This window comes from Natronobacterium texcoconense (assembly GCF_900104065.1).
GTDB classification, from domain to species: domain Archaea; phylum Halobacteriota; class Halobacteria; order Halobacteriales; family Natrialbaceae; genus Natronobacterium; species Natronobacterium texcoconense.
The window spans coordinates 611,469-669,139 of record NZ_FNLC01000002.1; the positions used below are offsets into that span (position 1 = coordinate 611,469).

The 57,671-nt window shown below is 56.1% G+C and carries 40 protein-coding genes and 1 tRNA gene (2 of these 41 cut by a window edge); 16 read left to right on the plus strand and 25 right to left on the minus strand.

Annotated elements, in window-relative coordinates; translation table 11 throughout:
- Positions 1–270, minus strand: partial view of a cupin domain-containing protein gene (locus BLR35_RS10410; protein ID WP_090381374.1) — the 5' portion only. The gene continues 201 nt to the left of window position 1, outside the view; only the first 270 of its 471 coding nucleotides appear in the window; its start codon is at positions 268–270; its stop codon lies off the left edge, out of view.
- A gap of 221 nt (positions 271–491) precedes the next feature.
- On the opposite strand from BLR35_RS10410, the gene BLR35_RS10415 reads away from it, so the two are divergent.
- A complete protein-coding gene (locus tag BLR35_RS10415; RefSeq protein ID WP_090381377.1) occupies positions 492–1,391 on the plus strand; it encodes a polysaccharide deacetylase family protein in 900 nt (299 codons plus the stop codon).
- Positions 1,392–1,701: 310 nt separating this feature from the next.
- Here the strand turns inward: BLR35_RS10415 and BLR35_RS10420 are convergent, their stop codons facing one another.
- From BLR35_RS10420 to BLR35_RS10430, 3 genes are all read right to left on the minus strand, one after another.
- Positions 1,702–2,175 carry an NUDIX hydrolase gene (locus BLR35_RS10420; protein WP_090381380.1) on the minus strand — a complete coding sequence of 158 codons (474 nt, stop codon included), beginning with the start codon at positions 2,173–2,175 and terminating at the stop codon, positions 1,702–1,704.
- A gap of 220 nt (positions 2,176–2,395) precedes the next feature.
- Positions 2,396–3,178: a competence/damage-inducible protein A gene (locus tag BLR35_RS10425; RefSeq protein WP_090381383.1), complete on the minus strand. Its 783-nt coding sequence runs from the start codon at positions 3,176–3,178 to the stop codon at positions 2,396–2,398.
- Between the two features lie 75 nt (positions 3,179–3,253).
- Positions 3,254–4,267 (minus strand): ornithine cyclodeaminase family protein, encoded by a 1,014-nt coding sequence (locus BLR35_RS10430; RefSeq protein ID WP_090381385.1) that lies wholly within the window; start codon positions 4,265–4,267, stop codon positions 3,254–3,256.
- 427 nt (positions 4,268–4,694) lie between these two features.
- On the opposite strand from BLR35_RS10430, the gene BLR35_RS10435 reads away from it, so the two are divergent.
- Positions 4,695–5,996, plus strand: coding sequence for a DUF2238 domain-containing protein (locus BLR35_RS10435; protein ID WP_090381388.1), 1,302 nt, complete (start codon positions 4,695–4,697; stop codon positions 5,994–5,996).
- Positions 5,997–6,016: 20 nt separating this feature from the next.
- Here BLR35_RS10435 and BLR35_RS10440 read toward each other — a convergent pair whose 3' ends face one another.
- Positions 6,017–6,583 (minus strand): DedA family protein, encoded by a 567-nt coding sequence (locus tag BLR35_RS10440; protein ID WP_090381391.1) that lies wholly within the window; start codon positions 6,581–6,583, stop codon positions 6,017–6,019.
- A gap of 96 nt (positions 6,584–6,679) precedes the next feature.
- On the opposite strand from BLR35_RS10440, the gene BLR35_RS10445 reads away from it, so the two are divergent.
- Positions 6,680–7,321 (plus strand): metal-dependent hydrolase, encoded by a 642-nt coding sequence (locus tag BLR35_RS10445; protein WP_090381393.1) that lies wholly within the window; start codon positions 6,680–6,682, stop codon positions 7,319–7,321.
- Positions 7,322–7,356: 35 nt separating this feature from the next.
- Here BLR35_RS10445 and BLR35_RS10450 read toward each other — a convergent pair whose 3' ends face one another.
- The gene (locus BLR35_RS10450) at positions 7,357–8,325 is read right to left on the minus strand and encodes an oxidoreductase (protein ID WP_090381396.1); all 969 of its coding nucleotides are present in this window, start codon (positions 8,323–8,325) and stop codon (positions 7,357–7,359) included.
- 302 nt (positions 8,326–8,627) lie between these two features.
- Here BLR35_RS10450 and BLR35_RS10455 point away from each other — a divergent pair, with 302 nt between their 5' ends.
- Positions 8,628–9,992, plus strand: a complete 1,365-nt coding sequence (locus tag BLR35_RS10455; RefSeq protein ID WP_090381398.1) for an RNA-guided endonuclease InsQ/TnpB family protein — start codon at positions 8,628–8,630, stop codon at positions 9,990–9,992.
- Positions 9,993–10,215: 223 nt separating this feature from the next.
- Here BLR35_RS10455 and lonB read toward each other — a convergent pair whose 3' ends face one another.
- Positions 10,216–12,348 carry an ATP-dependent protease LonB gene (gene lonB, locus BLR35_RS10460; protein ID WP_090381400.1) on the minus strand — a complete coding sequence of 711 codons (2,133 nt, stop codon included), beginning with the start codon at positions 12,346–12,348 and terminating at the stop codon, positions 10,216–10,218.
- Positions 12,349–13,016: 668 nt separating this feature from the next.
- On the opposite strand from lonB, the gene BLR35_RS10465 reads away from it, so the two are divergent.
- The 3 genes from BLR35_RS10465 (at position 13,017) to BLR35_RS10475 (ending at position 15,304) form a co-directional block, all read left to right on the plus strand.
- The gene (locus tag BLR35_RS10465) at positions 13,017–14,033 is read left to right on the plus strand and encodes a DHH family phosphoesterase (protein ID WP_090381402.1); all 1,017 of its coding nucleotides are present in this window, start codon (positions 13,017–13,019) and stop codon (positions 14,031–14,033) included.
- Between the two features lie 132 nt (positions 14,034–14,165).
- Positions 14,166–14,795: a TetR/AcrR family transcriptional regulator gene (locus BLR35_RS10470; RefSeq protein ID WP_090381405.1), complete on the plus strand. Its 630-nt coding sequence runs from the start codon at positions 14,166–14,168 to the stop codon at positions 14,793–14,795.
- Positions 14,796–14,884: 89 nt separating this feature from the next.
- Positions 14,885–15,304, plus strand: a complete 420-nt coding sequence (locus BLR35_RS10475; protein ID WP_090381407.1) for a DUF7575 domain-containing protein — start codon at positions 14,885–14,887, stop codon at positions 15,302–15,304.
- A gap of 77 nt (positions 15,305–15,381) precedes the next feature.
- Here the strand turns inward: BLR35_RS10475 and BLR35_RS10480 are convergent, their stop codons facing one another.
- The 3 genes from BLR35_RS10480 to BLR35_RS10485 form a co-directional block, all read right to left on the minus strand.
- Entirely contained in the window at positions 15,382–16,827 is a 1,446-nt protein-coding gene (locus BLR35_RS10480; protein ID WP_090381410.1) for an MATE family efflux transporter, read from the minus strand.
- Between the two features lie 466 nt (positions 16,828–17,293).
- Positions 17,294–17,590, minus strand: a complete 297-nt coding sequence (locus BLR35_RS20265; RefSeq protein ID WP_139169269.1) for a hypothetical protein — start codon at positions 17,588–17,590, stop codon at positions 17,294–17,296.
- Between the two features lie 55 nt (positions 17,591–17,645).
- Positions 17,646–18,356: a DUF6997 domain-containing protein gene (locus BLR35_RS10485; RefSeq protein WP_244510225.1), complete on the minus strand. Its 711-nt coding sequence runs from the start codon at positions 18,354–18,356 to the stop codon at positions 17,646–17,648.
- A 261-nt stretch (positions 18,357–18,617) separates the two neighbouring features.
- Between BLR35_RS10485 and BLR35_RS10490 the strand changes: the two genes are divergently transcribed.
- The 4 genes from BLR35_RS10490 to BLR35_RS10505 all read left to right on the plus strand — a co-directional run bounded on the left by BLR35_RS10490 (position 18,618) and on the right by BLR35_RS10505 (position 21,137).
- Entirely contained in the window at positions 18,618–19,067 is a 450-nt protein-coding gene (locus tag BLR35_RS10490; protein WP_090381417.1) for a universal stress protein, read from the plus strand.
- Positions 19,068–19,235: 168 nt separating this feature from the next.
- Positions 19,236–19,853, plus strand: coding sequence for a peptide-methionine (S)-S-oxide reductase (locus tag BLR35_RS10495; RefSeq protein WP_090381419.1), 618 nt, complete (start codon positions 19,236–19,238; stop codon positions 19,851–19,853).
- A 138-nt stretch (positions 19,854–19,991) separates the two neighbouring features.
- Entirely contained in the window at positions 19,992–20,345 is a 354-nt protein-coding gene (locus BLR35_RS10500) for a hypothetical protein (protein WP_090381421.1), read from the plus strand.
- A 54-nt stretch (positions 20,346–20,399) separates the two neighbouring features.
- Positions 20,400–21,137, plus strand: a complete 738-nt coding sequence (locus BLR35_RS10505) for a DUF429 domain-containing protein (RefSeq protein WP_090381424.1) — start codon at positions 20,400–20,402, stop codon at positions 21,135–21,137.
- A gap of 473 nt (positions 21,138–21,610) precedes the next feature.
- On the opposite strand, the gene BLR35_RS10515 is transcribed toward BLR35_RS10505, so the two are convergent.
- From BLR35_RS10515 to BLR35_RS10570, 12 genes are all read right to left on the minus strand, one after another.
- Positions 21,611–21,694: transfer RNA gene (locus tag BLR35_RS10515), tRNA-Glu, on the minus strand.
- Between the two features lie 376 nt (positions 21,695–22,070).
- Positions 22,071–22,304, minus strand: a complete 234-nt coding sequence (locus tag BLR35_RS10520; protein ID WP_090381427.1) for a DUF8139 family protein — start codon at positions 22,302–22,304, stop codon at positions 22,071–22,073.
- Between the two features lie 91 nt (positions 22,305–22,395).
- The gene (locus tag BLR35_RS10525) at positions 22,396–23,382 is read right to left on the minus strand and encodes an HNH endonuclease (RefSeq protein WP_244510226.1); all 987 of its coding nucleotides are present in this window, start codon (positions 23,380–23,382) and stop codon (positions 22,396–22,398) included.
- Positions 23,383–23,703: 321 nt separating this feature from the next.
- The gene (locus BLR35_RS10530; RefSeq protein WP_170831011.1) at positions 23,704–25,692 is read right to left on the minus strand and encodes an N-6 DNA methylase; all 1,989 of its coding nucleotides are present in this window, start codon (positions 25,690–25,692) and stop codon (positions 23,704–23,706) included.
- A gap of 540 nt (positions 25,693–26,232) precedes the next feature.
- Positions 26,233–28,326 (minus strand): hypothetical protein, encoded by a 2,094-nt coding sequence (locus BLR35_RS10535; protein ID WP_139169270.1) that lies wholly within the window; start codon positions 28,324–28,326, stop codon positions 26,233–26,235.
- Complete coding sequence (locus BLR35_RS10540; protein ID WP_090381438.1) at positions 28,323–31,241, minus strand: DEAD/DEAH box helicase; 2,919 nt, start codon at positions 31,239–31,241, stop codon at positions 28,323–28,325. The genes BLR35_RS10535 and BLR35_RS10540 overlap by 4 nt, the downstream gene beginning before the upstream one ends.
- A gap of 11 nt (positions 31,242–31,252) precedes the next feature.
- Positions 31,253–33,076, minus strand: coding sequence for a DUF2254 domain-containing protein (locus BLR35_RS10545; protein ID WP_090381440.1), 1,824 nt, complete (start codon positions 33,074–33,076; stop codon positions 31,253–31,255).
- 151 nt (positions 33,077–33,227) lie between these two features.
- Entirely contained in the window at positions 33,228–38,519 is a 5,292-nt protein-coding gene (locus tag BLR35_RS10550; RefSeq protein ID WP_090381443.1) for a DEAD/DEAH box helicase, read from the minus strand.
- Between the two features lie 9 nt (positions 38,520–38,528).
- Positions 38,529–39,053: a TBP family protein gene (locus BLR35_RS10555; RefSeq protein ID WP_170831012.1), complete on the minus strand. Its 525-nt coding sequence runs from the start codon at positions 39,051–39,053 to the stop codon at positions 38,529–38,531.
- Between the two features lie 17 nt (positions 39,054–39,070).
- Positions 39,071–43,081: an Eco57I restriction-modification methylase domain-containing protein gene (locus BLR35_RS10560; RefSeq protein ID WP_090381448.1), complete on the minus strand. Its 4,011-nt coding sequence runs from the start codon at positions 43,079–43,081 to the stop codon at positions 39,071–39,073.
- Positions 43,078–43,416 carry a hypothetical protein gene (locus BLR35_RS10565; protein ID WP_090381452.1) on the minus strand — a complete coding sequence of 113 codons (339 nt, stop codon included), beginning with the start codon at positions 43,414–43,416 and terminating at the stop codon, positions 43,078–43,080. Before BLR35_RS10565 ends, BLR35_RS10560 begins: the two co-directional genes overlap by 4 nt.
- The gene (locus BLR35_RS10570) at positions 43,413–46,262 is read right to left on the minus strand and encodes a helicase-related protein (RefSeq protein WP_090381454.1); all 2,850 of its coding nucleotides are present in this window, start codon (positions 46,260–46,262) and stop codon (positions 43,413–43,415) included. The genes BLR35_RS10565 and BLR35_RS10570 overlap by 4 nt, the downstream gene beginning before the upstream one ends.
- Positions 46,263–46,442: 180 nt before the next feature.
- Here BLR35_RS10570 and BLR35_RS10575 point away from each other — a divergent pair, with 180 nt between their 5' ends.
- The 5 genes from BLR35_RS10575 to BLR35_RS10595 all read left to right on the plus strand — a co-directional run bounded on the left by BLR35_RS10575 (position 46,443) and on the right by BLR35_RS10595 (position 54,812).
- Complete coding sequence (locus BLR35_RS10575) at positions 46,443–48,968, plus strand: McrB family protein (protein WP_090381457.1); 2,526 nt, start codon at positions 46,443–46,445, stop codon at positions 48,966–48,968.
- Between the two features lie 7 nt (positions 48,969–48,975).
- Positions 48,976–50,238, plus strand: a complete 1,263-nt coding sequence (locus tag BLR35_RS10580; RefSeq protein WP_090381459.1) for an McrC family protein — start codon at positions 48,976–48,978, stop codon at positions 50,236–50,238.
- Positions 50,239–51,059: 821 nt separating this feature from the next.
- Positions 51,060–51,269 carry a hypothetical protein gene (locus BLR35_RS20270; protein ID WP_139169271.1) on the plus strand — a complete coding sequence of 70 codons (210 nt, stop codon included), beginning with the start codon at positions 51,060–51,062 and terminating at the stop codon, positions 51,267–51,269.
- Between the two features lie 224 nt (positions 51,270–51,493).
- Entirely contained in the window at positions 51,494–53,413 is a 1,920-nt protein-coding gene (locus BLR35_RS10590) for a helix-turn-helix transcriptional regulator (protein WP_139169272.1), read from the plus strand.
- A 136-nt stretch (positions 53,414–53,549) separates the two neighbouring features.
- A complete protein-coding gene (locus BLR35_RS10595; protein ID WP_170831013.1) occupies positions 53,550–54,812 on the plus strand; it encodes a tyrosine-type recombinase/integrase in 1,263 nt (420 codons plus the stop codon).
- 584 nt (positions 54,813–55,396) lie between these two features.
- Here BLR35_RS10595 and BLR35_RS21240 read toward each other — a convergent pair.
- The 3 genes from BLR35_RS21240 to BLR35_RS10610 all read right to left on the minus strand — a co-directional run.
- Positions 55,397–56,134, minus strand: a complete 738-nt coding sequence (locus tag BLR35_RS21240) for an HNH endonuclease (protein ID WP_090381469.1) — start codon at positions 56,132–56,134, stop codon at positions 55,397–55,399.
- Positions 56,135–56,778: 644 nt separating this feature from the next.
- Entirely contained in the window at positions 56,779–57,387 is a 609-nt protein-coding gene (locus BLR35_RS10605) for a hypothetical protein (RefSeq protein ID WP_090381472.1), read from the minus strand.
- Positions 57,388–57,618: 231 nt separating this feature from the next.
- Positions 57,619–57,671, minus strand: the 3' portion of a protein-coding gene (locus tag BLR35_RS10610; protein ID WP_090381474.1) for a hypothetical protein. The gene runs 1,321 nt beyond the window's last position; the window shows 53 of its 1,374 coding nt (coding positions 1,322–1,374); its start codon lies beyond the right edge, outside the window; it ends in the stop codon at positions 57,619–57,621.

Below are 57,671 nucleotides of genomic sequence, written 5' to 3' on the forward strand. Positions count from 1 at the left end.
CGTCGCCGCCACCGTCCCGTCGGTGACGAGGAGCAGTTCCTCGTTACTGTCGCGGTGAGTCGGGAGGTAGTTTCCGGGTTCGATCTCGATGGAGACGATCATCAACTCTTCGCCGGCTACCTCGCTCGCGTTCGGCATGCCCGGCGTCAACGGGAAGTACCCGCGGACCCGTGCGTGCTCGTCGCCCTCCTGCCAGACGTCCGTCCCCTCGAATCGATAGAGTTCGACTGGCTGTACTCCGCCCTGTTTGACGTTGCCCTCTGTGGCCATCTGTATCCCTCGTGATTCCTCGACTGCGAGCAGCGGGAGAAAGAAACGTCTCGAGCACTCCGTCGTGAATCGGTACAGTATACGCTCGTTCAAAACATAACGATTGTGCACGGTCTGCTGATAGCTGTCTCCTGTGTCACGGAAACCGGTCGGATCGCAATACGGTCGTCGATAGCCGGGATACACCTCTTTACCCCTGGTTCGTGAGAGACCTCCTTGCTATGGGCACAGTAGACGTTGCGATCGGCGTCGACGCGGACTGCGTCGCCGGCTGGCTCGGCTCCTACGGCGGCGAGGACTCCCCGGCCGACCTCTCGAGAGGGCTGGCCGCCGGAAGCGAAGGCATCCCGCGGATGCTCGCGCTCTTCGACGACCAGGATATCGAGACGTCGTGGTACGTTCCCGGCCACACGATCGAGACGTTCCGCAACGAGATCGAGGCCGTCGCTGCAGACGGTCACGAACTCGGCGTCCACGGCTACTCCCACGAGAACCCGACCGACCTCTCGCGAGAGCAGGAAGACGAGATCCTCGAGGTATCGATCGACCTCATCGAGGACGTCACGGGGTCGGAACCGGTCGGCCACCGCGCGAGCTGGTGGGAGTTCAGCGAGAACACGCCGGAACTCGTCCAGAAGCACGGCTTCGACTACGACAGCAGCCTGATGGAACGCATGTTCGAACCGGGCTGGATGCGCGAGGGCGATAGCTGGGAGAAAATCGACTACGACAAGAACCCCGAGACGTGGATGGAGCCGTACCAGTACGGCGAGGAGACCGACGTCGTCGAGATTCCGATCAGCTGGTATCGCGACGACATCCCACCGATGCTGTTCATCAAACAGCCGATCTACCACGCCGGGTACAAGGACCCCGAGATGATGTACGAGCAGTACTACAAGCGCCAGTTCGATTACCTCTACAATCGGCGCGGCGCGGGCGTCTACACGTTCACGATCCACCCGGACATCCACGGACTCCCTCACATGATCCCGCTGTTCGAGGAGTTCATCCAGTACGTCCAAGGCCACGAGAACGCCCAGTTCGTCACGCTCGAGACGGTCGCCGAAAAGTACAGGGAGGATCCGTCGGTGTACGAGACCGAGAGCGACTACGTCTGATCGTCGATTCCCGGAAGTCAAACGCCTCGAGTGGGAGCGCGAGCCGGAATTTCGCTTTCTGTCCGGAGAGATCGCCGGCGAAGACGATCCGTGCTTGCGGAGCCGCTCCCCGCCGCCGTAGACCGGTATCAGAGAGTTAGTTGGGTCGTGCGGACTCACCTCGTCCAGTCGACGCTGGGCTCCGGTGAGGAAAATCGGCGTGACTGGCTGCGGTCACGTCGAGGGAGAAGGCCTCTTTTCTATCGTATCCGTCCCGTGAGTGGGCCGTGTCGATTCCCACGTCGACGCCCCGTTTACGCACTCGCTTTTCTCACGTTGACTCGCTTTCCGCAGCCTGGATTGCTTCGATACCGAACTGTACTACGTCTGGGGAGAGGTCACTGTTCCGAAGCTCATCCGTTGTATACCACTGCCACGATTCCGCGCTTTCTTCACCGTCTTCTGGTGAGATATCACGGCTCGGGACGGTTGCGTAGTAGATGTGGTCGATATGCTGGTGTCCAACGGTTCCGTCGTGGACGTTGATATCGTAGAGCATCTGATGGCGTGGTTGCGGAAGTGCTCTCCCAGCAGGTGCAGAAACGTCTCGAGTCTCATCGAGAAGGTTTGGCTCGAGCCCCGTCTCTTCCCGTACTTCTCGAAGGGCAGCCTCGTGCGGGAGTTCGTCCCGATCAACGTGACCGCCCGGTGGGATCGTGATTCCCAGGTGCTTGTGATCGTGCAATGCGGTTGCGCCGCGATTGACCACGTAAATCGTTCCAGTAAAATGACGAGTCGTCTCCATACCTCCGGTCTCTGAACACGCCCACATATCGATATCGACATCCACTCGTAGATTGGTTCAGTCCTCCTGATCGGCCACGAGACGCTGTTTGTCCCCGTAGTAGACGGGGGACGCACGATGATTACAGAACCCCCGCCATGGAGACGACTACTATAGTAGCCACTGAAAGCCAGTGCGCACCCGATCGCACGACAGCGGTGCGATCGGTGTGCAAACAGTTTCAGTTGTTACTATAATTCGGCTCGTCGCCGTCGTCGCCATCGCCCCACTCGCGTGAGACCGGCGTCTCGCTCGCGTCGATCGTCTCGAGCAGCCAGTCGCTCGCCGCAGCCACCTCCCCGTCGTCCGTTCCAACGACCTTCAACCGGTTGTGTCCCGCCTCGCGGTCGGGGTAGCAGCCGACCGTGACCGCGAACCGGTCCATCGCCTCCTCGAGCGTCGGGACGATGTTCGCCTCCGGTTCGACCGTGTAGAGAAACCGGGAGCGTCGCTCGCCGTCGAACTCGTCCGCGACGGTCCCGAACATGGCCTCGAGTTCCTCGGGGATCCCCGGGAAGACGTAGACGTTCTCGATCACGCAGCCGGGTGCGAGTCCCGCCTCGTTGAGCAGCGGACGGCTCCCCTCGGGGAGTGCGGCCTCGGCTTCGGCGTCGACTGCGAGGTCGTGCTCGGGTAGCTTCTGCTGGATCTCGGCCAGCCGACGTTCGACGTCCGAGAGAGCCAGCTCCGTTACGGCCATGCCGCGGTCGAACGCGTCCGCGACCGCGTCCATCGTCACGTCGTCGGGCGTGCCGCCGATGCCGCCGGTCACAACGACACCGTCGAACGACGCAGAGTAGTCGGCCACTCGATTCGAGACGAGGTCTCGGTCGTCTGGCAGCGAGAGGAGCCGGGTGACGGTCACGCCGCGGTCGGAAAGCTGGGTCGCCAGCCAGTTCCCGTTCGTGTTTACCGTATCGCCAGACAGCAGTTCGTCGCCGACCGTGATGATCGCTACCTCCATCGTCGTTCTACCGGGCAGTTAGCGGTTCGAACGCAAAAACCCAATCGCTGACGTCTCCGGCCAACTCGAGTCCGCCTATAACTCTTCGGGTAACGTCCCCGTCAACGCCTCGCTCGCCGGTGCGAACGAAATCGTCGAACCGAGATCCTGCTCCCGGGCACGCTCGTACAGCATGTGGGCCGCAGCGACCGTCTCGATTCCCGTCCCGCCGCTGTCGAACACCGTGATCTCGTCGTCGCTCGTCCGCCCAGGCGCGTTCCCGGCGACGACCTCGCCCAGTTCGGCGTGGACGTGCTCCTCCGTAATGGCACCCTCCTCGAGCGCCGCGAGGAAGGCTCCGGCGTCGAACGTCGCCCGCTCGCGCAGGTCCGGAACGTACGTCGATCGCTCGACGGTCCGAACGTCGATTTCGTGACTTCCCTCCTCGTACTGGCCCATCGCCGTCACGTGGGTGCCGGAATCCAGGTTGTCGCCGTCGAAGACCGGCTCTTTGGACTTCGTCGCCGTGATAACGACGTCCGAACCCGAGATTGCGTCCGCGCTCGAGTCGACGGGGGTGACGGTCGCCTCGAGAAGTTGGTCGAACTCCTCGGCAAACGCCTCGCGGTTCTCGCGGGTCGGCGAGTAGACGCGGACCTCCTCGAACTCCCGGACGGTCGCGGTGGTGTGGAGTTGGCCACGAGCCTGTGATCCGCTACCGATGACGGCGAGGGTCGTTGCGTCCTCACTGGCAAGTTCGTCGACGGCGACGGCACCGGCGGCACCCGTCTTGAACGGGTTCATGCTCGCGCCGTCGAGCAAGGCCAGCGGTTCGCCGCTCTCGGCGTCGAAAAGCGGCGTCACGAACCAGGCGTCTCCCGCGCCGAAGCCGGCGCCGTACATGTAGCCGCCCATCGCGCCGGTTTCGGGGAGTAAGGCCGCGTAACTGGTGAACATACCGTCGGGATCGGACCGACGGAACTTCTGGCGCGGGTGTGCCGGCGCGCCCTCGCCGACCTGCCGGTAGCCGTCCCTGACGGCCTCGACGTACGCTTCGGGCGTCGCGAGCCCGTCGATTTCGTCGCTCGAGAGAAACAGCGTCTCGGTCATGGAGACTAGAACCGAGGCGAGCAAGAAAAAGGCGGCGTGGTTCTCGAGCCGTGGTGCAGTCGGATGGAGAGCTTCACACGAGGAGGCCAGCGTTTTGTAGTCAAAGATGATAACATATTGGAATAAATATAACTAAGGGGGTTAATTCCCCGAACGCGACTGTCGGGGTCAGGACCTCGGCTGTCTACGGCGACCGATAGAGCGATTGATAGACTGAACCCAATATAGAGTAGATTAAGTTGTTAGACTTATATAAGGAGATAGGTGTCGATCTAATCATCTATGTATCGTTCCATGCTCGCCAGGTGATCGACTGTCGATCACATGCGTCCATCCACCGTTTATTTATAGTCTCAGTGTCGCTATGTCAATATGAATAGCCGATCATCCCGATCGATTTCTCTCGCTCTGTCCGACCGAACCAAGTATGACTGAAACCGACAAACTCGCCGCGTTGTTCGTCGAATCGTCTCGAAATACGGTCCTCTCGTGGCTCCTCGTTCTCGTCCTCGGAGGGAGTCTTTTTGGCGGGATACTTCTCGAGCAGTACGAATCCGTCCTGTTCAGCGCGGTCGCGATCGCTATCATCGTCGCGCCGGCGATCGCGTTTCGCGATCCGACGGTGCTTCCGCCGTGGTATTTCGTCGGGCTAATCTGTCTGCCCGTCCTGTGGGATGCGTTCGGTCCCCAGATGGCGACGGCCATCGTCCCGAGCCTCGCACTCGCCACGCTCGGCCTATTGATGGCGGTCGAACTCCACCGGTTCACGCCGCTTCGTCTGGTCCCGTGGTTCACCGTCGTTCTCACCGTCCTGTTCACCCTCGCGATGGGTGGGCTGTTGAACATCCTCCGCTGGTCGTCCGACGTCCTGTTCGGAACAGCGTTCTTACTCGACGGGCGAACACAGGATGCGATCAACGCGGCGGTGATGATCGAACTCATCTACGTGACCCTGGCCGGGCTTCTCGCTGGTGCAATCTTTTACGCCTATTTCCACACGATATCCGGCCAAACCGACTCCAGAACGGCCGTTCCCTCGGCACGTCAGTCAGCCGAGGAAGACGTCGAAAGTGTCGCTCTCAGCGAACGACTGGGCATCTCGACGAGACGGCAGCGACAACTGGTCCGTGCGATGCAGATCGCTCTCGTCGTCGTCCTCGCCTATGGTCTCTGGACGCTCCAACTCCCCGTCATCACCAACGCCATACTCGCTCTCGTCATTACGTTCATCCCCGCTGTACTAAACCGGGACTTCAACATTACAGTCGAACCCGGACTCGCACTCTGGGTGACGAGTGCCGTATTCTTGCACGCAATCGGGACCGCCGGACTGTACGACGCCATCGCGACCTGGGACCACCTCACGCATACACTCTCGGCCACGGTCGTCGCCGCCGCCGGATACGCCACGCTTCAGGCGCTTCACATCCACGGCGAATCGATCCACCTCCCACGGTGGGCGATGTTCGCGTTCACCCTGGTGTTCATACTTGCCATGGGAGTCATCTGGGAAATCCTCGAGTTCTTCGTCGATCAGGGTGCACTCGTTCTCGGCATCGATCCCGTCCTAGCCCAACACGGCATCGACGACACCATCGTCGACATGATGTTCAACGTCCTGGGCGCGATTATCGTCGCAACATGGGGAACGGTGTACCTCACCGAATTCTCCGACAGTCTCGCAACCCAGCTCGAGGAGCGGTTCGACGCTCGAGAATCGGATTCGTAAGCGACTCCACCTGTTTCAGTTCACGAGGGGACGACATCCCACTCGGGGAGGAACTGGATCGCTTCCAGCAGGCCGTTCGCCACGGCGAGCAGGATCACCATGTAGATCGCGTTCCCGAGTGCCGACAGGAGGACGAACTCACGTCGTGGATACCCGTTCAACCCCGCAACGACGGTCATTAGTCCCCGGAGTCCGGGCGTCGCGTTGGAGAGACAGATCGCTTTCCCGCCGAACCGATCGAACTGACGGTTGATGAACTGCATCCGATCGGGACCGATACGACGTTTGACGATGGCTGGAATGCGATCGAAATACGGGACGGCTCGACCGATTCGCGTGTCCTCGTCGAAGTCGTCGTTGAATCCGTAGTATAGCACCAGTTGTCCCGCCGTCGCAGCCAGCGCACAAATACCGGGGACGAGTAGCATTACCACCACGCCAGGTTCCGTCACGACGATGTACAGGATGAGCAACATCGACGGGTGGAGGAGCTTCCCGATAAACAATCCCTCCAGAAAGTACAGGATCGCGAGCACCGGGACCCCGACCGTGAGGACCAGTTCGGCCAGCGTCGTCTCGAGTTCCATGCGATAGTTCCTCTTCAGTTCATCGTCAGTTAGCTGTTTTGAGACGACGCGTTCGTCGATACGTTGAAGGGGATGTGTCCCTTCTAGAAGGACACGATGATGCTTCCGACCCACGCCCTCGGCGGGATGGCCCTCGCGTTACCGCTGGTAGCCGTGGCGCCGGAACTCGCACCGATCGCACTCGCGGCGGGCTTACTCGGCGGGATCTTCCCCGACCTGGATATGTACACCGGCCACCGCAAGACCCTCCACTTCCCGGTGTACTACAGCCTCCTGGCCGCCGGCGCGACGGTCGTCGCCGTCCTCGTCCCGACGACGATGACCGTCGCCGTCGCCCTCTTCCTGCTCGGGGCCGCTCTTCACTGTGTGACCGACGTCTTCGGGAGCGGACTCGAGTTGCGGCCGTGGGAAGGCAACTCCGAGCGAGCGGTGTACGATCACTACCGTGGGACCTGGATCGCCCCCCGACAACTGGTCCGGTACGACGGTTCGCCGGGAGATCTGCTGCTGTCGGTTACGCTCGCAGTCCCACTGCTGTACGCACTCGAGGGCGTCCTGCAGTGGGTGGTGATCGCGGCGATCGTCGTCGCGGCCGTCTACACCGCATTCAGGCGCATCCTCGCCGAACTCGCTCCCGTCGTCGTCCGGCGGCTGCCGGCGAGCGTACTCCCGTACGTGCCGGATCGGTACCTCGAGGACGTCGGCTCCGATCGGTCCTGGCAGACGGCGGGACGGTAGGATCGGCGAGCGGACGGTACTCGCGTGCCTGTCGTCTACGCGTCGTCGCGTTCCGCGACCGCTGATGTCGGGAGGTCGAACGCGACCCCCGTCTGCTCCGCCGAGACCTGCCACAGTTTTCTGGCAGTTTCACGGTCGTGTGACTGTGCCGCGGATTCCTGGCGGTCGGGCGCACCGCGAACGTTGAGGAAGCCGCCGGGACCGTAGTACTCGCCGCCGTCGACGTCGGATGCCGTTGCAGCGTATACCGTCGGCAGCGCGCCGCTGGCAGCCGACTGTGCGAAGAGGGCGTTGACGATGCGCATGAACGCGAGTCGAACCGTCGAACCGGCCATTTTCGGGCCACGAGCCTGCAGGTTCGTCGCGGAGAGTCCGGGATGGACGGCGACGCTCGTGACGTTACGGTCGGACGCCTCGAGGCGGCGATCCAGTTCGTAGGCGAAGAGGAGGTTCGCGAGTTTCGACTGCCCGTAGGCGGTCCACTTGCCGTACTCCTCGCCGTGCAGGTCGTCGAAGTCGATCTCGCCGCCCTCGTGTGCCATACTCGAGACGGTCACGACGCGGGCGGCGGCGGCGAGGGAGTCGAGAAGCGTTCCGGTGAGCGCGAAGTGGCCGAGGTGGTTGACGCCGAACTGCATCTCGAAGCCGTCCACGGTCTCCCGGCGAGGGATCGCCATCACGCCTGCGTTGTTGATCAGGACGTCGACGTCCGGCACGGTTCCATCCCCGCCGATTTCGGACCTGGCGAGTCGATCCGGGAACGTTCGGACGGACTCGAGGTTCGCGAGGTCGAGTTCGACGACGACGAGCGTTCCGGCGTCGGTTTTCGATTTGATCGCCATCGCCGCGTCCCTGCCGCGGTCGACGCTGCGACACGCCATGACGACGGTTGCACCCTGCTCGGCGAGCATTCGCGTCGCTTCGTACCCGATACCGCTGTTGGCACCGGTGACGACGACGGTCTGTCCGCGCTGGTTCGGAACGTCCGCTTCGGTCCAGCCCATGTACCGATTTGCGAGAGAAGCGGTTTAGGAGTGGCGCTAAGCCCCCTTCCTCAGCGAGCGCCGGAGGCGCAAGCAGGGAGGGGATACAGCGCCGCAAGAGTTTCTTGGACTGTACTACAGCAGGCCCACAGGCTCACGTAATCGTTAATACTTTACGCATGTCATGCATGGTGTGCATACGGTGAAACGGAAGACCATCACCATTCGGGAGGACCAAGACGAGTGGATTGAGGACCAGCACCTCAACCTCTCGTCGTTTGTCCGCGAAAAACTGGACGAACTAATCGAGGAACGCGAGTAGAATGTACTACTCCTACAAGTATCGCCTCGAGCCGTCCGACGCCCAACGCGAGGAGTTGGACCGCCACCGCGATATCTGTAGGCAACTATACAATCACACTCGCTACCGCCTCAACGAGTACCGAGAGGACCACGGCGAACTACCGTCCATGACCACGCTTCGGTCGGAGCTACCTGCCCTCAAAAAGTGGTGGGATGATCTCTCGGACGTGTACTCGAAAGTTCTTCAGACCGTCGTCGAACGACTGTTCGACAACCTCAGTAGCCTTTCTGCGCTCAAGCAGAACGGCTACGGAGTCGGCCAACTCAAGTGGAAGCCACCACGCGAGTTCCGCAGTTTCACGTACAACCAGTCTGGCTTCAAGCTCGACGAGAAGGGCGGTCAGACTGTCCTGTCGCTCTCGAAACTCGCGGACATACCGATCAGACTCCACCGAGAGATCCCCGACGTTCACAAGAGCGACAGCTCTTGTGCAGCCCATCAGAAATCGGAGATTTCTGAGGACGACGCCGCACTCAAACAGGTCACGCTCAAGAAAGAACCGACGGGCGAGTGGTTCGCCGCCTTCGGTGTCGAAGTCGATCGAGAGCCACCGGAGAAACCCGACCGGCTGAAGAACGTTGTCGGGATCGACGTGGGCATCCTCAAGTACGCACACGACACCGATGGTCACGCGGTCGAATCTGTTGACCTCTCGGACGAACGCGAACGGCTCGAGCGCGAGCAACGAAAACTCTCGCGCAAAGAGCACGGCTCGAACAACTACGAGAAGCAACGCCGTCGCGTGGCTGAGTGTCACGCCGACCTGAAGAACAAGCGCCGAGACTTCCTTCACAAACTCTCGAACTACTACGCTCAAGAGTACGATCTCGTGGCCGTCGAAGACCTTGATGCGAAAGGATTGGTCGAACTCGACGGCAACTCTCGGAACCGTGCCGGAGCGGCGTGGGGAACGTTCCTTCAGATGCTCGAGTACAAGTGCGAACGCGAAGGCACGCACTTCGTCGCCGTCAATCCACGAGGGACAACCAAAGAGTGTGCAGCCTGCGGTGTCTCGACCAAGAAACCGCTGTGGGTACGCGAACACGCCTGTCCGTCGTGCGGGTTCACAGCGGACAGGGATTGGAATGCGGCGTGGAACATTCTTTCTCGCGGTATCAAGCAGGTAGGAGCGGGACGCTCCGAATCAACGTCCTCAGAATCGCCGTGCGATTCTGATGGGCTGCGAAAATCGCTGTGCGATTTTCGAACGCCTGTGGAGAGTGCGCTCCCTACGGGAACCACTTCGGTTCCTGCAAAGCGCGTCGTCGAAGCAGGAAGCCCCATCTGCTCACGGGCGCGAAGCGCCCGTTCGCATGGTCCGTGAGACCTTCGGTCTCACGCCACCCTCAAGGAGCGAACGGCGTCAGCCGTGAGCGAGTAGGGTGGGGTAGTTCACGAGTGGCGCTGCAGATCAGACCGTCTCGACGCGTTCGAACAGCGACGCGCCGAGTGCGACCATCGCGACCGACGAGAGTATAAGGACGATACCGACGTCTCGATTTTCGAAAGGAAATCGAAAACAACGACTGGAACGGCGCTCGAGAGGGTTACTGCGGGCTCGGACTCGATCCGCTCGCGGAGCCGACGGTGTTCTGGCCCTGTTCGAAGGCCGTGTCCGTGATCGACCTGAGTCGGTCGACAAGCGAGTCTTTCTTCGGTTCGCCCATCAGGGCGACATCGAGTACTTCGCTGATGTTCGAACACGGGATGATCTCGATCATTTCCTCGTACTCGTCTTCGATCATCACGTCCTGTTCGTTGGCTTCCGGGATGATGACCGTGTTACAGCCGGCTTTCGCGGCTGCTTCGATTTTGTGGGTGACGCCACCAACCGGGAGCACGTCTCCTCGGACGGAAAGCGACCCGGTCATCGCGACCGACTGGTCGATCGGGATATCCTCGAGGGCGGAGATAACGGCGGCCGCCACGGTGATGGAGGCGGAGTCGCCGTCGACGCCTTGCTGTCCGGCCTGGACGAACTGGATGTGGATGTCTTTCTCCGAGAGGTCGACGTCGGAGAACTTCTTGATGATCGCCGAGACGTTCTGGACCGACTCTTCGGCCATCTCTTTGAGTTGGCCGGTGGCGATCACCTTTCCGCCACCCTGGGTGGGCGCGATTTCGGCCATCACGGGCAGCATGATCCCGCTATCTTCGCCCATGACCGCGAGGCCGTTGACGCGGCCTTCGACAGCGTTTTCGGTGACCTGTAGCTCGTAGTCCTTGCGGCGTTCGATGTAGTCGTCTGCGAGTTGCTGTTCGATCGACCGCGAGCGCTGTTTGGCCTGAAGGACGTCTTCGCGGGTCGTGTACTCCCGGTCCTCGGCACGGGCGATGTCGCCAGCGACCCGAACCATTCCACCGAGGCTGCGGAAGTGCAGCGTCAGGTGGTTCTTCCGGCCCGAACGTCGCTTCGCCTCGAGGATGAGTTCCTCGACGGCGTCGGCGGCGAAGTGTGGCAGGCGACCGTCGCGTTCGACCTCCTGGGCGACGAACCGGGCGTACTTCCGGCGCATCTCGGGGGTGTCCTCGATAGTATCCTCCATGTACACCTCGTATCCGTATCCCTTGACGCGGTTGCGCAGCGCGGGGTGCATGTTTTCCATCGCGTCCAGATTCCCTGCCGCGATCATCACGAAGTCACAGGGGACGGGTTCGGTCTGGACCATCGCACCCGAGGAACGCTCGCTCTGTCCGGTGATGGAGAACTCGCCTTCCTGGATCGCCGTCATCAGCTTCTGCTGGGTGCGGATATCGAGCGTGTTGATCTCGTCGAGGAACAGCACGCCCTTGTTGGACTTGTGGATCGAACCCGGCTCGACGCGCTCGTGGCTCGGCGTTCCCATGCCGCCGGACTGGAACGGGTCGTGGCGGACGTCGCCCAGCAGGGCACCCGCGTGGGCACCCGTCGCATCCTCGAACGGCGCCTGTCGCTGGTCGCTGTTGTCGACGAGCAGGTTCGGTACGATCGTGTCCGTCCCCTGTTTCATCTGTCGGAAGATAAACCAGATAATCCCTGCCGCGAAGATACCCAGCAGGAGCGGCCCCACGATGATGGCGTAGACGAGGATCGCTGCGATGATGATCCACATCAGGATCGAGCGCACCCGGTTTCGCTTGTTGGCCTCTTCCCGGTGGGCCTCGACGATCTGTTCGCCCTTGCCGGCAGGGACGGTCCGGATCCTCGGCTCGTTGTCGTCGCCCGGGTTGTGATAGACCAGAACGTCCTGCAAGTCCTCCTCCGGGAGCAGCTGGCTCATCGCCTTCGCAAGCATCGACTTGCCGGTCCCCGGTGAACCGATCATCATCACGTGGCGACGCTGTCTGGCCGCCTTGATGATGATGTCTCGCGCCTCGGCCTGGCCGATGACCTGATCGACGAGCCGATCGGGAACCTCGATGTCTTCGGTCGTATCGATCTGGAGACCACCGAGCAGGTCGTCTTCGGCGTTCTCCTCGTCGATTTCCACCCCCGGATCGACGTCGACCGAACTACCGAGGTCGTCGACGGTTTCGGGACCGTCGTCCGTCTCCTCCTCGGGATCGGTAGACGCGCCCGCGCTCTCGTTCGGGGGGTCTTCGTCGTTCGATGGGGATGCCGACTGATCGTCCCGACGCTCAGGCTGGTCCCTGAGACGTTCTTCCTCGGGAGAATCGTCGACGTTCGTATCGTCACTCATAGAGATATATGGTGCCTGATACAAGGGGACTGGGCCGGATATACTTTCTCCATGTGAGCAGGCATCGGGAACCGAAGTCGAGTATCGGAATTTCGAATTCCTGGAACCGATACCCGGCGTTTGGACGGGCAAGAGTCGTCGACAGAAAACAGATCGAGTGCCTCGAGGTCGTTCGGAAGAGCAACCCTCTTCCGCGAGTCAGGGACCTCTCGAACCACGTGCCCCCGAAGGGTCACGCTCCAGTTCGTCCGAACGGCGGATAGTGGGAGCCGTTTGGCGATACCGACCGCCGGTGACTGGCCAGTCAGCAATTTTTATATAGGCAACTGACTAACTGTTCAGTAAGCAGAGCAGTCAGTTTGTTACGTATGTACAGCTGTAAATATCTCCCGCATTGAACTGATCGATACGGGAACCGCGAGGAGACGGGACACCTCGAGGTCGAGCGGCGAATCGCCTGGCTGGCGGTTCACGAGTCACGAGGTATCGGCTCGAGCGTCGCCAGAAACCGTTCGAGAGTACCGCTGGGTTCGGCGTCCCTCGGTTCGGAATCGACGGCACACAGTCGTCGTTCACGGTCCGGGCCGGGACGACCGTCGGGCGTCGAATAGGGGCCAGCAAGCGATATCATGCCGATGGTTGACGACCGAACGTGACGACCCTCACGTATGTCTCCGGTTGACGCGGTATTGGGCCGGTTACGTACTGCGTCATCGCTCACGATCGTCTGTCACGACGATCCGGACCCCGACGCGCTCTCGGCAGCTATCGCACTCGAACTACTCGCGAGAGAGTCGGGCGTCGAAACCGTCGATATCCTGTACAGCGGGACGATAGCCCACCAGCAAAACCGCGCGTTCGTCGACCTGTTCGACGTCGAACTCGAGCACTACTCGCAGGATCGCTTCGAGACGAACGACCTCGTCGCCTTCGTCGATCACTCCTATCCTGGCCGAAACAACTCGGTCCCGAGAGAGACAGATCTCGATCTCGTCTTCGACCATCACCCGCCGGATCGACCCATCCCGGCGGACGTCGTCGACGTCCGCGAGGAGTACGGGACGACGGCGACGATCCTCGCCGAGTACTTCCGTCGCTCCCGTATCGAGATCACGCCACGCATCGCCTCCGCGCTCCTGTTTGGCATCCATCGGGAGCGACTCGATTTCTACAACCGGCCAACCGATCTCGAGTACGAAATCGGGACCTACCTCCACGGTCGTGCCGATTCGGACCTCCTTCGTGAACTGTACGGTGCGTCGTTCCTGCCGAGTAGCGTGGACGCGTTCGCGAACGTCCTCCACAACCGGGTGCGACGCGGCCCCTGTCTCGTCTCCTGTATCGGCCGGCTAGAGAATCGAGTCGCGCTGGCGCAAGCGGCGGACTTCCTGCTGGTCATCGACGGGATCGAGACCGTCCTCGTCTGTGGGATCGTTCGCGATCAGGTCTTCCTGAGCGCTCGAACGATCAGAACGGATCTCGATCTGAGCGATCTTCTCGAGCGGCTGTTCGGGGACGTCGGGAGCGCCGGCGGCCACGAGGATATGGCCGGCGGACAGCTTCCGCTGGCGGTGATCGACGACGGTGCGACCACCGACGTCGAACTCGTCGCTTCGATGCGGCGGTACGTCGAAGATCGTTTTTTCGGAGCACTGGAGCACTCTACCGGGAAAATCGACGCCTGATAATCGAGTAGTCAGCGAGCGATCCGTGGCGATTGTGGAACGTCACTTCTGGTACTCGTTGGCTCTGTCGTGTCGGTACACCCAGGCGTCCGGATCCTGAACTATTTATGAGTCACCACGGATGGGAGTACTATGGGGGATTCTCCGAAACTGAACCGGTCGGGACCGTCAGGTGACGAACCCGACGATACCACCGAGGAGATCATGCGGGCAGTGTATCGGGCACTCTCGAAGAACGGCTATCCGGAAACGACGATGTCTCAGATCGCATCGGAGTTCGAAAAGAGCAAAGCACTCCTGTACTATCACTACGACGGCAAAGAGGAGATTCTGAACGACTTCTTCGGCTATCTCTGTGAACGACTCGAGACGTCGCTCGTCGAGGAGGAGTACGACGACCCGTACGACCAGCTACTCGCGGTCATCGAACGGGTTCTTCCGGCGGAGATGGACGACGAACAACTCGAGTTTCGGCAGGCGTTTTTCGAGGTTCGCTCCCAGGCACCGCACAATCGATCGTACCACGAACGGATTCAACACACCGATCAGGTCGTCCTCGAGACGTTGACGGAGACGATCGAGTGGGGAGTCGAAACGGGGCGGTTCGTGGACGTCAATCCGGAGCGAGAGGCGGAACTGCTGTTTTCGACGCTCTATGGTGTGATGGAGCGCGCCACCGCGCTCGAGGATCGCGACATCGTCAACCGAAACCGAGAGGCGCTACAGCAGCAACTGGAGCGAACGCTGCTCGAGTCGCGCTGACGGCGGCGGATCGATCGATATCTCCGGATCGAACGCGCGCCGTCGCCTCCAACGGAAGACTTACGGCTGACTAACCATTCAGTCAACCCATGGGTCAGCAGTCGTCACCGAAACGGCCGTGGCTCGCAGCCGGACTGACCCTGCTCGTGACGGGACTCGGGCAGGTGTATCTCCGTCGCTGGTTGCGTGCGCTCGGGTGGGTCGGTCTCGCGATACTCGTGGGGACCGTCGTCGTCCCGGAACCGGCACTCGCCGATCCGAGTTCGGCGACGGTCAGGGAGGTTGTACCGCTTGCCGGCGTCGCACTACTGAGCAGCCTCGACGCGTACGTCCTCGCCCGACAGCACAACTATCGGCTCGAGGCCGAGAGCGTCGACCGATGTCCTGACTGTTATCGAGAACTCGAGAGGGAACTGTCGTTCTGTCCGTGGTGTGCAACCGAACTATCGGGGTCGGCCGAGACTGACAGACAGCGGTCACCGGAGCGGTCCGACGACGGCCGCCCCTGAGGATAGGCGGAAACAGCTGTCCTGGGGCGTGTCACCTCGAAAACTTCGATCGACTGGCTCCGGAACGGGACGCCCGGTCAGTCGTCTGCAATCGCCGCATCGGGCCGGTACGACTGGCTGACCGTTTTCCACTTGTCGGTGCGGAACCGCCAGTAGTTGATGGCCGCCGGGACGGTCGTCTCCGCGAGGAAGGCCAGATACAGCCCCCAGTATCCGAGCGCGGTGGTCGCGCCAAGATACGCAAGCGGAATTGAGACGCAGAACATGCCGAGAAACTGGCTCACGAAGGGGACCTGCGTATCACCGCTGGCGTCGAGCGGCCCCGCTGCTGCGCCGGCGACGCCCTGGAAGACGACTGCAGCACAGGCAGCGTACACTAGATTGACTGCGATCGGAATCGCCGGACTCGCCGGGTCGTCCGCGAAGAGGACGACGATCTGCTCGGCAAAAACCGCGATGAGGATCGCCGAGACGATGTACGTCGCGACGGCAAACCGGATAATATCGCGACCATACGCCTCGGCCGTCCTCTCGTCGTTCTGCCCCAGCGCCTGCCCGACCAGACTCGAGGACGCGAGTCCGAAGCCCCAGCCGGGGGTGTTCATCAGCCCCCAGATCCGGCGGGCGATGACGAAGGCGGCGACCGTGTTCTCGCCGAAGATATCGAGGATGCCGAGCATCGGAAACTCGGCGGCGATCCAGACGAGATTCCGACCGCCGACCGGCAGGCCGATCGTCACGAGATCGCGAATCGTCTCCGCATCGAAGTACGCCGCCAGCGGATCGATGCGAACCGGGAACTCGCCGACACCAGGGAATCGACCGGCACAGAGACCTACGGCAAACGTCGCGGAGACGGCGACGTTCGACAGCACCGTTCCGAGGGCTGCACCGGCGACACCCCAGTCGAGACCGAAGATGAACACCGCGTTCAGCCCGATGTTGGCGAGTGCGCCGCCGGCCCGGACTTGCATCGCCGTGTACGAATCGTCCGCACCGACGAGGACGCGACTGCCGACGAGGTTCAGTCCCGCGAACGGAATCCCGAGCGAGACGACCTGGAGGTACGTCGCACCGTGATCGATCGCCCGTTCGTTGCTGCTGAGCAGGGAGATGAATTCGTACGGAAACAGCCAGAAGACGGCAACGACCGGTGCGCTGACGATGAGAACGAGGACCGTGCTCGAGCGAACGGCCAGTCCGAGTTCGTCGTACGCGTCGGCTCCGTATCGCTGCGAGACGAGCGCGATGGTGCCGCCAGCGACACCACCGCCGATCGCGAAGGCAAGTCCCCAGAATGGTCCCGCGAACCCGACACCGGCGACGGCGGAGATACCGACCGCGACGCCGACCATCGCGACGTCGACGGCACTTTTCGACATTCTCGCGATGCCGGTGACGATTCGCGGCCACGCGAGAATCGTCGTCTGGATCGCACGTTCTCGATCGATCAGTCCAATACGCGCCAGCCCGAGACCTATATAGAGGATCAGCAGACGCAACGGATTCGGAACACGGCTCACGGGTACCGACTGTCGATTGACAGTGGGACAGTAAGGAACTTTGTTACTCGGCAGCCTGTGCAGTCGGCCCGATATGTGAGAGCAGCGAGTGCGACTCTATGCAACAGGCATATATTGAATGAACGGTTAGTAAGCTACGCTGGGTTCGCCAGCTAACCTCACTGCGACGGAGTGATTGCCCCCGCTATAGTCGTAGTGTGGTTAGACGATCGGACGCTATCCGGGACTTCGCCACTCCCGACGCGTTTCGATTTCTCCTCTCCTCTCCTCTCTCCCTGCTGACGTTGCTGGAGTGTGTTTCTGAAGTTTCGATCGATCGTTCCGATGGACTCCGGTAGCGTTCAACGAGGCACACGAACCGATATCGAGCCCCAGTACATGTTCATTATAGAGATTAATATTTAAATAGAGAGTTCAATACCAAGATAGCGATCGACGGTCGGTCGTCGGGAGACAGTCACGTCCGTCAGAACGGCAGTATCACGCTTCGCTTCGAAAGCAGTGCTATCGAGTTTCTCGACGTTTCTCTCGGGTCTTTCGATCCTCTCGGCAGCAGGCCTTTTCTGGGACGGTTCGACTTGGATAGTTTCGGGAGATCTATGGGGAGATAGACGCCGATTCCGGCTTTTCTCCCTGTTGATATAACTGTTGGCTCGAGGCCCCGATCACGGGTTCTGGTTTCGGCAGAAAGCAGACGAAAGTCGGCCTCCCTAAACCAGTAAAATATAGAACAATACGTTAAACCACTCTGGAAGAGTATCATAGAAGAGATGAGCAAGTGACTGCAGAAAATGCGTAGAGCGACGCGGAGTCTCCGATCAACTGATATCGAACTCGAGCACTGTCGACCGGGTAACCTCGAGATCGTTCACGCCAGGAAGGTGGCTTCGCGGATCGGGGATCGAGCATTCGGCGACGTCGAACGTGATCGTTCCCGCTGACTGCCGACAGCGGAGGTAGACCGGGACGATCGAAATCTCGGACGGAATGCCGTCGGCGATGGCGAGAATCGGGTAGACGAGTTTGTGCTTTGCGAGGGATGCTCGCTGGCCGGTTTTGGCTTCGATGACGAACAGTATCCGCTCACCGTCTCGACGTTCGGCGAACAACGTGTCGATCTCGACCTGGCCGCTACGGTGAGTGACGGGCGACTCGAGGCCGCTATGCGGATAGAAATCGAACGTAAACGTGGACCGCCCAGTCGCGGGTGGGGCCAGCGCCCCCGTCGTATCGAGCTCGAGGGCGTGTGAAAGGACGCCGGAAGCGAGTCCGAGATTGACCAGCGACGTTTCGGAGAGCGTCGGGAGGACCGTGAAACTCAGGAGTTGCTCCTGCTCGACGAAACGCGGCACCGTTTCGGTGGCCTGGCCCTCGAAGATCTCGTCATCTTGCAGGAAGAAATCGGAGACGCCGTTCGGTCCGTCGACGAGGAGAAACGCTGTTCCGGTTCCCTCAGGTGCGGAGCCGGTTCGAAGCACCATGACACCTGCATCGCGCAGGTCTGGGGTGAGATCGTCGAGGGAATTCACCGAAATATGTCGCGCTGTGCGGGTGGCCTCGAGGTCGTGCGTAGAGACGTAGTCACGAAACGACATCGGACCGAACACCCGCTTCTCTGAAGCCGCTAACTCTCCCAATGCAGGTTCGAAGACCGAGTCCATCGTCCAGAGAAGGTTGCCGACCGTACTTGTTGGTTGATATTATCGAAGCGATCGAACGTAGTGAACCAGACCAGTCATCGACACGTAGCTGCCCTCACTACTTTATTCGTGCTCGTCGATTGGAGGCGCATGACTCATCGAGTCCTCGTCGCGTTCGACGAATCGCCCCAGTCGACGGTCGCGCTCCGTCACGCCCTGTCGACGTACGACGATTCGGAGATTCACATGCTTCACGTGACCGACCTTCGAGAGTGGCCCCGTTCGGACGGGAACGGCGGTCTCAGTCGGGAAGAGATACACGAACTGTCCCAGGACGCCGCCGAACGACTCCTCGAGGAGGCGACCGAAATCGCACGGGAATACGACGCCGACGTAACGACCGAGACGGCGACCGGGAAGGCGGCACCCACGATCGTCGAATACGCGGAGGAGAACGACGTCGATCACATCGTGCTCGGGAGCCACGGTCGACGTGGCCTGCGGCGATTCTTGCTGGGGAGCGTCGCGGAACAGGTCGCACGTCGCTCGCCGGGTACCGTGACGATCGTTCGGCAGGAGCAGGGGGACGAAGAGACGTAGGTTTCGTCGCTTCCCGGTCGGAACGACATCCGGAATCGGACTCTCGAGTCTCTCGCCGCGGTCTCGGGGTAGCCGTCAGTTCGATATATCCGCTCGAGAGCCACACCGATCCAGACGTGAGGCAGCGTTAACTGCCTCTGACCCGGAGATGGGATACTGGATTCTAGAATGATGCTCACGCCACAACTCGTCTCCGAGTACGATTCGAACGCACCCGACGAGACGGAGACGGCGACGTTCGGACTCGGCTGTTTCTGGGGCCCCGACGCAGCAGCCGGCGCGATCGACGGCGTCGTTCGCACTCGAGTCGGCTACGCAGGCGGCACGAAACCCGACCCCTCCTACGACGTCATCGGTGATCACACCGAGGTCGTCCAGGCGGCGTACGATCCCGACCGGATCTCGTTCCGGAAGTTGCTCGAGTGGGCGTTCTCGGAACAGCAGCCCTACCGCCAACCGAGGAAACGCCAGTACCACAATATCGTCTTCACCGAAACAGCCGACCAGCACGAACAGCTACAGGCGTTTCTGGACGACAGCGATTTCGATCGGGACCGCCTCGAGACGCGGTTCGAAGAACTGGACGAGTGCTACGTCGCCGAGGACTACCATCAGAAGTTCCAGCTTCGGGGGAAACGCTGGATCACCGACGTCTTCGACGAGGCGAACTACGACGCCGAGGACGTCAGGGAGTCACCGGCGGCGGCGAAGTTGAACGCTCACGCTGCAGGTCACGAGGTAGACGTTCCCTTTCTCGAGCAGTCCTACGATCGACGGTCGAAATGACGTGTTGCAGAGTCCTCGCTCTCCAGTTCTGCTCTCGAGAGTGACTCGATTGCATTCGATGGATTTGCACGCTAGAAGAGAGGGGCTCGACCGGAGATCCATCCCAAGATTTTAGCCGCTATTGGAAGTGTGTCCGGCATGGCTCGGGGGCTGGATCCGACGGAGGAGTACGACGGGTCGATAACCGTCCGACTTCTGGACGACGAAACTGGAACGGAGGACATCAGCTGTCCGTCCTACGAAGACGCGATCGAAGTCGTCAAAGAGAACCGGTATTCGGTCACGGCAGCGAAGATAATAGACCGGGACAGTAACGTCGTCTTCACGTCCGCCGAGATGGAGATCGACGACTGGGAAGCTGCCTGGCGGCGGGAAAAACGCCGCCAGTCCGTCCAGGTGGAGGAATACGACTGCCCCTACGACAGCGTCTCCTGTTTCGCCGACGATCTGTGCGTACAGTGCAAAATCGACACGGTCCAGGAGCAGTACTGAGGGGCTTCCGCCGTAGTCGAACGATTGGTATTTCGCCTCTCTCGAGTCTCCAGTATGAATTCGTACGTCGGCGTCGACTGGGCGTCGCGGGGCTGGCTCGCCGTCGAAACGAACAGTCGAGAGTGGACCGCGAGCATGCATCCGTCGATCCACAGCGTCTGGTTCACGCATCGTGACGCGGACTCGATTCTGGTCGACGTTCCGATCGGACTCCCCGAGGATCGGCGACGGGAGTGCGATCGACAGGCGAAGGAGTTCCTCGGTCCGGAGCGTGCCAGCAGCGTATTCTGGACGCCCTGTCGGGACGCCGTCGAAGCAGACACCTACGAGCAGGCAGCCGACGCGAACGAGGCGTGTCGCGGTGACGGCCTCTCGAGTCAGGCGTGGGGTCTCATCCCGCGAATTCGAGAGGTCGATCGACTCCTCCGGGACGACGAGCAAGCCAGGGAGACGATACTGGAGTCCCATCCAGAGGTTTGCTTCGCGGCTTTCAGCGAGGACGGACTTCTGGACTCCAAACACGGCAGTGTCGGTGAAGACGAACGTGTCGCCTGCCTCGAGCGGGTGAACAACTCGGTATGCGGTGTCTTCGAGGACTTCGTCGCCACGCACATCGAGAGTCAGGAACCCTGGGCTCGACGAATCGGGAGTTCGAATCGAGACGATCTGCTGGACGCGATGGCACTCACACTGACTGCAAAATTCGGCGACGGGGAGTTCGACACGTTCCCGGCGGACCCGCCGACGGATCGAGAAGACCTGCCGATGCAGATCGTCTACGCCGACGTCTAGTTCGGCGTGGAACTCGGGCTACGTCGCCACCACGTTGCAGGCGGGCCCGTATCACGGGATAACTGACGGGACAGCCGAAGACGCAATCGTCGACGCGGTGATGATGGGGGATACGGACCACGATCAGGGCCGTCGCCGGCGCCGTTGCGAGTGCTCGGTTCGGAGCGAGTGGGCTTCCCGAACGAGGAGGCGCCCGAATCGACGAGACAGCGGAACCGCGTCTGCTGGCGGCCGAGTTGTTCCACGGGGACGGTGCTAACCAGCTTGATACCGTCGTACTCGCTATTGTCTGGGACGTCGATTCGACTCATTTCCTCACTTCGGATTAAAGCGAACGTGGGATACCCCGCCAATTCGAAAATCGCAAGAACGCGGCACGATTCGGGATTCCGTTTTACGAAGTTCCCGTGCACGTTCCGTTTACCTCGGGTCAATGCACGAAGGAGAATCGTCAGGCAGCGTCGGGAAAAGGATGCTCCGACGGGGATTTGAACCCCGGTCATTGCCTCGAGAGGGCGACTCTCTTCGCCGGTGATATGTCCACCGTTGAGCACTCCGATTATCCGCGAATTGGTGTATCACGTCCGCGTCACCCATGATTGATGGGTGCCTAGTATATAAAATGGCGTTGCGTTGCCCTCCAGGCAAGTTTCATTCGCCGGAATCAGTTTCCGGGCTGGCTTTTTACCAGTCTCCAGCACGTGGTCTTTAGATTGTCTTGGATTCCCTATAAGAAAGCTGCCTCAATAGCTCTCAAACTCGCACTATGAGCGATGAACGGTTCTGTGTGGTTGCTGGTGTCCCAGGTCATGACAGAACACGTAGCCCCGGTTCAGGGAGTCGGACCGGCTGATGAGATGCAATCTGTATGAGGTGACGTTATAAGGCCTAGTCTATCGACTTTGAACCGACTTCGTTCCGAACTCAGGGTAGCTATGCATCCTCAATCGGCGGCCGCAAATCCCGCCAGCGAAAATCGACTTGTTCACCAGTCTCTAACTCAACCCGATAGAGGTGGTTGTCCCGCATATCACCAGTAACTGCATCCGCATCATCAGTCAATAGCGCAGTAACACGGCCGTGCTTACCATGATACTCTTCATGATCTGGATCAGTCTCGTCAGGAATATCGATCCGGACACGGTCACCCGTCGAGAACCGCTGCATTACCGAAGCAAACGATACCGAAGACAATCAGAATTCTGGAATCACTACCACGCTGCCGAACACCACGTCACCCCATCGTTTCGACCGATATCTACACCCACGCAAGTTCCGCGTTATGCTGTGCGAGGTACTCCGGGTTCAGACTCTCATCTGCCATTGGGATTCGCTCACCGTCTTGTTCGATGATAGTTCGCTGTAACAGCTCGCTTTGCGTCTCGAACGACGGGTTCACTTGCAAACGGTAGTCTCGGTCAATTGTGAACACTCCGCGGTCAAACGCCGCGTGATGCGTCTTACTAAGCGGTAGCACGTTCGCCAAATCCGCCCGGTATTCCGGGAACTCATTCCGTGCCAACATGTGCGCGATGTCCAGCAGGCCAGGACGATCAACACCCGAGACCGGGAACTCTCCGTCATGCCGCAAAATCACCGTCGCACGGAACTCAGGATCAACTTCACGAGCGTGAATCGTCGTCGCGCACGTCCCAGCACTCATGCCGTCGTCGGTCATCGCTGGGGTCCATTCCGAGTCACTCCACTCCGCAACAGCATCTTCGACGAAGGACCGACCCTCGCCTGTCAACACATATGCGTCACCTCGTTCCTTAACGAGCCCCATACTTCGCAACCAATTCACTCGCTGACGCGCCATGTCCGTCTCCCCACGACTCCATCCCAACTCCGGGTGCGTGTCTAACTGCTGCTCACTCACCTCCTCGAGCGTCATCGGCCCGGCAGACAACGCATATAGAAGACTCCGAAGCCCGACATTGCGATCACACATGATCCAAAGCAATGTTCCCACATCACCCTGTTGAACGGACTCCCAGCCAGCGTCACCGATCCGCCACCGCTCATCCGCCTGCTGCAAGAAGCCGACCTGCCTAAGATAACTCACTCGGCGCATAATCGAATCCCGACTCGTCACATTCGAAAACGACCCGCGATGCCACCCAACGAGCTCATCTATCGTTGGCTGATGTGCCTCCACGAACTCAAGAACCGCATCCAATGTCTCAACATATCGCGTTCCACCACCAAACATCGGGACAATACTACGCAGACGATCCGGAGCCATACAGAAACAGTGGCAATGCCAGATGATGGTCCTTTTCTTATCAGAATTTATTACACTCCAACGGAACGACCCCCGGTTTCCTCGATCAAATTTACGAACGGTTGGAGCAAGACCTTCCCGTTCGCCGTCGTTGTCGTTGGCTGGTTATTTCCCATCAGTGTATTCCATTAACTGCATGATAGTGCAAGAAGGACAAATGACACATAGCACGACTAACTCGGAGATCTTCAGTTGACCACCAACAACTAGTCAACTGGGAGTCAATGATAGCGTTCACTCACGAGAAAGGCTGATTTTCTGTGGGGTCTTCGCCATAACCGTTCAATCCTCGACGGCGGACGCATCCGACTCAACTGAGAAATCGAGGATATCTCTCAGCGTATCGTCGATGTCCTCTCTGATGCCCTCGACATCCCCGTCGGAGCGCTCTCTTTTCTCGAGTTTATCGAAAAGTGCCGCCAGCCGATCAACGACTGATACCTCAAGTTCACGAGGGTCGATCACTGGTGCACTTTTCAGTGCGCCAAGCTCGATCTTCTCGAGACCGGAGTAAGATCGACTTACCTTACTAATCTCTTTCCGGACAATATTGCTGTTGAGATAGGCTAAGAGTGCCTTAACCGACTGTTCATCGGGCTCAAAATTGGGGTCGATGTTGTGGAAGTTATTGAGCGTCCGAACATTTGCCCCATTATATATGAATTGTGAGCCCGTTCGGCTCATGTATTTCGCGAGTATCGGGGCAGGATCGCGCTGGTCTACGCAGTACCACGGATTTCGACGATCGAAGAGTTCTCGATCTGTGTCGAACGCTTCCTCAGCGTACGAGAGGTACTCGTCAAGGAGATCCCTATCAACGAGCTTTTTTCCGTTTTCGTACGCATATAGGAGCCAGACATCTTTTCCCTTTGCTCGCCACTCTTCCCAGTCCTGCTTCGTGATTTCATAGCCAGGAATGTCTTGGGCGCTCTTGATGATTGGCTGGAGGAAACGGTCGGGTATGTTGTGCTCTTCCAAGTCGGCTTCATTCAGGCAAAAGAGATCATTGTTTCCTGTCGCGATACCGCGTTTGATCTGTGCGATGTCGCGGAACTCGCCCAGCCCTTTGATCTCGTCCATCTCGGTCGGGGAGAAATAGTGCTGCCAGTCGTCCTCCGGAGACAGAAGACGTTGGAGCAGGTCGACACGATAGCCATCTTCTTCCGGATCGTCTGGGAAATCGATATTAAGTAGTTCATTGATATTATCGATGTCCGGCCACTTTGGGAGGTTGATGAATGTTGTCTCGTGGTCTTCTGGCGCCTGCTTGTACTCTAAGAACACGAGGGTCGCTGTAGTCCGAACTCCACGGAAAGTGTTTTCATCCTCATCGAGTTGAACAATCGCATCGATCTGGAACCGATTGAGGAGATATTGCTTAAACGGAACACCAAATTCTGTTTTCATGAATCCGGACGGAATGATGAAGGCTAACCGTCCTCCTTCGGCGACGAATTGGGCAGCATGAGCGATGAAATATACATATAGCGGAGATTTGCCGTGGAAGTCAATCCCTGTCTCTCTAGAGACCGTTTGATTGGCGTTCGCTTTGAGGTCTGGCTCCAGCGCCTGCGATCGCGAATACGGTGGGTTTGCTACGACAGCGTCGACGGTCTCTGTTTGAACTCGACCACTCTCGGTCCAATCATGCGCCGTGAAATCCAGGAAATTCCCTTTCTCGAGCACTGGGCTTCCCGGCCCGTCGACGAGTTTGAGCGACACTGCCGCCATTGACACTGACAGCTCATCGATATCGTTTGCCCTGATGTCTTGGAGTGGTTTGTTCGCTCCCTGACGGAGTTTCTCAGATATGGCCGCAGACGAGAGCATGCCGGCGCCAACACCCGGGTCAAGCACGATGTCGTCTGCGTCGTCGATTGCCCACTTAGCTAGTATGTTGCTGATGTAGTTCGGGGTGGCAAATTGCCCCAAATCGCGTCGGTCTTCTTGTACAAACAGTCGTTCATACACCATACTGAGACTCTCTGCCGGATGTGATACCGCGCCGAGCGCGCTCCGGAGGGCTAGGACGGTTTGGATCTCCGTTTCAGTAAGTTCGACGATCAGGTTTGCTGGGACACTGAGTTCAAAACCTTTGTCCTGGGTGATCCGTTCGGCCTCAGCAAAGCGGGCTTGAAAGTCCGAATCTACAGATAGTTCCTCGAGTTCCTCGTGTTCTGGCTTGTGCAGCGAATAGAGAGCGCTCTTGAGATAGAAGTCGAAGATACATGTTCGGGACAGGATTTCCTTGGAGCGTTGGGAGTCGTCCATGTTCCGATCAGATAGCCACTGTTGGTGTCGGGTAGGAATCTCACCGGTGAGCGACGTCCGTTGACACAGGTCGGACGCAATGCCGTCGATCGTCTCGATAAGTAGACATACGACTTCCTGTTGGTCGACGTCCACTTCCCCGGAAGAGTTATGATCGATTGCCAATTGGTCTAACTTCCATTGGTAGGCAGGCCCAACTCGAGAACTTTTGATGATTCCGAGCGATCGGAGCGTTTTGAGCTTTTTAATTGTTAATTCGTAGGAGCAATCAACTATCGATTCGATATCAGTCGTATCCGCAGGTGCTGTCTCGGCGACAGCCGCGAGAAAATCGTGGAGGGGATACTTCAGTTGTGGCTGGTCTTCCCTTAGATCCCGACAAAGCGACATGCTTGTGAAAATACAGTCATCTGTAATGGTACTTTTGATCGGCGATGAATACCTTTGGAGAAGATCAGTCCTCAGGTAAGACTCACAAACATCTATGACTGATCGATGGCGCAGTAGTCACTCGGTTGCGGTGACCAAAGGTCCTAAATCCTAGATTCGACTCCGGAACTCGTCTTCGAAGGCACTGCAGGAATCGGGTTGGAAGTCGACTTCGATGGTTGCGTTGAAGGAGGCCGTAGTACTCGGCTTAAGATCACCTCGAACGAGGCAGACGCCGTCGATGGAGAGAACATTCTCGGTTATCTCGTCGGTGGTCACCAACGTAAGAGATGTCGTCTCCTGAAGATTTTCGCAGGTTTGAACGGCATTAGAGTGGTCAGCTGTCTCCGAGTCGGATTCGATCGTGAGTATCGTAACGTCGATATCGAGTTCCAGAAGATTGGATTCGATCTTCTCGACAAAGCGTGGGGTAAGTTCTGTACTCTGAATAAGCACCTCTTCACGGGCAAACGATAGGTAATCATGCAGCAGCCCTTCAGTATTGAAGCTACTCGAGAAGGTGTCTTTAGGAGTATCGACTGCTTGGAGAATTTCACTCAACGCACCGCGTCCCAGCGATCGACTACTGACGAAGGGGCGATCGAACGTAAGGAAGGAGCACTCCTGTGTTTCCTCGACACAATGTTGGCATCCATCCCAGCACAGCGGTGCATCGCGCAAGATGTCTCGAATTGAGTTTCGCGATTCGTCGTCCGCCACTTCAGCGGCGTCGACGTCACCCGAGAGCTCATCCAACACGTTTTCGGATGCGTCCTCATTTTCTTTCTCCTCTGTGAGATATTCGTACACCGCTCGACGGACTGATTTTGCATGTGGGTAGATGTGGTCTGAATCGAGTCCTGTAAAGGCTCGAGCCATCAGTTCGGCGTGCGCATGCTCTTCCTCGAAGTTTCTCGACTGCAACGAACTGTATTTACCTTGGACGTCTTTCTCGTGTGCGGTGAGGAACTCTACAACGGGCGTGATTAGATCGGCGACTGTCTCAAGCCCATTATCAGCAAGTTGGCCGGCAAATTCGGAGAGATATCCAAATCCACCAACTGCTGTTTCGAATACGACGATCCGGGTCTTATTTGACGTTGAGGTCTGAACGTCTGAGGCCGGATGCTCGAAATAGTATCCGAGATGGTCTTTCTCGGCGCCAAACCGCATGCACAATCGGTCCCGTAGAAGGTGCGAAAGCGTGTGCAAGAGAGTAACTTCGGCAAAATCACGTGCATCTTCATTCTCTTCGAAATCGACACGTCGTGCCTGCTCGCCAAGATTGGGGTCACCTTTGAGGCCAGCAGCAGCGCCCATTTTCATTTTGTCAAAGGCGTTGAATCCGTTCTTACGATCAACTTGATCTTTATCTTCATGATAGAGTAGATACTTCAGCCCAAGCCACTCCTCAATACGAGTCGAGGAGTCAATCACATCCAGAACAAGGTCTGTCAACACCTCCTCCTGGAAGTCAAGTTCGAGTGCGCTCACCTGCCGCATTCGGAACCCAATTCCTTCTTGGAGGAATACACTCCCACTCCACATATAGCTCGGCTGCGAGTTGAACGATACTTCATCAATGAAGGCGCGAAACTCGCCTTTGTCGGCTAACCCCAGCGAAAATAGCGGGCGATCGTGATATCGTACAGCTCCAATACGCTCAGGTTCACCGCCGGATGAATCCGCGTAGTGTTGAAGGACGGTTGGATATACCTTGTAGAGCCGATCGTATCGTCCGTCATGTCGATATTCGCTACAGCCACCCTCAGATTGTGGATTCTTTTGATGGGGACACTGGTGACGAACAGGACATTTATGCTTGCTTGAGGCGACGACAAAGGCTTTCCGACAGTGATTGGTGTGTGAGAGTGAATCGTGGCTATACTCCATATGGACTGGTGGGTACTGCCACGCATTCCTTGAATCGAGTGAGTCCTTCTCATAGATGACCTTACTCTCTGAACCTGATTCAAACTGTGAAAAATTCAACACCATTGGCTGTACGATGGTCTTATCGAATTCATCCAATGGGACTTCGTACTCATCTCGAGTCCCATGGCTGCGATAGCTCGAACTACCATACAGCCGATGGTCCTCTGCTTTTAGATAGCTTATCGGCGGAAGCAAGAGTTCGTACGGCTCTGTATTGCGCAGCTGGAATGGCGTATACCCGTAGAGTGCGCTAATACCTTTCTTACTCATACTGTATCTCCCTCCATCTCAAACTCAGGCTGCGGCGCTTCAAATGTTCCTGTGAAGTGGATTGAATTCTGAAGAATGGTATTCAGAACGGGGAAGAGATGTGCCCCTCTAGCACGCTGATACTCAGATACTAGTTCTTCGAACCGACTCAGAACGTGAGTTGCAGCTAAGACTTCCAGGTTCTGTCTCTGCAGTTCTTTCACTTCGTCGAGGAGTGACTCGATTTCGGACTTAAAGTTGTCCTCTCGTTTCGGTTCGAATCGCTGTACAGAGTTTGTCAGGTTTTCTGTAATCTGGTCCATGTGAAGATTATATTTCTCCTCAAGTTCTGCTGTTGATCCGTATTCCCCGCTCACCCAAACCATCAAATCCATGAATAATAGATCATGCATTTCGGATCGTTCGGGTACTTGTTCGATAGCTTCCCGGAGATCTTCCTCGTTCTCTGCAACCCACTGCTGCAACTGCCCTGGATCTCGCGTATACCACGCATGTCGGACTGTTTCTTCCAAATCATTCACAAGGTGTGTGATAGTCCGAAGAGATTCGGCAGTTCCCTTGATTGGTTCCATGTATTCATCCGGGAGTTCTGGGAGTGCTTCCAAATCTCGTCGAACAGATTCGAGTTTTCGACGGACCTGCCGAAGTTCATCGTAGTAGCGCTGGGATTTTGTGAGAATACGCTCAGGATCGATATCTGATGCATCTTCGGTGGTCTCATAACCCGAGATGATTGTGCGGAGTTGCGCTAGGAATTCCTCTCGCTGTCGTTCGAATGTTTCTCGGCGTGTGCTCTCGGGGTCGACAAACGATGCCGGAAGTTCGGTCGCCTCAACATAATCGACCAGCTGTTTTAAAAACTCGATCAGTTCATCCTTTGATTGGAGCCCATCGATCCCATCAGCATACGTTTCGTGGCCCTCTCGAGCCATCCGATGGAGCGCTCTCGAAAGAACATGTTGCACTTGGATTGATGCACTATTCCCAATTTGTGAGGGCGAGAGATTCGACACGTTCTCGAGTTCCTGTCGGAGTTCCTCGTCAAACATGTACATCATGCTCGAGGGAGACGATGAGAACTCGATAATCCCTAACCCAACTCGATAAGTATCGGGATTGCGACCTGCTCGACCGATCCGCTGGATTACGCCTTCGTTTTTCCCCGGTGGAAGTTTGTACTGGAGAACTGCCGCGACGCTATTCAGATCGACGCCCATTTCGAGCGTTGATGTCGACAGGAGGAGTCGTTTCCCACCATCAGCAGCATTAAATGAGTCTTCAATTTGGTTCCGTTCCAAGTCATGAAGTTCGCTGGTGTGGGTTCCGATGCTGTCCGCAAACGCGTTCATCGTATAATCCTGGAACTCACCGCGGTTCGACTCTTCCCATTCTGTAGGTAAGAGGGGCTCCCATGAGAACGGATCATCTTGATCGTACTCCGAATGCGTATGTCGGATGACCTCTTCCCCTCGGTTCCCGCTCGGCGACAAAATGTACTTTGCAATGTAACTGTACTGTCGGTTGATCTCGGCGATGCTATCGATAAAGTTCAGTGCCCGATAATTCCTTTTGGTACACCAGAGGTTCAGACACTGGACCATCGCTTCATTTAGCGTCTCTACACTCCGGTTCGGTGGTGGGAGGACGTAGTAGTGAACTAGGTGGCGTTCATCTTCAACGCCAGCTGCTTCAAGAACCTCTGAATAGTCGACGTGAGCGACTTTTCCCCTATCCAGTGTTGTGAGATTCTTCGCGAATTCAACTGGGTTTGAGAGTGTCGCTGATGAGAGAACGAACTGGGGAATTTCGCCTTCAGAGCCTGCCTCCTTCAACAATTGGAGAATATATTGGACATGCCCCCCTACATAGTTTGTGTAAATATGCGCTTCGTCCAGTACGATGTATTCTAAATCGTCGTATCGGGTTGCATTATCTCCTCGTGAACTACGAAGGCGGTGATACACCGACCAGACAGTACTCAACAAAATTGTCGGAGGCTCCTCTGCTATCGATCTCTTGGTTGGGAGGATATATTCGAATGTCTCCTCACAGGCAGGACATCGTACTTGTGGGACCCCTGTGACGGCATCAATGATGAGGTCATTATCATCACTCTCTTGATCGCATCTTGGACAAGTGATCCCAAAGAAGCTCTCTTCCTCCTCATCTGAGCTGAGGTCTTTTGGCGTATCACCATGATCGACGCCGACCGATATCGGTGGGTCTCCTGCTTCTTCGAGACGGTTATTCAGACGATCGAGTCGCGGCAGTAGCGTTGACAGCTGATCTCGGATTAATGCTTGTCGAGGATACAGCAGAAGCGATGATGTCTGTGTTCTTCCTTCCTGGTCGAGTGAATCAAGAGCGTGTTTAAATGAGGGAATCGAGAATGTAAGTGACTTCCCAGATGCAGTTGGCCCATCAAGTGTGAGGCATTCGTTCCTCTCATCAAGGATCTTTTTGATGGCCGCTGCCTGATGGCTCGATAGTCCATCGATCTCTGCGTCGCCCCCCTCAACAGCATAGGTAATGAGATCGGCCTTTTCATTGCTCACCCCTGCACCACAGAGCAAGTCGTGGAGATCTCGCTCTCCAAAGTCAGGAACTTTCTCGGTCTCGATAGAGATGTCGGACTCGAAGACTAGTGGATCGTTTTCGTGTTGATTCCGGATGTTCGAGAGTCTGTGTAAGAGGTCGAAGTGGCTCGATCGGTATCCAGCATCGAACTTCAGGAGCATATCGTCGTCAAGTAAATCAGCTGGCGAAGTTGCCCCCACAAGGCAGTCGGTGAGCTCTTCCTCGGTAAGATATGTTTCCTCTGGGGATAGCGATTCTCCGTGATTTCGATATAGTGACTCCTCATATTGGAGGATAGCTTGGTAACTCTTGATCGTCTCGGAATTTGGTGTTGTCATGTTAGAAATGGTTATCGTGTGTGTTGGGGGTCCTGTGGCTGTGCTGTCGGATCGAGTTCCGGTAGGATTCGATCTGCATCTTTATGCTCTCGGATAGGTTTAAATTCCGCGAGTCGGAGAAGAGGTTGTGGTAGCGTTGCTGTCCGACGTCGGCCAGTTCCTTTCTGCGGGTACACTTGCTTGAAAGCCTCTTCGACAGCGGCTGGAGAGTCATTATGTACGCGTGTGATGGTTTTTTGCCATCTCTTCACTTGGTCTGTTGAGCGGTCACCGTCTGTCCTGACCGAAATCACGAAGCCAGCTTCGATTAGTCCTCTGTAGAACGGGACTGCGGGTACGGCGTCCAGTCGACTCGCTGCTTGGGCGACACTCGACCAGGCTCGATGGAGGGTGTCGGGCGACACGTACATATTCTGTTCTCCGGTGTCCATGACCGCAAGTTCTGTGAGGGAGCACAGTAGCCGGAACGTAGCAATAATCAGCGCTGTTCGGGCACTATATGAATCTAAATCCAAGTTCCAGAGATCACGGATCTCCGCATTGAGGTTATCGTCCCCGGAATCGATCGCAATGCTCAAAATTCGATTCGTAGTCGTAAAGGCACCTTCGAAGACGGAATAATCGGCGTAAAACTCTGCTCTCCTCTCGTTTTCAAGGAGATCACGGTAAAATTCAATCTCAGTTGCGAGGAAGCGATAGTGGTCTTTTGACTCAATCTTTGCAGTTTCTCGGAGCTCCACAAGCGCGAAGTACCAGCTCATCAGTGCGAGTTCCGCAGACACTGATGTTTCCGGATCATCCGTAAGTATCGTCCGGAACCCTTCGTGACAAAGCTGGACGACCTCTTTCGACCCATATTCCAGCCCGTGTTCGTGAGTTACTCTAAGCTGCTTGAGACACATTAGTGCCGCATCTTCTTCATCCGATTCATGTGCCTTGCAAGCGAGTTCCGGAATAAATTCCACTAGTAGTGGACGGAAAAGCGATTCTCCCGATAGGTTCGTTTCATCGGGTAGTTCAACCAGTTCGTTGTTGCACTCTACGACGTCATCTTCTCGAACATCGCTTGCCTGAGTCGTGTCCACCTCTCGAATCAGGGGAAGGTTCGCGGTCTGAGTCCGATCAATAGTCTGGGTACTGGACGGCTTCCCGAGCTTAGTATCAAGGACTGACCGAGTGATCTCTTCGGCTTTCGTCGTCATTACTTCGACTCCGTTCGACCAGGTCGAATTCGAGCCGTCATCAATCTGGGAACACAGAAACTCGTGAAATCCCCGTAGTGGGTTCTCATCAATACGTCGGGACTCTCTCGTATTCCGTATTTCACTGAGATATTTGTCCGTAGTAATCCTGGTTTTGTAGGCAGCGATGACTCCTGACGGTGTCGCAAGCGTCAGGGAACGTATGGCGTACTCTGCAACAGCAGCAAAGCTCACGCCTGCTAGGACGATCATTGAGGCGGCTGTCGCAAGCCGTAGCGTTGGGGGGACTAGATCTGATACGACGAGTACTACTGCATTAATAAAGAGCGAAATACCGACTACGATCAGTGTCAGTTGGAGGTGGCGGTTTTCCGTGAATAGCCAGGTGAGTCTCGGTGAGTATTGGGGACTCGTCAACTGCACGCCGACATATGTGAGTGAAAATACAATCGCAACAACACTCGCCTGACTTGTGAACAGTACATCTGCGAGTGTCCCGGGAGCGTTTGCCGAGATAATCGGCCCATTGTACTTTGCAACCTTCCAACCGACCAGCGAGACCAACGCAAGGAGAGCCGCACCTATCCCGAAAATAGGGCTTATCTCACCAATCCGCTCATTCCAACCCGTCACCGAGATATAGCACCGTTTGAAATACTCGTTAATAAATATTGGAGTGATCCCGATGATTGAGTGCAGGCGTACTGCTTGCTAGCGAATTTATAATCAAAATTCGGTCGGATCTGAATCGGATCAACGCAGTAATTTTCGAGGCTTTACCTCGTTAGATTGTCCGGAGCTTCTCAGCTACTTCTGTCGGCGACTCGATACTGAAGTAGCGATACCCCAACCGCAGCAGCCGCTGCCGTTTCTCTTCGTCCTGCTGGGCGACGTGCTCTTTGTCGTGGTCCGGGCCGTCGACGAAAACTACGACCGGCTGTGGACGGGAGTCATCATCGTAGTAAAAGTCAGCTTGGACCACTGGCTCATCGCCGTCATAGATCGTCTCCTGTGCACGATCCGGTAGCGGGTAGCCTTCGTCTCGGATCGCCGCCAGAACCTTCCGTTCCAGTTCGGATTCACAGGCCTGTTGTAGGGCCCCAAAGCGATCTTCGTCACCACCATCAGTGAGTGGCACTAGCGTCATGTCGCTCGCACCATACAGCCAGGGCATGACGAGTTCCCGATCGAACAGGGGGTGCTCCCGCTGATTGTAGAACGACATCAAACACTCGTAACAGGCTCGCTCACACCCATCAGGATCGTTCGCGTGTAGGACGTCGAGGGACTCCCGGATTGAGCGTGCGAATCGATCCTTTTCAGGGTTAGTCAATTCATGCAGGGCACCGGCCCCACCCTCGCTGGTTTCGTGCATGACGATGGTCATCGCCCGCTCTGATTCTGGAGCGGGCTTGATGAATGTCGCGAGCTCTTCCTCATCGAGGTCAAACTCGACGAGTACCCCCTGATAGAGTGTTTCCTTGAGGGTTCGGAAGAATGACTCTGCCTGATCATTATCAATGTCGCCAGGGAGGGGCGTAGTCAGAGTAACCGTATCGTGATTTCCATCCGTGTACAACTCAATTCCCTCACGAATCGCCTCCATATCGGCGTTTGCGTAGCACTTCCCGTCGACGTGTTCTTCGATTTGATGATGACTTGTGAGCCAGCGCTTACACTCGGTACATAGGGCAAATCCTTGGAGTTCGTCATCGTCGCGGCCTCTGATGCCACTATTAACTGTGACGATCCGTGCATTTGGCTCGTAGGTTACCTGGGCTGAGACGCCATCGCCGTCGAGCTCGTAGATATGGGGCTGCCGCTGTTCGTAGTAGCGAGAGATCTCATATCCTTCGCGGCGGCGCTCTTCGTCATCACTGGTGATGTTCTCCTCTGGTTGGGCGCGCATATCCGGCAACGCCATCGTACTCGGGTTGGTGTGAATACCGCTGAATGACTCACCACAGGTAGGGCACCCGGCGGCCTCCTGGGCGTCGTCGCCCATCAGAATCGTCTCACAGGCCGGACAGACGATTTTGTGCCGGGTGACAGGCTCGGAGTCGCGGGTCTTCGGGCGGGCGTATTTGATGCCGTGGCGCTCGCCACGATAGTAGACGCTATTTCCAGGGGCGAACTCACGAATGGCCCGGGTCTCGTCGCGCTGGATATCGTCCTCCATTGTAGTGAATCCGAGCGTACAACTCGATCGTGGGAATCCGTAATTGGGAAGGAAGCCCTGTGAGCGGAGATACTGGTAGGAGTAGAATCGACGGCCACCATCTCGCATATCTTCGAGTCGGCGCTCGATCGCATCGCGCTCGCGGCGTTCAAGATACTCACCACTCTGGGCCTCGAGTTTCTTATTCAGTCGGCGGAGTTCACGCGTAAGACGTGTGTATTCGATGCGCCAGGCCTCGAAGGCGTCATCGAGGGCGTCAACGAATCCGTCAACCTGAGACTCGATGAACTCGTCGGTAAACCACTCCTGGTAGTCCTCGCGTTCTCGTTCTCGCGCAAAGGAACTCTTAACGGCCGCAATGATCTCGCCCCGATGGGACCGGACTGCCTCCCTGAGGTCCTTTCGGTAGCTCTCGATGATCTCGTAGTCACCGTTGGACTCGATATCTAGGATCTGCTTGATCTTCCCATAGAACTTGAAGTCGATAACCTCGAGGACGAGTGCGTTGATGTGGGCCTCGATCAGATCACGGTTGTTGAGCAGGAACGTCGGTGGCGATATCTCCCCAGCGATGATCCGCTGTGGTCGCTGATAGAAATACTGGTCATGGGATGCGCGCCCGAACCCGCTGCCACAGAACGTCGTCACCAGCGAGGGTTGGTCCTGTCGACCGGCTCGGCCCGACCGCTGGGCGTAGTTGCTCGGGTTCGGTGGGACGTTGCGCATGAACACGTTTGAGAGATCACCGATGTCGATCCCGAGTTCCATTGTGGGCGTACAGACGATTGTATTGAGGTCGTCTCCCTCGCGGAACCGAGTCTCGAGCTCTTTGCGGATATCACCCTCAATCTGGCCACTGTGTTCCGCTGCGAAGATGTCGACCGCTCGGTCGAAGGACTTCGTGTATAGGTCGTGGAAGTAGGAATCCTGCAGATCAGTGTCTTCGGGCGTGACGTTGCCACAGCTACTGTTCAGACACATCTTCAGGTTCTTCCGAGTGACGACCGTCTTGCATTTTGGACAGACGGAGACATCGCTCGCGTCGTGCGCCACCAGCCGGACGAAACTCGGATTAAGCATATACGCCTGTCGCCCCCGATAGACGTTATCTTCGACTAAAAGTGGGAGTTTGTCGGGGTCCTTCAGGAGATCACGGACCGCTTCGACGATCTCGATGGCGCGATCGACATCGACGTCAAATGCGCGTGTGGTCCATTTAACGTGACGAGACCGGCGGTTGGTGAAGCGATGAATTTGTTGGGTGTTACTAGTGTTGGCGGTGTCGCTGAATCCCTCGGGGAAGCGGAAGTACTGCTGCTTGTGGAACATTGCTTCATCATCGAGGGTGTTGATCGTGTTCCGACGGAAATCCCCGAAGTTGGTGAAGATCTCGTGATTAATCGCCCCCGTGCGACGGAACAGGTCGAGATAGCCTTTGCAATACTCATGTCGAACCGCTGGATCTGCATCGGCAAGCTCAGGAATGTCCTCCCACTGCTCGTCTAGTTCGGCGAGTTGATCGAGGTTTTCGTACTCGACATCGAGCAAACCGACATCTTCGAGGCTCTGTTGTCCACGCTGTTGGCTCTTCTGCAGCTCCAAGAGGACGTGGAACTGCAGATACTCACTGAAGCGGGCCTTTTCGTCATCTGGGACCCCGAACATCGTCGTCTGGAGGGCGTCGGGAAGTACGTCCTGTTCGTCGAGCACGTCGAAGGTCCGATTTCCGATATTCGAGAGACTAATTCTATCACTACCGGTGAGAGCGTTGTACAGCGCACGTCGGAACTTAACTCGCTGGTAGAGGTTATTGACGTGGGCTGCCTGCAAGGCAGTGTCCTGCCGGTTGTCGCTGAAGGCGATCGTCTTCTGTTGGTCATCGGGGAGCTCCTGCATCGTCGATCCGATCAGGACGTCTGTCGCTGTCGACCGTCCGACCGTACCGAACTTGAACAGCTTCGAGAGCTCCATTGCCCGTCCCAATCGGGTGTGGCTCACCCCGCAGTTGCCACAGAAGAGGAACTCCGCTTGGCTCCACATTACCTCGAGGCCTTGACTCGCAAAGCAGCCACACGCCAGTTGGCCGCTCTCCCGGTGGCCGTCAGTCAGTCGGTTGTGTTCGGGACAGTACGTGGCCGGTTCTGGGACAGCATCTTCCCAAGTATCTCGGAGCTGGCCTTGGTCGTTGAACCAGTCGGCAGGTAGTGAGACTTCCTCGCGGTCCCAGTTGCCCCGCATAATGTAACCAGCAGTTTCACCATCGTCGACGCTGAGGTCGTCGACTTCTCGTTGTGTGAGATGACCTTCTTTGGACCGTGTTACCGTATAGTATTCCTGACCACAGGCCCGACAGAACGTCAGCGGGAACGCCTTGCGGCTACGGTCATACTCGTCGGCACAGTGTCGGCACTCGATGTCACCCGCGTCGCTGAGGTGTGGATTATCTTCATCGAATGCTTCTGGTGTGAGACAGGCAACGAGCCCAGAACCCTGTGAGAAGAACGAGTGTAATTTTGGAACGAAGATTGGCTGTTGTTCGCCTTGAACTTCCGTCGTCGCGACGGTACCGGCCAGCAGCGCTGCTTGAAGTTCCCGTTGTGCTTCGGCAGCGCTTACATCGGGGCGGTACTCATCCTGATAGTGTTCGACGAGAGTCAGTTCTTCGGCGGTATCGAGGTCGCCAGAGGGTTGGATCTGCTGGCTTTCGGCGCTCAGTTGCTCATCAAGGAATGAAACCGTGGGGTGGCTGAGAAGTACCTCGCCCAGTGCAGCCGCTGATTCCGTCTCCTCCCTGTGGAGAGAGCGGGCAGTGAGTCGCTCCGCGAGTTTCGTCGCTTCGTCGGCCGTACCGTCGAACCGGCGGATATCGTCTTCGGTGACTTCGACGGTATCAGGGAGGGATTCGCCACCGGTGAAGTGAATCGGGTAGTAAGTCTCTTCGATGACTCTTTCTGGTGGGACTTCAGAACCGAAGATTCGACCGGAGAACTCGGCAATCTCTTCTTCAGCTTCTCGGCCTTCCTCGTTTTGGACCGTAGCGGATGTCCCGATGCAGGTAAGCGAGTCGCCAGCATCCGTGTGTTCTCGGAGCCGGCGGATCAATGCGGCGACGTCGGCACCCTGATGGCCGGTGTAGGTGTGAATCTCGTCTAGAACGAGATACTCGAGTGCGCCAGCATGCTCTGGCGGGAAGAGGTCTTTGTCCTCGTGACGGGTGAGGATATAGTCAAGCATGACGTAGTTCGTCATCAGGATGTCCGGCGGGTCATCCTGCATCTCTTCGCGGGAGATCACTTCGCAGTCGTAAGGCTCCTTTCGGCCGAATTGCTGGAGGAATTCTGCCTCACTATCGGGGTTCGAGGGCGTGTCGCCCGTATAGAGGCCGAGTCGAAGTCCTGATTCGTCCAGACGCTCAGCAAACTCCTCGTACTGGGAGTTCGCCAGCGCGTTCATCGGGTAGACGATCACTGCCTTGACGCCCTCTTCGCCGCGGGCTTTGGCGTCGAGGCAATGGGAAACGATCGGAATCCCGAAGGCGAAGCTCTTCCCGGAGCCTGTCCCCGTCGAGACGATCGTGTTGCCCTCTTCGATTGCGTCGATCGCTTGGGACTGGTGTTTGTACGGCTCGATCGGATTGCCGTCATCGTCGTCGAAGACACTGAGAACGCCAGGGTGGAGACGTTCGTCTTCGACGAATTCGGTAAGAGGACGTCCGTACTCGAAACGCTGATTCAGTTCGACGAAGGGTTCCTTCCAAAGGACTTTGCCGTCCTGAATACGCGAATCTATCCAGGACTCGATGGTCTCATCTTCGACGTTTTGGAACGTTTCGACGTAGTTTCGGTATGAATCCTGAACCGTGTCCAATGAATCGAAGGGGTTAAGGGATGAGGACATTTGACTGTATTAATTCGATATGTCTCTGCTAATACTCTCTACTTCTGAGAGAATTTCCTCAATATCAGGGAATAAGTCTGTCGTCTTAATTCCCTGTATCATCACCGTACCGCTGTTGAATATCGTGCATGTGCATTCCACGTCTTCAACCCTCAATATAATGGCAGGAAATTGTTCCGGTTCGTACTCTACGTTATGTCCCTGTTCCTGGAGGAATTCAAAGAGATCTTCCAGCGAGGAATATAAGTCAATGTTTGCTCTCGCAGCAATGTTAATCGTAGAAGGAGATTCTACAACTATAGAACTTATCCCACTCTGGGAGAGTCGTTCTCTTAATCTATTGAGTATTTCATCCGCCTCTTCCGTTGATTTGCATCCGAAGAGTTGTATCATTCGCTCTTTATTGTCACCGATGATGTTCAGCTTGATATTTGAATTCGGGACAGAATATGATAGACCGCTTGTGTTTGGTGAAAACATTTCGAGCTGTCTCAAACTCAGTGTGTCCACTCTGATGGTGGCCTGATGCACCATAGACTGGACCACGATGTTCATACCATACTCATACGATCAAATTTGTCCAGAGCTTTCTCCATCGAGTGGTACCGCCCCAACTCGTTGATCTCTCTTTCCTTGAGGATATCAAACTCTTCCATAATGAAGGAGAATTCGTTCTTGCTTATCCCATAAATCTTTGCGACTATTGCCTCTATGGTGGCTCTATTCTCAAATCTCTCATCTTCATTCCACTCATATACCGAATCACTGAAGTCAAATTCCTCTCCGAAGGCATTGAGGGAGTGTGATGTCCAAATCAGAGGCACCACATTTTCTACAAGTAATTGATATGCCGATTTTGACTTGCCATCTATTTTGATAGTCGACTTTTTCAATACTTCCGGCGTGGGCATTGGTAATTGCTTTACAACGTACTTCGTTACATTTGCACCACTCAATGACGAGCGCAATGCAAAGTCAAATACGAAACTAGTAAATATCGACGTGAATACGGCTGCATGCTCGTGAGTTGGGTCATCGGGATCAAAGGTCAAAACCGGTACGCTATGTCCATGCGGTTCTTGCGGAGTTATCGTTCCAATCGTTGTCCGGAAGTCGGTGTGTGATCTAGCTACGTTACGGAACGCAAATACCCATCCCTGATCATGGTCTAGGTAGCTAGTTTCCTCTTTGAAGTCTTTCTCTTGAACCCAATATCGAGGTAATACTTCCTTTTTTGGGTCTTTCTTTTCGGTTCCAGACAGCTTGTACGTCTCAGCTTTCCGACCGTACTTAGTTTCCTCACTTACGTTTTCAAATGTTCCAAACCGGTGGTCCAGCTGACTAATAAACTTCCCTTCATATAATGGTCTGTATATTGTCTCGTCACCCACAAACCGGTTCCGGTCGTCTAACTCAAGTCCTTGTTCGCGAAGAGACACTATTGTATTGTCTGCAAACAAATCATCATCATTCGACATATGGAACATCGTGTGGTATTCTATATCCCAGGTGTTCCGGCCACTGTCTTCGTCTATTAGAATTGGGTGGGATCGATAAATCTGCATAGCGATATCCCGCGTTCTTTCATCTTTGAAGGTTGGACACGTCAATGTATTTGGATTGACTGTTTTGAAGTCCTCTGACGTTAGTCGGAAGTGTCCTTTGCCTGAACGGAGCTCTTCAACAGTTTGATTATGGAAGGAGAAGTCACCGACTGCTTCCAATTGAACTCCACAAATTGTGAGTAGACAGAATCGTTCGTTCTTTTCCACATCCTCGAAGAAACCGTCTGTGTTTTCAAAGTCATAGAGCCTATCAATGCGCCCTTTGGAAGCATATTCTCCAAACAGGTGACGTGTATGGTAGTCCGTCGCGATCCCAGTTTTGACAAGCAGTCCACTTCGTCCTTTGGTGCTAGAGAGGTAATCCGCACCTAGTTCAGTAAAGATGGGGTAGGTGTTCAGATCGCCGACTGCTGAGAGATTGAATCTCCCCGAGTTCCTGAGGAAGGAGGTCATATTATCCGCTCGCTCCGTTGCATCTTGCCATGCTTTGTATAGCTCCGGCTCCGACTCAGATAGCTCCTTAATCAGCTTGTTTCGTTTTGTCGTCGACTCCTCGGTGGCAATTTCATTATTCCTTCCCAAGAACCACTCCCGCTGTGATATCTTCGGTTTTTCCCAAGGTGGATTGCCGATAATACAGTCAAAACCACGATCCCCTGTCAAGAAAACAGACGGGAACTCTAGTTCCCAATGGAAGAATTTCTCCTGGGCGGCAATTTCACTAGAGTACTCTCTGAGGGCACTAAGTTCATCACTGTCCGGATTCCGTTGTAGCTTTTCTAGCGAAGAGGGGGTTGGATATTCTGGAATAGACCCGTCCATAGGCCAATAGAACGCTGCTGCCCAGGTATCATATAACAATTTCTTATTTTGGAACCAATCAGTTTCCCGAATCTCATTGAATTGTTCTTGTTTCTGTTCCACCCCTGCAGCGGTGGATTCTGCCATCTTATCTAGCTCTTCTGCCAAGTCAATGATCGAATCTCCCGCTGCCGAAAACCCACTTAAGGAACGATCATTCTCCCCCCTATTTCTATCCTTATTCTCATTTCGCACTCGCTTACGAACCTCGTTCCCGTCATGCCAGTCGCGTCCACCTGAGGTATCATAAGCATCGACAGGGAAATCTCCTTCAAACATCTCTTCATTCACTCCTATCAATGCATTGCCACACCGGATATGATGATCGAGAAAGTTGAGAGGCTTATCTCTTACAGCAGAGTTGATCCAGAGGCTGACTTTGGCCAGTTCGACGGCCATCGGATTGAGATCGACCCCATAAATACAGTGCTGAAGAACATCCCTGCGTGCCTCTCGTATCTCCTCTGACGGTGGATATTCATCGCCGGTGCGAATCGTAGCGAGCCGGTCTGCTAGCGCATTGTTAGCTGCTACTAAAAACGCGGCGCTACCACATGCCGGATCACACACATCGAGGTTTAGAAGTGCGTGCTCTTTCTCTTCGGGAGAGGTTGCTTCTTTTAGGCGTTCATCTAGGACCGGTAGCAATGTTCCCTCAATAAGCTCGTTTACTAGCCCCGGATCGGTATAGTAACTCCCTGTTTCTTTCCTCTCCGTGCTAACAGAGGAAAGATAAAATTCTCCTTGCTGAACCTGTTTGCCATCCTCGTTCGTGAAGGGCGCTTCCGCCACTTCTGGCTGGAATTCGAGTAGACTCTCGTATACCGATCCAATCTCCTCGACTCCTAGGTCTGCATATGAAATCCGCTGGGGGACACCCTCTCTATGGACGATTGTCAGTAGCTCGACCGCTTCCAATAGCGCGTCATTAGTGCAAACTTGTTCGTCCAGAAATGAGAATTCTTCATCGTCGAATAGCACTCCGTTGTAACACGGAACATTCAGCTCTTTGTTACCTTTCTCAACCAGGTCGAAGGTTGCTTCCAACCCTCGCCATAAGTCCGTGTTGTGGTCCGTGCTTTTCCGCCGAGTTGTGGCACGCTCTCGGAGACGAGAGATGGAGTATTCCTCCGAATAGAGCGTGTCCCGTCCAGCAAGCATGCCACGCTGTTCGGCATATAGCAAGAAGAGTAGTCGGTATACGACGAAGAGCAGATCTTCATAATATTTCTCCTGGGCCTGGGTGCTATCCAGTTTCCCGCGAAGATCGTCACTGGACTCGATAAATCCATTGCCGAGAACTTCGATGGCGTCTATAACGTTCTGCTGCAGGTCCTGGCCAATTTTGACCCCACTTGCGATAGCGACTTGGTATAGCTGTTCCAGCAAAATTCCTTCCTGTTCACCACCTCTCCTAGACTCAAAGCGAGAGACATGGCAGAGGCGATAGAGTGCTCTAAAGTCACCATAGTTCCGATTGGTGAAGATATTTTCGAGGTCAAATTCGATGTACCCTCGGGTGTATGTGTGGTAATACGTCCGGAGGAGCCGAAGTTTCAAGCCATCGGTGACCAATCCCCACTCCGTATCTGCGGCATTCAAATACCGCTGCAGCTCATCATGCGGACTTCGTCCGCTTGCACGAGTCCCATCGTGGTTCCCACTGTCTAGAGGCTCGTCTTTGTCGGGACGAACGAGATGCGTTACTGGGGGGTGGTTATCATCCCGGGTGCGACCTAGTTGCGAAGATGGACTCCAACCTAGGTGAGATAGATTCGCTTCAATTCCATCCGCACTCAGGTTCTGTTGCTGATAAACCGGGTCGAACCCGAGGGTCTCTAATAGAGGGAGAATCCACTCTTTGCGGGCCTCAGTCGTATCGAGCGAATAGACCTCATTGCTGCCTGAAATCGAATCCCATTGCTCCTTGAGGTTTTCCCAAGCCTGGCTAATCTCTGTTTCCAGTTCCGTAGCTGATGACGGGCCTTCACCATCGTATGAGAATGTATTCGGCTGGACGGCATCTTCGCTTGTCCGTTCTTTGCGAAGCTTCCGAATTAGCTGATCGGTAAGGATACCTCCACTTGTTTCGATAAAGCTCGTTTCGTCCCTGATCCGCTGTAGTTGCTGGCTCATTTCTGAATCACCTCGGTCGCTGTCGTGATGTCGTCTTCCATTGTTTCGAATCGTCCCTTAATCTCATCGAGCGTTCGATAGTGGCTGTACTTCTCGAGTTCCTCATCCCGGATCTGTTCGAAAGAGTCAAACAGCCGCTCGAAGTCATCGGCGTCGATGCCGTCGACATGCGCCATGAGGGCCTCCAGTTCGGAGGTACTCAGTTTAACGGCGTCTTCGCTGCAGCCTTCCTCTCTGAGCTTATAGATGAGCTGCTCGGTCAGCAGGCCGACGCTGGTTTCGATGAAACTCGTCTCTCTCTGTTGAGGCCGTCCCGCAGTGGATTCCGTACTCATTGTGAAGGGTAGTTGAGTCCGATCGTCAGCAGGTCTCGACTCGCCACAGAGAGGTTATCGATACCGGTCATCGACTCTCCATAGCCGGCCTCTTGAAGCGACTCACGCATCTCTCTCCGTTCGGCTTCGATCTCGCTGCGCCGCTGATCAGCTTGGTCACGAATAGCATCCTCGAGTGAGTCGTGATTGACAGCTTGCTCGAGGTCTCGCCGCCACTCCTCTTCAGTCCGGTTCGCAGCGGTACTCTCGGCGTCTTGGAGTGTCTCTAGTTCCTCAGCGGAGAGGGGCTTGTCGCCGTATAGCGGGAGTCCCAACTGGACGAGTTCCTCCATGACGGTGGGTTCGTCTCCTGTATGGGCGAAATAACGGATTTTGTACGTGTACACTGCCGTCGGCGCGTCGACGGCGTCGGTTCCACGCATCGCGGTGCGGCCGTACCGATCATCGCTAGTGAGGGCGACCTCTTTGACCGACTCGATCAGGCGCTGGACGAGTGGGTGGGCGATGTCCAGCATCTCGGCGTCATCGTCTTCCGCTGCTCGGTTGGGTTCAAAGGTCACTCGTTCGTAGTGATCTTCGACGTCTCGACCCCGGAGTTCGTCTGTGGTGATCTCGATCTCGTAGGTGCCGTCGGCGTTCATGGAGCGATCGCAGTCGAACAAATCAAGTCCGCTGTTGACGAACTCCTTGAGGGCATCAGGTCCGCCCAGCATTTTCTGTGTCTTGTCCCGCCGCTCCTTGACCTCCGAGAGGTCGACCTCTGTGTGGTTGTAGAAGGACTCGTCTTTGATCCGATCAAGGAGCTCGTCGTCGAACGCGCTCTCCTCAACGACATCCTGCCCATCGTCAGTGAAGTCCTGGAGCGTGTACTGGGGCATGATGTGCTGGATTTCGTCGTCGTCCAGCAACTGAAGGACCCCTTCATCGTCGCCGAGATACGGCGGCGAGAATCCGTACTCGCTCCGGATCTCCTGGGCCTTCTTGATCAACTTGGTAAGGACGGTCCGGTCCATCGGATCGTTGACAACCATTGTCCGGATATAGACGGTCTCCGCCTTCTGGCCGTAGCGGTCAACACGACCGTTGCGCTGTTCCAGCCGGTTCGGATTCCACGGGAGTTCGTAGTGGATGACCTGGTTTGCGGCGTATTGGAGGTTCATCCCCTCGCTGATAACATCTGTTGCAATGAGCACGCCACGCTCGGCATCGGCGAACTCCTGAAACCGTTCGTTACGTTCGGCCTCGCCAAGTTCGCCGTAGAGCGTATGGACGCTGACCCGATCGCCGAACTCGTCACGGACGTGTTCTTCGAGGTACTCCAGTGTGTCCACGTATTTCGTGAAGATGATCGTCCCGCCGCTGTTGAATCGGGCCGGGAGGGTCTGGTCGAGCAGCTGCTGGAGTTTGCTGTCACGGGTTTTCGTGATGCGTTCGGCTGCCTCGAGGGTTTCCTCGAGTGTTTCCAGCTCGATTTCAATCGCATGTCGGTCTCCAGTGACGACCCGTTCGACACGTTCCCCAAGTTCAGTTTCAGAGTATTCCTCACCAGGGTCACTGTCCAATGCGTTCGCCTGGGCCATCTCTTCGGAGATTCCAGCAGTCTCCTCAATCACATCGTCATCGGACTCGAGTTCATTGAGACGATCGGTGAGCTTGTCCTTCCGGTTGCGTAGCGACCGGCGCAGTGCTTCGGGACTTGAAAGGGCTCGCTTGAGGAAGTGGATGACGGTCCACTGGGCGAGTGTGCGGTTATCGGAGTGCTTGGCTGCTTCGACCAGTGCATCCCCGTAGTCTCGGACAGCGTCGTATGTGGTCGTCTCGTAGTCGGTTGGGTCTACATCGACCGTTTGCTGATCACGGTCCGGGAACGGGTTTTCGTCGTCGTCACCGAACCACTCTTCAACGTCTTCCCGTCGCCGCTGGACGACGTGGCGCTTTGCGATCTCGCGGTTGATCTGTGGGTCATGCAGGTCCCCTGAGACGATGTCTGGGTTGACCATATTCAGCAGGCTCGCGTAGCTGTCGGTGTACCCGTTATGCGGCGTCGCGGTCAGCAGGAGAGCATGCGTTGACGCGTCCGTGATATCTTGGGCGAACTCCCACCGCTGTTTCGAGGGGCTCACAGTCGCGGACACCGTGTGCGGACGGGCCGCCTGGTGGGCTTCGTCGATGATAACCATGTCCCAGTCCTGGCTCAGGATCTGGTTCCGGATGTGAGACTGCTTAGCGTAGTCGATCGAGACGATATGCTTCGAGTAGTAATCCCAGACACTGGTTCCCGGCGGAACATCTTTTTCCATTGCTTTCCGACTCCGGCGGTCGGTGATCTGGGCGTTGATGTGGAAGAAATGTTCAAAGGTCTCTCGCCACTGGTCACGTAGGTTCGCCGGTGTGACGATCAGGATGCGGTCGGCCCGATTCCGTGCCAGCAACTCGCTGGTGATCAGCCCTGCTTCGATCGTCTTCCCAAGCCCAACGTCGTCAGCCAGTAGCAGGCGTACCTCGGGCATGTCTAGGGCCATGACGACCGGTGTCAGCTGGTACTCGGTGGGAATCACTCGCGAGCGCTGGAGGCTCATCAGTGGAGCTGTCCCATGCAGCATCGACAGCCGGTTAGACTGAATTAGGAGATCCTGGAACTGCGGGTTCCCCATGCGGTCGATACCCGGTGCGGGTAGGCTGCCCTTCTCGATATTTTCAATGGGGGCGTAGAAACGGTGGGTCGTGGTCGGGCCGTCAAGTGCCGTCGCAGCGACTACCTGCCCGTCGACGCCGTCGACACGCCAGAGACGATTCCGGTTCCGGATGACCTCGCCCGGCAGGAGATTGCTCGTGTCCACACTCATACTGTGTCACGCTCAGCAGTGGTGAGAGAATTCTGGAGCATCTGTGGGATTAGAGGGAAATGTAAACGCAAGTACTTATAAATTGTCCTGTTCCTACACGATAACCTGGAGACGGGATCGTGGGTAATCGTCTAGTCAGCAGAGGTGAATTTATAAGCCTTGACACCACCTCTGTATGCAATGGCGCCTGGTATCGTCCTCGCTTCTGCGACTAGTCCGACAGAACAGGCCGTTTTTGACGAACTCGTCTATCAGGGTGTCGAACGCGCTCGACTCAGTTCGTATCGCCCCCCGGGAAACGATCAAATCGTTCACTCGTGGCCGCTGCCACTCGCCGATCATGTTGATACATCTGGCCTCACTGCCGGTGATTACGTTCTCTTCTATCGCGGTCGTAATCGTTACAGCTGGGCGGCCAAAGTCAAAACAGTCGAGAACGATACCAACGAGATCGGCGATGTTCTCACAGGACTCGTTTCTAATCAAGGATCAGAGAAAATCAAGCCCAGTGACGAGTTTAGCGATGCTGTTCTGTTCCTAGATATTCCAGTCCCGATCGAACTCGAGAGCTACCGGTTGCATGATCTCCTCGGAATCGACCAAGAGGCACTGACGCGAACTGTTATTCCGAATGACGACGCTGTCAAAAACCTTCGAGACGAGTTCGGCTCCCTCGAAGAGATGATCCGGACCACTCGAGAGACTCCCTCGGTTTTCATCGAGGTCACATCAGTCAATGATAAACCGTACAAAAAGCCAAACGGGGAGTTCCCCCTGGGATCGGCAGTGTTCTCTCGTAGTGAGGATTCTGACGGTCGCCAGATCTATGAAACCCTTCGTGATCCAGAAGTAGGAGACCTCGTTCTCCATGTCCGAAAAGACAGCCGGGAGCTTGCTGGGGTGTCGACAGTCGCGTCGACGCTACAGGAGGACTTCGAGGGCCCGCCGGATGATTCTTGGCCACAGGAAGTGCGTGGCGAGGGGTATTTCCGCCCGCTTGGGAACTACGACCCCTTTGATGACCCTCCGGACATCGATCAAGACCTGCTTCAGAACGCAGATTACCGCGATCGACTCCAACGGATCTACGACTCGACTGAGAACCTCTTCTACGATAGGAATTTCGAGCTCGCACACGGCGCCTATTTCACTGAATCCCCGCTTGAGTTTCTGTATCTCTGTATCGCGGAGCAGCCAGCACTCGTAGATCTCGCCGAAGAGCGGTATTGGTCGATCCCGCAGCCGGACGCAGTCGAGCGGTACGACACAGTGACGGATGCAGTCGTCGACGTGAGAACGAAGTTGCCGTTTGATGAACGAGACCGGAACTGGTTTCTCGACGCCTTCACCGAGGTCGTTGTCCAGGGCTTTACGGATACTCTCTCTATGGTCGAACCCGATGCCGTGTTAACGGAACGTGAAGCTGCATATATCTCGATGATCAAAGACGTATACGAGAGTCGTGCAGATGAATTCGAACAGGCGGCTGATCGGCTCGGTATCGGTCGTACCAAACAAGTGTCTCCGTCAGAGACGCTGTTTTTCGTTCTGTTTCGGGGACTGCAGTCACATGTCGGCTTGTCTCCAAACATGGACCAGGTAAAGACAAAGGTGATTATTAACGACGAGTACGACGTCGAAATTCCGACACCGAAGTTCGATCCGGACGACAAGACTGAGCCACTGACGGATCGGCCAATGCCCGACCGGGGGGAGGATATCGCACGCCAGCTCATCGACGTCGGGCAAATGGTGTTTTATGGGCCGCCCGGAACTGGGAAAACGTATACTGCAGAGCAGTTCGCTCGCTGGTGGCTGAATCAACAACCCCACGTCGATCCTACGACAGGCCAGCTCGAGACGGTGACGTTCCATCCTTCGTTTACCTACGAGGACTTCATCGAAGGCCTGAGCGTCGACACAACCGAGGAAGGGCAGGTACGGTATGACGAACAGCCCGGTGTTTTCCTTGAGTTCGCGGAACGGGCTCGCCAAGCCTACTACGCGTCTGAGGATTCTGAGCCGGCGCCCCGGTACGTCATGATCATCGACGAGATCAACCGCGGGAATCTCGCCCAGATCTTCGGTGAGATGATCACCGCCTTAGAGGTAGACAAACGGCTTGACGGTAAGAACGAGGTCGCGATTTCGCTGGCTCACTCTGGGAATTCGTTCTCGATTCCGCCGAACCTCTACCTGATCGGGACGATGAACACCGCCGACCGATCGATCGCACTCGTTGATGCCGCCTTGCGGCGTCGCTTCCGGTTTCTGTCGTTCCCCCCGAATCTCGACAATGGCCGGGAAGCCAACGGCTTCGACAGTTGGGGCGCCGTCGAGGACGCTGCACGGACGACGGGCGATAATCGACTGATCGCCCAGTCACTAATTGCGGTTAAGATGCTGAATGATCGAATTCGCGATCAGCCTGATCTCGGTCGGGGCAAGCAGATCGGTCATTCATTCTTTTACGGGCTGTCGGACAATCAGGACGTCGTCGACATGTGGCGGTTCGAAATCCTACCCCTGCTCGAAGAGTACTTTTTCGGACAGTACGAGCGGATTCGTGATGCCCTGTTCTCCGGCAATGGCGAGCAGTTGTTCGACTGGAAGCACCAGCAGATCAAAGCGTTCGACGCCGCTGCCCTGGAGTCGGAACTGGGTTCGTTCGTCAGGGAATACGTCGAGGATACGGAGGCTGAATAGCGGTCCCATGTCGATCCCTGTTCCGCGCGACGAGACCGAGATCGCCGCCGATATTGAGCTCGGAGAGTACGAGGAATCCGATCCAATCGAGCTGGGCGAGCAGGCCGCGCGGATGCTGACCCATGATGTCAACGGAGGGTCAGATCGAGATGGAGATCGTATCAAGCTGTGGTATACCCGGGATGGAAAAGCAGTCCTCAAAGCGACCCAGTACGTCGGCATCGTCTCACTTCCGGATGGTCCAGTTATCCAGGTTCGTCCGAAAGCTGCGGGAACGAACCTGTTGTATTTGCTCCAGTATGCACAGGATACGACGCCGACGACCTTTGCGTCAGAGACGCCATTCCAGCGAGGACCAACGTTTCTCGACGCGTTTGGGGCGTTGTTCGAGGCCGAACTCCGGGACGTATTAAATCGGGGTCTGCGGACCGATTATCGGCGTGTTGATAATACAGAATCCCATCTTCGTGGACAGTTGAACGTCCAGCAGCAGCTCCAGCGGCATCCTCCAACCCCGACGAAGTTCGAGTGTACTTACGACGAACTCACGCACGACACAACAGCCAATCAGGCCATTCTTTACGCGACGTCGGTGTTGCTCGGGATCGTATCCGATCAATCGATCACTCAGGCTCTTCGACAGCACCAACAATTGCTTCGGCGACGAGTTGAACTGATACCCGTCACGAGTGCCGAGCTCGATGGAATTCAATTAACGCGGCTTTCTGAACACTATGAGGATATCCTCCGGTTATCTCGGTTGGTGATCAAGAATGCGTTTGTCTCGGAGTTGACTACTGGGAGTAGCACGTCCTTCTCGTTGCTGGTAAACATGAATACCGTATTCGAAAACGCTATCGAGCGAGCTGTCACCACCGTTGCGGAGCAGCGGGGATGGACGGTCAAACCGCAGGAGAAGACCCAATCCCTGTTGACTCGCGGCAAGCACAATGTGACGCTTAAACCCGACGTGACCATCTATGAAGGTGAACGGCCGCTTATCGTCGGTGATGCAAAATGGAAGACCGACACGCCCTCAAATAGTGATTACTACCAGCTCACGTCATACATGCTAGGGCGAGATACTCCGGGAATACTGTTCTACCCCAATTGTGACGGGAAGAATACGACGACAGCAGAGGTCGCTAGGCAGTTCCCGCTCGAAATCGTTGAATTGCCGACGGCCGCTGCCGTCGACGGATTCGACGAGTTCGTTGAGCAGTTCGAGGATGCTGTTGGAATGGCAATTGATTCTATCCTTGAATATTAGGCGAGCAGTCCGCCTGTCGACTTTTTCGTGCAGTTCCCCTGGCCGATCAGCTTGTAGTACTAGCTGATGGTGAAATCGCCGAGGACGATACCTAATCACCGATAGTCTAACGACAATTGGGACCACGGTGGCACCTCAAGGGACGTGGCGACTCGCACTTCGCGAGCTGAAACCGGAGTACATCGGGCTGCTTGTCGATGCAATCGACTACCTGCACATACACAACGACAACTACGACTTACAGTTTGGTGGTGCGCGCAACTTCGGTGCGGATATAGTCGATACACACGTCATCAACCTGCTCTATACGGATAAGGATCTGTCGCGGGTACAATCGCGCGCAAAAGTTCACGAGCGCCATGGAGGAGAAAGACGAGCGCTTGGAAGCAGAGTACCGCCAGGATCACGAGCATGGCCCAAGTTTGGTTCGAAGATAACAACTAGACTGCCACGGAGTCACAGAACAGGTCTGGAATTTCGGATCTGGTTTTGAACTCAAAAACAGATCGGTAATCGAAAAGAATATCTGACAAAGATTTATACATTACTGGTTCAGAATGTGTTATGTATGTCTTCGAATAACCCTGAGCGGTCCCCCCATAATTCTCCGAAGGACTGTGAACGCGCAAATACCGTCTTTTTCGACTATGACTACATAATGCAAGGTGGTAAGATTGCAGTTCTCGGAGAATGTTCTGAATGTGGACGAAAGTTCGAACGTGTCTGGCTTTACAGTCACGATCAGTGTTATGAACCAGAGAATCAAGAAGTAGTGATTTCCCCACAACCATATTAATAGAATATCGAGGTGTCAAGAAACAATGACAAATCCAAAATATATTGCTCGGTTTGATGAGGAAGTAACTATCGAGACAGAAGACGGTCCAACGACCGCGAAGAGAGTCGCATTTTGGTCATATGGGTATAGTGAAGACGGTGACCTTCTCGAAGTAAACACCGGATCTGGCGAGATGTGGATTCCAACTAAACACGTACTCGAAATCACAAATCTTTACGAAGAAGCCGAATAGTTCGTTTCAACAAAATCATCTCAATATCACGACTGAATTGCGTCTCTGGTTTCAGTCGTGATGCTCGCAGATACCAGCTATCTGGTGAGTAAACGAGTATAGTGTAACCAACTATCGCAGAGAGAGTCACTGTGGGATAATCGGTAGTTCCCATCGGCCCCTGTTCGGTCAAATTCTTGGCTGTACAGTCAATTTTATCATACTTTACCTGAGATTACAGTCCGATGGGGTGTTGTACCGATGGCGACCTCTCGCATGATTCGGCGCGGGAAGCATGTTCACGGGCGATCCACGACGCTATCAAGACAGCGCTGAAAGACGATGTCTTCGGCGTTCTCGTTGACGCCCTTCCGACACTCGGCAAGTCACGCACGGTCGCTACCATCGCCGATGACCTCTCACATTTGTCTGCCGAGGAGGAAGTGGATATTACCGTCCTTACCTACCGGAAAGAGACACGAAATCAGATAGAAGAGTGGGCCGAACAAGCTGGACTGGATTCTCATCAACTTCCGATATTTGACGACGACTGTCCAACCGCGGACGGCGCGTTCGGCGAGGATTGGGAGGACCGCGTTCACGACTTTCGCGACCGAGGTATCCCTCCAGGGCGACTCCACGCCGATCCAACGTACAACCTCCCCTGCTCGGAGGATCAGACATGTCCCTACGTGGAGGGGTGGGAAGAGTGCCGGAAACACCGGGTACTCGTGGGTCACCCTACTCACGCATACGTTCCGGAGGTGATCCGTGACCGGATCGTGGTCTTCGACGAGGACCCCGGCGAAGCATTCCGAACGGACTTCGATGCCAACGATATTCATCGGATCATCAGCGAGTATCTCTCCGATACGGACGAGATAACGTGGGAGACTGACGAAGGTGAGAAGCCGGTTGAATCAGTGGACCAGCTCAAGAGTTTCCGCACGTTTGGACCGAAAGAGCAGGTAGAAGAGACGATAGAGAATCTCCGTACAGCAGAACTGTTCGGCGATCCCACGCTTGTCGGACGTATAGGCGGGCACGGACTTGCGCGCACAGTTACACTATCTGTACTGGAGACGGAGCGTCAGGAAATGGGGAGCGGGGCCGAACGAATCGAACTCCCCGACGGGGCGGTCGCAGTCTACGACAGCGTAGACGGACGGCTATACGTCAGACGCCCACCCGACCTTTCGACAGCGGCGGCCGTTATCGGTCTCGATGGCACCCCGATAGATCGTATCTGGGAAGGTCGTCTCGGATGTCCAGCAGACCAGCGCCTTCGACACGAACGAGTCCTCTGCGACGACTGCCGAAGCCGATATCTTCGCGACGTGCTCGGCTATCGCGTCTACCAAACTACCACGCATGTCAAACCGTACGCTAGTGGGAGAAACGTCCACTCCGAGAAGGATCTCGCGCTGATCAAGGCCGTTTACCGGGAGACGGGGCAGGAACCAGCGGTCATCACCACGCAGGCTGCGGAACGGGTACTCTCTCAAGAATGGACTCACGTTCAGGAGTCGGCCCATTACGGCAATATCAAGGGAACGAACCGATTCGAGGGAGATGCGGTCCGAATTGGTATGGTAATCGGGAGTCAACACCCGGGCGACCACGAGATCAAGCGCCTCGCAGCGTTGAATGGAGACACCCTTGACCTGCCCGAGAAGAGACGAGACCGGGGAAAGAATCTAACCTACGCCGTCGAATCTCGTCCTGACGAAGCCGAAGATCCCTATCTCACCCACTTTCGCGAACACCAGGTCGTCCAGGGGATTTTCCGGTTCGGACGTCGTGACGGAGCAACCGTGTTCGTCCACACGGGGGCTGTTCCCGACTGGATTCTCACCGAAGGCCCGCTCGACTCTGAGAACGAGGTGTTCCGACGAGTTCGGAGCGCGGGCGAACGCGAGGTTATCGACGTACTAGAGCAAGGTGATGCTCTCACGGCAAAAGAAGTTGTTGAGCGCGTCGACATCGCCAAGCGAACGGTTTACGATCGGCTCGAGGACCTCCGTGACGACGGACTGGTAGAGAAACTCGACGAGAATCGACCCTATCGGTGGCGCCTCACCGACACCAACCCCGATCAGGGTCACGTTATCGACGACCGCTGGTATGTCGACCTCCCTGGCAAGCAGGCCTCGTCGGCTGACTGATTGCTCTTCCTCTTGCGGCGGGACGTACTAGACTTCATACGTCCGACTGCAAATTGCGACTCTCCGAATGCGCCGATTCGAGAGTCGTCCCGCCGCCGCCCGGCGGGAACGCGCCGGCCATGGTGGGGGCGAGCGCGTGACCCGCCGAGATGAGCAGCCACGGTGCGTAGCAGCACAGAACGACGTCGAGTCCTCGACGGTCGCGCGCTCGGAGAACAAAATGTCAACTCCCAATTCCAACAATTCTGAATCACATCAGCCGAACAGCTCCAAAGAGAAGCCCCACACCGACACGCCACACGTGCCTGAGCCTACACAGGAGTACCTCGGCGAGCGCCAGGCAATGCTCTACGAGAAGCAGCGTGAGCGCTTCATTGAGTGGCTCGCGACCGAGGACGCTTGCGAGGGCGACGGGACGCTCTCTGAGCAGAGTCGGTCGAACTACGCTAGCCGGTTGGACCAGATCCACCGCTGGGTCTGGCGGCACGAGACCGATGGGTTTGTCTCCACGCTCACGACCGACCACGCTGACGCGTTCGTCGAGGCACTTGATGAGGACAAATTCACGAAACGTACCGGAGAACCATACGCTGCTGACAGCAAGAAGAAGTTCGTGAACGCACTCAAAAAGCTGTTCCAGTGGCAGTCCGACGGTGAGGACGAACCGTGGGAACCGGAAACCAAGTTCTCGCAGAATGAGTACGACCAATTCGACCCCCTCACCCGCGAGGAGCGCGGTCGGCTCCGCGAGGCTGCCACGACCTTCGGTAGCATGCCGGTCTACAACGATCTCTCTCCAGAAGAACGGAGCCGTAAAAAAGCATTGCTCGCGCAGCGGCTCGGCAAGCCCAAGGACGAGGTCACCATGGACGATTGGAAGCGCCAGAACCAGACGTGGAAGTTCGCGTCCCTCGTGATGGTCGCACTCGACGCCGGACTTCGCCCTTGCGAAGTCGAGCGTGCGCGGACATCTTGGTACCAGCCGGGTGCCAAGATCCTCTCCATTCCCAAGGAAGACGCCGCGAAGAACCGGAAATACTGGGAGGTCGCGTTACGAGACGAAACTACTGACGCGCTCGACCTCTGGCTCGACGAGCGGGACGCCTGTCCGAAATACGATGATACAGATAAACTCTGGCTCAATCGGAAGAGCAACCCGTACAACTCGAAGACGCTGAATCATTTGTTCCGGCAGCTCTTGGAGGAAGCGGGGATTGACGACACGAACCGGAAGCTTACGTGGTACTCTATTCGCCACTCACTCGGTACTTATATGACCCAGGAGGGGGACCTCGAGCAGGCACGGGAGCAGATGCGTCATAAGTCGGCCGAATCCACCCAGCGCTACGTCCACGCCCCACCCGAAACTCGTCGGAACACCCTCGATCGGATGGAGTAACCCGACAGACTACTATCTAAAAAAGCACCTATGAAGATACGCACGAATCCTAACGAACCAGATCACTCCTCAAACGATCAGTATTACAAATCTCGGACAGTGGAGGGCGATAACTAATGACGTCCAGAGTGCTGGCCAATTCCGAGATCAAACTATGTATCGGCTGTGACCGTTCCGTCGTCGATGAAGATACTGTAATTTTGTACCAGTGCTGGGATAACCGCGAAACGGATCTCCAGTCGGGATATCTGTGTGCGGACTGCCGACAGCATATTGAAGCTATTCTCGGGCGCGGGCCTGTTCGCGAGTGTGACAGTCTTGACTGTGCTAATCCGTTTCCCGAGTCGGGTCGGGTTGACGTGAGAGAGTACGACGACGACGGATACCTCCAAGATATCTCGAGCATTTGTCGCGACTGTCTGCGCAGAAGGTACTGCAGTAACAACTGACGGAGGGTCCAAGGCGGACACCCGTCCTGCCCTATAATCTACCCTTGGGACAATGACTTTTGGGGACAGGAGGGGATGAACACTCTTCCAGTCCTCGTTCCGTCGACAGTCGTAGGGAGGAAAATGAGACGGAGCCTACGTACTCGTTTCAGACTCGTCCAGTTGGCGTTCGATCGATGCGACTCGACGGGCGATATCGCTTAGATCTGGTTCACTTCCAGATATAGGTGGAACTGGCGGGTCGAACGCCCGTGCACGATTTGCTGCAACGGGGATCGTACGCTCGTCGAGATTGACTATTTCAGCAATTTCAGCATGGGACATTCCGGCGTCACGCATCCGCCGAATGACGTCATCTCGCGCGAAACGGGCCGCCCGCTCAGGGTCGTCGGGTAGTTGACCTCGGGCCGGTTCCTCTACCCGGTCTGCGAGATCCCACTGACCGTCGACGTCACGGGCGACCACGTTCGCAGCGGCGAGTGCATACAAGCGACGCCGCGCGTGGACACAACTGATGCAGGCTTCATCGGCGATTTCCCCAGTTGACGCTGGACCGACGGACTCGATCGAGTCGAGAATCTTATAGTCCGCAGGCGTAGTCGAGAGGTCGTACTCGTCGAGATTAGTTTGGACTTGGTCCGGGTCCGTTCGGCTACTGTGGTGGTGATGGTGACACTCATCGCAAAGCGTCAGGATATTCGACGGTTCGTTCGATCCTCCTTCGAGCGGGGAGCGCCGGTGATGGAGGTGAAGGGTCGTTTCACCACCTGCTCGTTCGCCGAGATTCCCGCAGAGTTGGCATTCATGGTTGTCGCGCTCGAGCACGACTCGCCGAGTTTGTGGGGGGATCTGGTCCCGTTGGTGTTCGCTCATAAAGACCACCTCGAAGACAATTCGATCGATTTGCCTGGCAAGTCATCGGCAGAATCGCCTAAGTCGATACTGTTCGTCTGGAGAATACCACGGGTGCGGGAACACTCGTAGTGCTTGGGTTTGTTCTTGTGCATGCTTCCTCCTTGGAAGCGCGGGTCGGCGCACCAACCGCCGATCCACTACCCGGAATTCTTGGAAGTTGTACCGCGCTTCGCAGTGTATTGGCCTAGAATTAATCACTTAAATACCGACTACAGTTAAGATTGTTAGACCGATCCTGTATAACGCTATGAACTAATTCTCCTAAGACAAGAGTTAGTCTAACGTAAGTGGCTGTCACTTGCCTCAACGACAGCAACAGGATATTCATTTTCATCTATATTGATCGATGACTCGCACGTCTTGTTAAATCAGGGCATCTGGCTGTCGACTATCACCCATCGATAAGTAAGTTATCGGCCGCAATCGTTCCACGACGTCCTCTGGAATCTCCTCGTTATCGACCCACTCATCTTTCGTGAATTGCGTGTCAACGACAGCGTAGCCCCTTGTCCCGCCTCCGGGAGCAAATGTTTCTTTGATTGGGCCAATACTTCTGGCTCGATGAGGGTCGTCATAGCACTTCTTGGCTCGATTTAAGCAGGTTATCCGACGTCCCCATCTCGGAGGCTCTCAATGTTTTCTCTGACAGTTTGCTGTTCGACGGCAATGTCTCGAGGACTCGGTAGGTTCCCAGCTGAACCAAAGCGTGCACATGCTGGGCATACCTGCAACGTCACACCCAGTTCAATCTGCCAGAAATCAAGTTCTCCGCCAAACTGTTGCTGACAAACGTCACAAACCTCGGAACTATTCAATGGTTCTTCAAACGAAAACTCGTCAAGCGTGGTCGCGAGGAATTCATATCGGTCGTATGCCTTCTCGTACTCTTCTAACGCGATGTCGTACTTCGAGTCGTGGAACGCCTGATCGCCTGCGGCAGCGTGTTCTCGAGCTTTGGTTACGATTTCACGAACCTTTTGGCGAGTATCAGACAGGTCGAGGCTCTGTTGGCGAACCCGGACTCTACGTAAGTGCTGGTCAATTTTCTCTACCTGATCAGACTCTAAATTTGCTGCGACTTTTCGAGCCTCAGATAGCGCTTCGACGCCGTCTTCGTACTCTTGTGCGGCTTCGTCTGGAGCACCAGCAAAGTGTTTGTCGTCACCAGCATCGATGGTGTTCTCCGCCCGATCAACGAGCTCGTCGATCACTTGGTCTTGTGCGGCAGTCTCGAGATCGTCAATGGTCCCCAGTACGGCTCAACGTTTGTCTTCGAGAGGGGCAACATCGGTCGAAAACGATTCTGCACGCTGAAAGTGGGAGAGTTCCTTATATTCCCAATGACGCCAGCAGAATGACAAGCGAGTCCGTACGTAAGGCAGGTGAAATCCTGCTTCAGATACGACGTGTTTGAAACTCTCCGATCATCGGATATAGTAATTCTAGTGACTTTCCACGGAGGAAGTCGAGAGAGCACCCGCCATATTTTGTAGCC

What these genes read in the sequence shown, in the direction of transcription:
- BLR35_RS10415 (WP_090381377.1), top strand. Translation starts at nt 492, where the DNA reads ATGGGCACAGTAGACGTTGCGATCGGCGTCGACGCGGACTGCGTCGCC.
- BLR35_RS10420 (WP_090381380.1), bottom strand. Translation starts at nt 2,175, where the DNA reads ATGGAGACGACTCGTCATTTTACTGGAACGATTTACGTGGTCAATCGC.
- BLR35_RS10425 (WP_090381383.1), bottom strand. Translation starts at nt 3,178, where the DNA reads ATGGAGGTAGCGATCATCACGGTCGGCGACGAACTGCTGTCTGGCGAT.
- BLR35_RS10430 (WP_090381385.1), bottom strand. Translation starts at nt 4,267, where the DNA reads ATGACCGAGACGCTGTTTCTCTCGAGCGACGAAATCGACGGGCTCGCG.
- BLR35_RS10435 (WP_090381388.1), top strand. Translation starts at nt 4,695, where the DNA reads ATGACTGAAACCGACAAACTCGCCGCGTTGTTCGTCGAATCGTCTCGA.
- BLR35_RS10440 (WP_090381391.1), bottom strand. Translation starts at nt 6,583, where the DNA reads ATGGAACTCGAGACGACGCTGGCCGAACTGGTCCTCACGGTCGGGGTC.
- BLR35_RS10445 (WP_090381393.1), top strand. Translation starts at nt 6,680, where the DNA reads ATGATGCTTCCGACCCACGCCCTCGGCGGGATGGCCCTCGCGTTACCG.
- BLR35_RS10450 (WP_090381396.1), bottom strand. Translation starts at nt 8,325, where the DNA reads ATGGGCTGGACCGAAGCGGACGTTCCGAACCAGCGCGGACAGACCGTC.
- BLR35_RS10455 (WP_090381398.1), top strand. Translation starts at nt 8,628, where the DNA reads ATGTACTACTCCTACAAGTATCGCCTCGAGCCGTCCGACGCCCAACGC.
- lonB (WP_090381400.1), bottom strand. Translation starts at nt 12,348, where the DNA reads ATGAGTGACGATACGAACGTCGACGATTCTCCCGAGGAAGAACGTCTC.
- BLR35_RS10465 (WP_090381402.1), top strand. Translation starts at nt 13,017, where the DNA reads ATGTCTCCGGTTGACGCGGTATTGGGCCGGTTACGTACTGCGTCATCG.
- BLR35_RS10470 (WP_090381405.1), top strand. Translation starts at nt 14,166, where the DNA reads ATGGGGGATTCTCCGAAACTGAACCGGTCGGGACCGTCAGGTGACGAA.
- BLR35_RS10475 (WP_090381407.1), top strand. Translation starts at nt 14,885, where the DNA reads ATGGGTCAGCAGTCGTCACCGAAACGGCCGTGGCTCGCAGCCGGACTG.
- BLR35_RS20265 (WP_139169269.1), bottom strand. Translation starts at nt 17,590, where the DNA reads ATGATACTCTTCCAGAGTGGTTTAACGTATTGTTCTATATTTTACTGG.
- BLR35_RS10490 (WP_090381417.1), top strand. Translation starts at nt 18,618, where the DNA reads ATGACTCATCGAGTCCTCGTCGCGTTCGACGAATCGCCCCAGTCGACG.
- BLR35_RS10495 (WP_090381419.1), top strand. Translation starts at nt 19,236, where the DNA reads ATGATGCTCACGCCACAACTCGTCTCCGAGTACGATTCGAACGCACCC.
- BLR35_RS10500 (WP_090381421.1), top strand. Translation starts at nt 19,992, where the DNA reads ATGGCTCGGGGGCTGGATCCGACGGAGGAGTACGACGGGTCGATAACC.
- BLR35_RS10505 (WP_090381424.1), top strand. Translation starts at nt 20,400, where the DNA reads ATGAATTCGTACGTCGGCGTCGACTGGGCGTCGCGGGGCTGGCTCGCC.
- BLR35_RS10520 (WP_090381427.1), bottom strand. Translation starts at nt 22,304, where the DNA reads ATGCAGCGGTTCTCGACGGGTGACCGTGTCCGGATCGATATTCCTGAC.
- BLR35_RS10525 (WP_244510226.1), bottom strand. Translation starts at nt 23,382, where the DNA reads ATGGCTCCGGATCGTCTGCGTAGTATTGTCCCGATGTTTGGTGGTGGA.
- BLR35_RS10530 (WP_170831011.1), bottom strand. Translation starts at nt 25,692, where the DNA reads ATGGACGACTCCCAACGCTCCAAGGAAATCCTGTCCCGAACATGTATC.
- BLR35_RS10535 (WP_139169270.1), bottom strand. Translation starts at nt 28,326, where the DNA reads ATGAGTAAGAAAGGTATTAGCGCACTCTACGGGTATACGCCATTCCAG.
- BLR35_RS10540 (WP_090381438.1), bottom strand. Translation starts at nt 31,241, where the DNA reads ATGACAACACCAAATTCCGAGACGATCAAGAGTTACCAAGCTATCCTC.
- BLR35_RS10550 (WP_090381443.1), bottom strand. Translation starts at nt 38,519, where the DNA reads ATGTCCTCATCCCTTAACCCCTTCGATTCATTGGACACGGTTCAGGAT.
- BLR35_RS10555 (WP_170831012.1), bottom strand. Translation starts at nt 39,053, where the DNA reads ATGGTGCATCAGGCCACCATCAGAGTGGACACACTGAGTTTGAGACAG.
- BLR35_RS10560 (WP_090381448.1), bottom strand. Translation starts at nt 43,081, where the DNA reads ATGAGCCAGCAACTACAGCGGATCAGGGACGAAACGAGCTTTATCGAA.
- BLR35_RS10565 (WP_090381452.1), bottom strand. Translation starts at nt 43,416, where the DNA reads ATGAGTACGGAATCCACTGCGGGACGGCCTCAACAGAGAGAGACGAGT.
- BLR35_RS10570 (WP_090381454.1), bottom strand. Translation starts at nt 46,262, where the DNA reads ATGAGTGTGGACACGAGCAATCTCCTGCCGGGCGAGGTCATCCGGAAC.
- BLR35_RS10575 (WP_090381457.1), top strand. Translation starts at nt 46,443, where the DNA reads ATGGCGCCTGGTATCGTCCTCGCTTCTGCGACTAGTCCGACAGAACAG.
- BLR35_RS10580 (WP_090381459.1), top strand. Translation starts at nt 48,976, where the DNA reads ATGTCGATCCCTGTTCCGCGCGACGAGACCGAGATCGCCGCCGATATT.
- BLR35_RS20270 (WP_139169271.1), top strand. Translation starts at nt 51,060, where the DNA reads ATGACAAATCCAAAATATATTGCTCGGTTTGATGAGGAAGTAACTATC.
- BLR35_RS10590 (WP_139169272.1), top strand. Translation starts at nt 51,494, where the DNA reads ATGGGGTGTTGTACCGATGGCGACCTCTCGCATGATTCGGCGCGGGAA.
- BLR35_RS21240 (WP_090381469.1), bottom strand. Translation starts at nt 56,134, where the DNA reads ATGAGCGAACACCAACGGGACCAGATCCCCCCACAAACTCGGCGAGTC.